This is a genomic window from Mycobacteriales bacterium (assembly GCA_035533475.1).
Lineage (GTDB): Bacteria > Actinomycetota > Actinomycetes > DATLTS01 > DATLTS01 > DATLTS01.
Genome location: DATLTS010000046.1, coordinates 1 through 56997, shown reverse-complemented (window position 1 = coordinate 56997; position 56997 = coordinate 1). Strand labels below are relative to the sequence as shown.

Below are 56997 nucleotides of genomic sequence, written 5' to 3'. Positions count from 1 at the left end.
CGAGCAGTGGTGGGGCCAAAACGGTCATCACCATGACCTCCCAAACAGCCTGCCCAGCAGGAAGCCAAATCGTCATTTACGACATCGCAACCCTCGTCCCCCAAGCGGACCTCAGGCAGGGTGGGCCGATCCGGCTACAGCCGGACGGTTCCTGGCAGGGCACGGCGCAGGTCGGCTCATTCCAATCCCAGCAGGGACAACCAACGCCCTCGATACCCGCCGGTGACCTCACCATCGAGGCGTCATGCCAGAGCAGTCCAAACGCTAACGCTCACGCGGCGAACTACATGCCGGTCACCTTCCATTTCACAGGTTCCTAGCGGCAACTGGCTTCATGGGCACCGGTAGGCGACGGCCACTGGGTTGGAGTAAACGTCCGCGGGTGTCAGCACGTGCAGAGTGGCCACGCCGGTTTGCTGTCCGTGACCGGACAGGGTGTAGCTCAGTGTGGCGGTGACCGGTCCGGGGCCTGCCGCGGTGAGGGTTTGCACGGCCGTGAAGGTGCCATCCGGAAGGCGCCACTGGTAGCGAACCGTGGTCGCGGCGGTGACCGTGATAGTTCCGACCACGTGCAGGAGCGCTGATGGGCAGTGCAGAGCTCCGGCCGGACCGGAAGCGACCACCCCCGACAGGGTCGGCGGTGCGACCGTGGCCCGGGCCGGGGGCGTTGGCTGCGGATGCAATGCGTATCCGAGGGCCACTCCGGCGCCCGCGAGAAGCAAACCACCGACGGCAGCGACCAGCCTGCGCCGGCTGCCGGGAGGCCGGTAGACGGGTGGCTCGATCCGACGATCGGGCAGTACGACCGGTGCCATCGGGGCGGAGGCCAGTGCTGGAGCGACCTTGACTTCCGCGGCCGGGAAGGACCCCGGCGCGCGACGCCGGAGCACGGTCCCTTGCGGGTCAGGCTGGGGCGCGCCGTCGGGTGGCGGCGAGGACTGTGGAGCGAGCCGACCGCGGGTTGCGGTCGGATCTGCGGCGGCCTGCCGCTCCGCCGGCGGCTCGGATACAGGCGGTGCCGGCGCCGGCTTGGACCGGCCGCGGGTTGCGGTCGGGTCGTTGCTGGGCTGCCCTTCCGCCGGCGGCTCTGATGCAGGTGGCTTGGACCGGCCGCGGGTTGCGGTCGGGTCGTCGCTCACGATTGCGCCCCCTGAGGTTCGATCACCGTATGCTCGCTGCCGTGACCCAACGGGCGACCGAATCGTCCCTCGCGGCCGGACCATCGGTATGGTTCCTGCCGCCCGGGATGACAGTTGTCGGACGCTACGACGAGCGGATGCCGGTGCCACCGGATGTCGATCTCACCGAGCTGGACCCAGACCGGTCCGTCTCCCGTCGTCACGCCGAACTCGAAGTGACCGCTTCCGCTGTCGTGTTGCGTGACCTCGGGTCCGCGAACGGCACGTGGCTGGGGGAGACCGCCGTTGGGCCGGACGGAACCGCCCTGATCGACGCGTGCTCGCTGCGCTTTGGCGACGTATGGGTGCATTTCCGGCCGGCGAGCGTAGCCGCCCGGCCGGAAATACAGCAGTCCGAACCCGTGGCGGATCCGACGCGAACCCGGATGCGGGCGGATCGGCCCGCTGGCGCAGCGCCAGCAGGCCAACCGGTAATGCATGGCCGATGGGGGCGCCTGCGGGGGGCTCTGCGGCGGCACTGATCAACCGCTCTCGGTCCGGGCAGGCGCCCGTCGGCGCTTGGCGGGAGCACGCGCGGGTGCCGGCGGTTCGATGGTTGGTACATGCACCGCGGTGACCGTCCCGTTGAGCACCAGGGCGCCTCGTTGCGGGATGCCGGCGGACAGCACCGACCGAGGCAGCCGGGTGCCGATCACATCCCCCTGGGTGGGGTTGGTTGGTGCAAGTACCAGCCCTTGCTTGCACTTGCGCAGTTCGGCGAGCGGGCCGCGGTAGATGTTTCCCGCCTCGTCTCCCGACGCGGCGGCGTACACGACGTGCCGGGTATCGCGTGCCTGGCGGAGGATGGCGGTGATCTGTTCTCCAAGGGCGGTCTCGGTGAGCATTTCCACGTCGTCGATGATGAGGACCGTGTCGGTTGAAGTGGCTACCGCGGCCGCAAGTTCCTCCTCGCCACCGTCGTGAACTGCGAGTACGCCGGGTCCGGCGGGGATCAGTACCGACAATCGGGACCGGCGTGGGGTGACCAGAACCACCGGGCGACCGTCGTCGACGACGGAACGGGCGATAACGGCCAGGGCGCTGCTGCGGCCGCTACCTGACGTCCCGAGGACGAGGAACCCGGGGCCGTCGGCGCGGACCTGTCCCAACTCGTCGCCGCCGACGCCGACAAGAGCGCCGCTGCCGGAGACGGGCAGATCACGTGCCTCGGCATAGCTGATTGCCGGAGGCAGCGAATCGACCCGGATCGGTCGGTGCCGTGGTGCCGCAGCAGTCGCGGCGATGTCCCGGATCGCGCGATTCTGCGCCGCACCCTCCGGGTCGGCGGAGAGGGTGGCGATTTGAATCTGGTCGCCGGCCGGCAGCCGGAACGCGCGTCCGGTTGGAACGATGTCGGGCAATGTCTTGGCCGATAGGCCAGCCACGGTGTAGTCCATCCGGTCGGCGAGCCGAAGCACCAGCTTGTCCTCGACGAGGCCACCGAGCTTCCCCGTCAGGAGGCTCCGGTCACCGGTCACGATGACCCGGACACCCGCGGCCAGCCCGTCCCGGACCAGTCGCTGGAGCTCGGTAACCAGGCGGCCACCGTCGATGTGCTCGAGCGCGGTGCTGAATGCGTCGTGACGATCGACGATCACCGCGAGGTACGGAAGGGGCTCACCACCCCCGGCAACGTACTCACCGATATCGCTGCAGCCCGCAGTGGCAAGCAGCTGCATCCGGCGCGACAGCTCAGCTGTGAGCCTGGTAAGCAGCCGGTCAACCCGCTCAGGCTCGGCCGGCGTGACGACGGCACCGCAGTGCGGCAACGCCGCCAGCGACGACAGGCCCCCCCCGCCGCAGTCCACGACATAGAGCTGGGCCACTTCGGCGGTGACGCTTGTGGCGATCGATCCGGCCAATGTGCGCAGCAGGGTCGATCTGCCGGATTTGGGGGCACCAGCTACCAGCAGGTGCCCGGCACGGCGTAGGTCGTGTACGGCGGGACGCTGCTGTTGCCGGGACGGCAGGTCCTCAAGGCCGTAGACGATGGCGAGATCCTGGTCGGACGGCGCCAGCGACGACAGCGGGAGGGCGGTCGGCAGCGGCGGCTGCCAGGGTGAGCGTGGCCGCGCTGTGCCAAGCCGACTCCCGGCTTCGGCGACCGCGGTCACCAAGGTGGACAGATCAGTGGGATCCGCCGGGTCGTAGCTGTCGGGCGGCGCGCCGGCCGGTGGCCGGCCGACGTCGAGCCAGTCCACAGGCACGACGCCGACACTGGCGCTAACCGCGTGGGCTCCGGGCCGCAGGCCCCCGACTCGCGCGGCCTGCAGGGGGACCGGTCGGCTGGTGCCGGTCCGCACGAGGCAACGTCCGGCGGTGCCTTCGGCCGGGATCCGGGCCGCCTCCGGACCGCCGATCACGTCCATGCTGTCGTCAATGGACGCCACCCGCAACGCGATGCGCAAGTTGATGTTCGCTCGCATCTCGGCGTTGACCACGCCCGCCGGGCGCTGCGTGGCCAGCACGAGATGCACGCCGAGCGAGCGACCCTGCGCGGCGATCTCGACGAGGGACTTGAGCAGTTCCGGCAACTGCTCGGCCATCACCGCGAACTCGTCGACAACTACGACGAGCCGTGGCATGGGGTCTGCGCCGGGCATCGAAGGCAGGGCTTCCCAGTATCGGGAGACGTTGGTCTTGTCTGCGGCGTCGAGGAGGGCCTTGCGACGCTGAAGTTCGGCACGCAGCGAGGTGAGCGCCCGCTCGACGAGGAAGGCGTCGAGGTCGGTGAGCATGCCGACGGTGTGCGGCAGCTGGGCGCATCCGCGGAACGCCGCCCCCCCCTTGTAGTCGACGAGCACGAAGTTCATCGCGTCCGGGCGGTTTGCGACCGCGAGCGAGGCCACCAGGGTTTGCAACAGTTCGCTCTTGCCCGACCCGGTGGTGCCGCCGATGAGGACGTGCGGTCCCTGAGCCAGGTCGAGAATTGCCGGACCGTCCGCGCCAACGCCGAGCAGCGCTCGGGTGGTCCGACCGCCGCCGGACCAGCCCGCGAGGATCGCCTCCGAGGTCGGCGGCTCGAGACCGGCCAGCTCGAGGAAGCGCACCGATCCGGGCAACGCCGCCTGGGTCTCGACGCCACCGGCATCGATCACGGGGGCGATGGAACGAGCCAGCTCCTCGCACACGTCGGGAGTAACCCGGTCCGGCACGATTTGCTCTACCGGTTGGTGCCCGCTCCGGCGGAGTTGGGCCAGCGGACCATCCGGCGCATCGCGGATCTCCACGACGGATGCGCATTCCTCGGGCAGCCGGGCGGCCGTGTCATCCAGGCAGAGGAAGTAGACACCGACACCCGGCCCGGCGTGCAGCAGTGGGCCCAGCGCGGTTTCGAGTCGCACCCGATAGGAGTTGTCTACGACCACCAGATCGGCGGTTGCCGGCAGCGTCGGCTTCTGACCAGGCGGGACAGCCGCACGGCGCGCATCGATCAGTGCGGCCAGTTCACTAACCCTGTTTGTCACTGTGACCTCGTCGTTGCCGATTCGGGAACCGGCGGCAGCGGAGTCAGGGAAGCGTGTGTGCGGGAGCCAGCGCAGCCACTCCCAGTCGGCACGAGCCTCGTCGAGGGTCAACAAGGTGATGGTGAGTTCACGTGGGCTATGCAGGACTGCGGCCGTCAGCAGCATCGCCCGAGCGAGCGCCCGGACCAGCGTCGCAGGGCCGGTCAGACCCACCGCGCCGCAACTCGTCACCGGCACGACCACGGGCGCTTCTGGCAACCGGGTGACCCGGGACACCGTTTCGGTGGGCGGCGCCGTTTGCCGGACCTCCACCGACGCGGGGATCTCGGCGGTGCCGATGCGCAGCGTGAGGAAGTCATCGTCGTGGCGTTGCCGCTCCCACAATCGGCTGCTCGGGCCGGTCGCAATGAGCAGCGCGGTGGCCGGATCGGGATGGTCGTAGCGCAAACGACCAAGCTCGGTTTCCTGGGCGGTGCGCGCGGTAGCCAGGGCGGCGGAGCGACGCGCCTCGAACTCGACCATTCTCTGGCGGTGACCGACCCGGCCGCGGCGCCGATCGGACACCACGTTGCCGATGGCCATCACCGGCGACAGGGCGGTGAAGGCTAGGTAGGTGATCTGGTGCAGCAGCAGGGCCATCATCACCCCGATAGCCACTGGGGCCAGGATGGCCAGAACCGGAATCGGCGCGCGGTCGGTTTCCCCGGGCGGTGCCGGCAGGTCCACTTTGGTCCCGGCCGCTCCCACCCGGATCCTCGGTGGACGGCTGTACCGGAGCCGGCCCCCGTCGCCTTCGGTCATGGCCGCGTCCGCCGTCGGTGCCATCGCCACTATGAGCGCGGACTGCCCCATCCGGATCAGGTCGCCGGGGCGTAGCAGGTGCGTGCCGGCCACCGGTTGCTCCTGCACGCGGGTGCCATTCAGCGAGCCGAGGTCGGTCAAGGCGAGGGAATGGTCGGGGGTGACCACCAGCTGGGCATGGCGACGGGACACGTCCGGATCGTCCAGCGGCAGGGGTTCGGTGCGTCCGAGAGGATGCGTTCCTTCGGCCAGTGGCAGGCTGTGCCCGGCCGCCGGCCCCCCTGCTACGAGTAGGGCCAGGGCGCCCGGGTCCGCACGGCGGGTGGCAGGGCGCCGGCGACCAACATCGAGCACAGTTCCGTCACGAACCGGAATATGGCTAAGCAAGGTCTTGGGCTGCGCCGCCCTGCCGTTCACCGCAACAGCGCCGCTGGCACCGGCGGCCTCGAGCAAGTCGGCGAGGGTGGTTCCGGGCTGGGTGTCTACTGCCAGATGACGAGATGCCTCCGCGGAGCGCAGGGTGATCGTGAGCCGCATCAGGAGGTCAGGCCGTCCGGGGCGGAACGCCCATGGGTCGGCGCCATCGCGGCCGTACCTTCGGGGTCCGGGTTGTCGGCCTCGAACTCGACGCTGCAGGCGATGCCGTGGAAGATCTCCCGTAGCACGGTGTCCATCAGCCCTAGCGCGGGTGTGAAAAACACCAGGCTGAGCAGCCGGTCGGTGCTCGGAACGGCAGCGTGGTACTGCACGAGTGAAACGGCCACTGCGCCGCCGTCGGCACCACGGGGGGTTTCGCCGACCCCCTCGAGACGGACCGTCGGGCCCATCGGCAAATCGAAGGTCCGGCTCAGCCAAGAAGCGTCTTCCCCGGGGATAGCCGCCACACCGCCCGCGGGCGCCTCCCCGATAGAGGCCATGAGAAAGGCCGGCAGCTGGCCACCGGGAGCGTCGACGAGCACTGCCCGCACGCATAGGGCACGGCTCGCTGCGGCCGTGGCCCCGAGGACGCCGAGCAGCCCGGTGAGCACCTCGCGCTGCCCTTCAAGCCCGGGCCGGGAGACGACCAGTGCGTCTACCTGACGTGCGATCTCGGAGGGGTCTTCGGAGGTCGGCACCTCGAACCAGTCCCCGGGTGTCGCCAGCCGGATCCCGCTCGGTGCGATGTGCGTCGTTGCGGTCATGATGCGGCCCCCACCTTGACTCCGAGAGCGCGGAGGCCCGCGAGCGGATCTCCAAGGACAGCAGAGAAGTTATCGTCGCCCCCGACCATGCCGCCGCTCGCAGCTCGGAGCTGATGCACGGCGAAGTTCAGGTTTTCGATCCGAACGACACCTGCGCTGTGCACAGCCCCGGAGAGGTCCACGCCGGTGAATTCACCGAGATACCTGCGGGCGAGCGTGTTCCACTGGAGGTGCCGCCACGCCTGATACGTTTCGCCGACCCCGCCGAAGTCGAATTTCAGCGAGCTGCGGAACCCGGTCCGCCAGGCGCCGGCACCCGTCTGTGCCGCCGTCCGGGCGTCGTCGAGCATCGACACCTTGTTGCGCATCGACTCGAGATGCACCAGTGACCCGTCGGCGCCGTCGCGCAGAGATGCGATCAGTCCGTCGGAACGTCCGCTCGCGATCGCCCGAGACAGGCTGCTCTGTGCCTTCACGTTGGCCCGGACGGCCTGGTTCAGATCCGACTGGCCGGCGCCGAGCGCATCGTTGGCCACAGTCTCACCTTCGGCCGCCCCGCTCGCGTGCAGTGCCGTGCCATCGAGGGCCAACGAGATTCCGTCGAGGGCGACGTTGCCCCAGCTGTGTGTTTCCCCGCTGACAACCGCCCCCGTGTCCAGGGCGAGCTTGCCGGCATCGAGGCCCATCGACACAACCATGAGCGCCTCGCCCAGCCCGGGAATGACCAGAGCGACTAGTCCAACGATGCCCGCGACGTCACCCACCACCCGAGCCAGGTTCTGCCATGACGGGTGATTCCACTCGGCGGCGATGGCCCCGGGTAGATCCTCGATCGGATGCACGACGAAGCCAGCAACCTCACCAACCGCGTTCTGAGTTCGACCGATCCAGTGCCGGCCGAACGAGCTGAAGCCGGTGATGCCGATGTTGATGGCGTCCTGGATCCGACCCTCGACGAGGTGCGCTGCCGAATCCAGGTCGTCCCGCAACTGCTGGAGCCGCGTCGCGTGCGAGGCAACTGCCTGCTGTGCCTGGGTGATCTTGTCCTGCCAGGCGCGTTGCTGGGTGGGGTCGGTATTAGCGGCGGCCGCGGCCTGGATGGACGAGAGCTCGGACTGGGCATCGTCGACATGCCCGGCGAGCGTCTGGATGGAGGTGATGACGTCGCGCAGCGTGTTGCCGTACTCCCACAGCGCCCAAGCGACCTTGCCGAAGGAGCCGGATGCCTGATTCAGGTCACCAGGCAGCGGCCCGAGCTTCTGCTCGAACGCGTCCGCGGCGGAGCCGGACCAATGACCCCAGTCGTGGGTGGGTCCGAGCTTGGTGAGGCGCGTGCCGGACTGCTCCAGGTTATCGGAGATCTGCCGGAACTGGCGCGAGATCTCCTCGACGACGTCGGGATCGGGCAGCGAGAAATTCTGACCGAGAATGGTCAGCCATCGGGGCATCGAACTATGAACCCTTCGGGGTTTCCGCTGTCACGATCGAGTTCTCAGTCTTCGCGTAGCCCTCGGCCGCGGTCGCGAGGGACTCCACGATCGCCGTCATGTCGTCGGTGACGATGGACAGCCCGTTGGACCACTGGTTGTAGAAGTTCTGCAGGCTGTTGAACACGTCATCATTCGTGCCGAGGTCCAGCGGATCGTGGTTCCCGGTGAACGAGCCGATGTTCTGCATGTCGGCCTGGATGCCCACCAGCTGGTCGTGCAAGGCGGCGAGCCCTTCCGGGTCGACGGTGAAGCGCACCTGGTCTCCCTTGCCTCTGGTGCCCGGCTCAGCCCTGGTTCATCGACTGCGCGATTTGGCTCTCCGTCTCGGCGTAGGCGCTGGCCGCGTTGCCCAGCAGTTGGGAGATCCCGCTTAGGGCCCGCTGCAGGTCGGCCGCCGAGACGTTCCACTGGTCGAACAGTTCGTTGAACTTGCCCGACGCGGCGCCCTGCCAGTCGCCGCCGACGAGATTCGTCACGAGGTTCTTCATGCTCGTCAGGCGGTCGCTGATCTCGTTCGAGCCCTGCATCAGCGTGCCGGATGCGCTCTGCAGATCCTCGGACGTGACTTTGATCATGGCCATCGCGGTCCCCTCAACTCCCGACCGGGCAAGCTCCGGCGGGCGCTCGGAGCGCCCGCCGATCGGGCGCCTCGATCGCAGACTAGACCAGGCCCCGCCGCCCGGAAAGCGGTTCGCCGAGACTCATGTGCCCGCTGGCCCGTCGTTCGGATGCGCCGCCCGGGCGCCCGCCGGACGAATCGGACCAACAGCTCGGCCGGGACGCCGCCTCGGTCCCTCCGCCGGCCGGATTGCCTGCACGAGTGTGCAATTTCCGACGGTCTTTCGACAGATCCCCGCATGGGCGCTGTCGGAAATTGCACACTCGAGCAGTTTGATCTTGCTGGGGGCGCTGGCGCTACGCGTCGAGCACCTCGGCAGCGATGAGCTCCTCGAGGTAGCGGCCGTCCCACCAGGCGACCTGGAGAGCCTTGGCGCGGCGAAAGAACAGCTGGACGTCGAATTCGAGGGCGAAGCCGACGCCGCCGAAGATCTGCTGCGCCATGGCGGTGACGTCGCGGAATGTCTGACAGGCGAACAACTTCGCCATCGGCGCCAGCCGGGCCGTCGAACGCCCGGCTGAAGCAGCCCAGGCCGCCTCCCAGACCAGCGTCTCGGCGCCGTCGACCGCGGTGGTTGCGTCCGCGAGGTAGTGCGCGATCGCCTGGAAGGCGCCGAGCGGCTTGTCGAACTGGCGTCGGGTCGCGGCGTAGTCGACCGCGAGCTCGAGGGAGCGGCGGGCTCCGCCGACGGCTTGCGCCGCCAACAGGATCATCGCCGCGGGTGCGACCTCTTCCCAGATCGCCCAGCCGGCGCCCGGTGCCCCGACGACGGCGTCGGCGGGGACGGTGGCTGCGGCGAACTCCACCCGGTACTGGGTGTCCGACGCCACCGACAGCTGTTGAGTGAGGCTGACCCCGGGGGAGCTCGGGTCGACGACGAACAGGGTGATCCCATCTGCGGTTTCGGCGAGGACGAGCAGCCGGTCGGCTGCCGTCGCGTAGGCAACGTGCCGCTTGACGCCATCCAGTCGCCATCCGTCCCCCTCGGCTTCGGCGCGGAGGCCGATCCCGCGCGGGCCGAACCCACCCGCGGGCTCGAGCCAGGCGACGGACCAGACGGCCGAACCGTCAGCGATCCCGGGCAGGAAACGCTCGCGTTGCTCATCCGTCCCGCCGCGCGCGAGCACACCTCCGCACAGCACGGAGCTCACGAAGTGCGGCGACGGGGCCAGAGATCGGCCGAACTCCCCGTAGACCAGAGCTGCCTCGAGCAGGGTCATGGCGGAGCCGCCCCAGCGATCGGGGAGAGTGAGACCGATCAGCCCGGAGTCGGCGAGCTGCGCCCACAGCTGTGGCGGGTACCCGATCGGGTCGTTCTCCATCTTGCGAACCACGTCGAGTCCGGCGTGCCGGGCGCAGATTCGCCGCACTGATTCTCGCAGCAGCTCCTGCTCGGAGGTGAGATCCAGGTCCATGCCAGCTCCTCAGCTCACGGCTGCCAGCGGGGGCCACGGCGGGCCCAGGGGTTGTCGTCGTCTGCGTCGGGGAGGGCGATCCGGGCGAGGCACTCGGTGCAGGTCCGCCCGCCTGCGGAGAGCGTCACGTCGAGCTCTGCCCAGCCGCACCCGACCTCATCCCGCTCGACGGCGCGGACGATCCCGGAGAGCACCATCGTGTCCCCGGGAAAGACCGACTCACGCATCCGGAAGCGCAGCCGACCGAGCCTGCCGAGGGGCCCACTCCAGTCGGTGAGGTAGCGCTCGAACCAGGCGGCTTGGTTGGGAGTGTTCATGAAGATGTCGCGGGTGCCATTGCGGTTGACCGCGAAGTCGTGGTCGTGGTGCATCGGGCGCCAGTCCCGGCTGGCAAGGGCGCCGAGCACGATTGTCGTCGCGCTGACGTCATGGGTCAGGTCGGGCAGGCGGTCGCCGGCGCGGACGTCCGGGAGCATCAACTGGCCGGCGCCCGGGCTCATGCCGACCTCCGGTAGCCGAATCCGGTGTAGGACTCGATACCGACGAGCTCGCCACGCTGATTGCGGTACTCCACGTCGATGACCCAGAAGCGACCGGTGCCCAGCGAGGTCCGTTTCTCCGGGCCGACCGAGCGCAGCCGCTGGCCGGTGACCAGAAGATCCCCCGGCCGTACGGGGTCATAGAAGACCATCGAGTTGTCGGTCATGACCGCCTCCGGCAACCCGAGCAGCTCCTTGAGGTCGAAGTGCACCTGGAGCGGCAGGGCTGCCTTGGTCTGGCCGGGAGTCCAATGGTGGGGGCGAAACCACGCGGAGAGCATCGACGGCGGGGCTATCGGGCCGCCGGTGACTTCAGCGGCCACCGCGTCGTCCCAGTAGAGCGGATTGCCGTTCTCGACCGACGCGCAGCACGTCCACACGTAGCCGCGTTCGACCGGAAAATCGGCGGCCTGTTCGTACTGCACGACGTCGATCAGCGTGGTGACGCCCGGTGGCAGGTCTGTGCCGGTCACCCGACGACCCCCTTCGCCCGCAGCTCCCGACAATCGCTCGCGGTGTACCCAGCGGCGCTGAGCAGTTCGTCTGTGTCAGTGGTCGCGGGGTCGGGCAACACGACCGGCTGTTCGGCGCGTGGCGCGCCGGCTAGCAGCGGTCCGAGTTGGCGGAGGGCGCCGTGGCTTGGATGCTGCGCTTCGATGACCGCGCCGCGCGCACTGAAGTGTTCGTCGACCACTACCTCCTCGACCGGGCGGACAGCCGCGATACAGGTGTCGGCGCCCGCCAAGTCGGTCTCCCAGTCCAGCCGACTCCGGCCTGCCAAGACCGCAGCCAGGTCGCGCCGCACATCGTCTTGCACCGCGTCGTCGGTCTGATGGTTGATCCACTTCTCCAGACCGAGCGTCCGGCACAAGTTGGCCCAGAACCGAGGCTCGATCGCGGCGACCGCCAACCATCCACCGTCACTCGTGCGGTAGGTGTCGTAACAGGCGTAACGGCCGGTAAGCAGTCCGGAACCGGGCTCGGGGGAACGGCCAACCGCGAGATATTCGTCGACCTGGAGCGCCATCAACGCGAGCACTCCGTCGGCGATCGAAACGTCGAGGTAGCAGCCTTCGCCGGTTTGGGCGCGAGCCACCAGGCTGGCGAGGATCGCGGTGACCGCGTGCAATCCGCCACCCGCGCTGTCAGCCACGGTGGCTCCAGGGAGTACAGGCCTGCCGTCCGGGCCACGCCCGGAGGTGTGGAGGAACCCAGCGACGGCTAGGTAGTTGAGATCGTGTCCGGCCCACTGCGACCGTGGTCCGTGCTGGCCGTAGCCCGAAGTTGAGCAGTACACGATCCGTGGGTTGCGGCCCTTGACGTCGTCGTAGCCGATGCCCAGCCGGTCCGCCACGCCTGGTCGGAAACTTTCGATGATCACGTCGGCCCGCGCGGTCAGCCGGAGAAAGACCGCCCGACCCTCGCTCGCCTTGAGATCGATCAGGGTCCGGCGGATACCCCGCTGGCCGCTGTAGGCGTGGAACGGAGGGACGATCTGGACACCTGGGCCCCGGACGGTCGGGACCGGACCGACCTTGACCACGGCGGCGCCGTAGTCGCTCAGCCAGCGGGACGCACGGGCGGCCGGACCCACACTGGACAGATCGAGCACGGTGATGCCACCGAGCGGTCCATGGCTCATCAGAAGTTCTTCGGCAGGCCAAGCTTGCGACGGGCGATGATGTTCTTCTGCACCTCGGAGGTGCCACCGCCGATCGTGTCCAGAACGGTGTAACGGTAGGTCGACTCCGCGCGCCCGGCCAAGGGGGCCTCGGCTGTCCCGACCCGCAGCTGGGAACCCGGCCCCAACAGATCCATCGACGCGTCCGCCAGGCGCTTCGAGAACTCGGTGGCGTAGAGCTTGTATTCGCTGGCCTCGCTGGTCGGGGCAGCGTCCCCCTTGGCAGACTCGGCGACGAAACGCAGCCCGAGGACGCGGGCCACCTCGGCCTGGGTGACCAGCTGGGCGACCCGGGATCGGACGACCGGGTCGTCTCGGACCGGCTGCCCGTCGCGGGTAGCCTGCCGCAGGTGCCCGATGAGCAGCTCGAGCCGCTGCCTGATCGGTGAGAACGTGAACATCGTGAAGCGCTCGAGGTCGAGCGCCTCCGAGATGTACTGGAAGCCCCGGTTGAGCTCTCCGACCACGTAGTCGTCGGACACCCATACGTCGTCGAAGAACACCTCGTTCGTCCGTTCGTCGCCCATGGTCCAGATGGCTTTGACGGTGAGCCCGGGGTGGTTCATCGGCACAAGGAACAAAGTGATGCCGTGATGCTTCGGAGCCTCGGGGTCGGTCCGGGCCCCAACCCAGTACCAGTCGGCGAAGTGTGCCGAAGTGGTCCAGATCTTCTGCCCGTTGAGCCGCCAGCCGGCTCCGTCCCTGGTGGCCTTGAGGCGCATCGATGCGGCATCGGACCCGGCATCGGGTTCGCTGTAGCCGACGGCGAACTCGATCTCGGCGTTGCGGATTTGCGGCAGAAACTCGTGTTGGAGCTTTTCGCTGCCGTGCCGGAGCAACGTCTTTCCGATGATGCCGACGCCCTTGCCGATCTGCGGACCGCCACGCCCGGCCAGGGCCTCATTGAGCAGGTATTCGTAGACGCCCTCGCCGTCCTGGCCGCCCCAGGCCTTCGGCCAGGTGATTCCCAGCCAACCCCGCTCGGCCAACTTCCGCATGAAGGCCCGGCGGGCCGGAGTGTCGACGATCTGCGCCATATTCTCGCGGGTCGGGTCGAAGACCTCGGGATCGGCGCACTCGTCGAGGAAGCGCTCCACCTCGGCGAGGAACGACTCCTGCTCCGGCGTGAAATCGAAGTCCACCGGCTGGCTCCCTAGAATCTGACGACGAGTCAGCTTAGCCGACCTGACGCACCGTCAGGTCCTAGGATCGACCCGATGGACTTCACCTTCACCGCCGAGCAGGACGTGCTCCGCGGCACGATCAGGTCGCTCGCCGAGGATCACACGGCCTTCGACCGGGTCCGCCGGACCGCCGGATTCGACCCGGAAATGTGGGCGGTCGTTGCCGGCCAGCTCGGCTTGCCGGGGGTGGCCCTCGCGGAGCGGCACGGTGGCGCGGGGGGGTCCTGGGTGGAGGCCGGCATCGTCTTCGAAGAGGCCGGCCGGGCCCTGTTGCCGGTGCCGCTGCTGGCGACGATGACGGCGGCGGCCGCAATCGAGCGCGCGGGTGGCGCGCTGGCCGACGAATTGCTGCCGGAACTGGCCACCGGCCGCCGGATCGCCGCGGTCTGTGTGGGTCGCGGGCTGACCGGGGACTCGGGACCGGGCGGGATGACGCTCGAGGGTCGGCTCGACCAGGTTGTCGACGCCGAATCCGCGGACCTGCTCGTCGCCGTCGCCGACCTTGCCGGGGAACCTTCGCTGGTCGCGATCGAGACCGACCAGCCCGCCGTGGAGCGCATCCCGCTCGCCACCTTGGACCCGACCCGGCGGCAGGCCTCGGTCGTTCTGCATGGCGCGGGTGGCAGCCGGCTCGGGGGTGCCGAAGCGGCCGACGTTGCGACCGGTCTGCTGCGGGTCGCGCTGGCGGTCGAGGCGATCGGGGGCGCCCGGCGGTGCCTGGAGATGACCCTCGACTACCTGCGCAGGCGGGTTCAGTTCGGTCAACCGATCGGGTCGTTCCAGGCGCTGCAGCATCGGGCGGCCGATCTGGCGGTGCAGCTCGAGGCGGCCGCTTCGACCGGGTACTACGCCTCTTGGGCCGCGGCGGCGGAGCCGGCCCAGCTCAACCTGGTCGGTCCGTTGGCAAAGGCCGTCTGCTGCGACGCGTTCTTTCACATCGCAGCCGAATCCATCCAGTTGCACGGTGGGATTGGCTTCACCTGGGAGCACGAGGCACATCTGTATTTCAAGCGGGCCACCACGTCGCGACTGCTACTCGGCGACAGTCGCGCGCAGCGGCGAGCGGTCGCGATCGCGGCCGGTCTGGGCGTCGCCAGCGGCCCTGGGTAAGGCGTCAGCGCCGTGGCAGGCGGGGCCCGGTCACTCCCCAGTAGAGCAGCCGCACCATCGCCTCGCGCACCTCCGCCATCGGGATGTTCCAGGCTTCGAAGCCGCTCTGGTGGGCGCTGAGATTGGCCAGGGTTCCGATCAGGGCACCGGCCATTGCCATCGGATCGACGTCATCGTTCCGGTCGGTCGTCCGCACGGCGGTGATCGCCGACGCCAGTTCCCGGGTAATCGCATTCAGCATGACCGTTCGCGTGCGCCGGAAGCGCTCATCACCCTCGGACGTGAGCAGGTCGAGCACCCGCAACTGCGGACGATGGGCCCGCCAGAATTCGAGAAAGCCGTCGACCAGGTCCCCCGCGCTGGTCAGTCCGGCCGCCCCCTGCCACTTGTGATCCGCGATCAGCCGGGCGAGCTCGAGCCCCTCCTCGGCGGTCTCCTCGGCGACCGCGAGCATGACAGCTTCCAGGTCGAGGAAGTACTGGTAGAACGTGGCCGACGAGGTACCGGCCGAGCGCGTGATGTCGGTGACCTTGAGATCGCGGTACCGGGTCGTCGCCAGCAGGTCACGGGTGCAGTCGACGAGCTTTTGCCGGGTGGCCAGACCGCGTCGGCCCGGCAGTCGGCCGTCGGCCGCACGCGGAACTGACGCGGCATCAGGTTTGACCACGGGGGAATGCTAATCGCTGGCTTCGGGCCGGGCCCGGGCGGCGGCAAGGAACGGCGGGGGTTCCCCGCCGCCATGGACGGCGATCGTCGTGCCGGTGAGGTAAGCCGCCGGGTCGGAGGCGAGAAACAGGCAAGCCGCCGCGACATCGGAGGCTTCGACCAGCCGCCCCATCGGAATGGTCCGTTCCACGGCCGCGACGCCCGCCGGATCGCCGTAGTGAAGCTCGACGCGCTCGGTTCTCAGGTAGCCGACGACGATGCAGTTCACGCGGACCCGGGGGGCCCACTCCATCGCCAGCGATCCGGTCAAGTTCGCCAATCCGGCCTTGGCAGCGCCGTAGGCGGCGGTGCCCGGAGACGGTCGGTTGCCGGAGATGCTGCCGATATTGATGATGACGCCGCCATCGTCCTGAGCCTGCATGACGGCGTTGGCCCGCTGCGCGACATAGAAGGGAGCGAGCAGGTTCAGTGCCACGATCCGTTCCACGAAGCGTGGGGAGACGGTGGCCGCGGCCGCGGGCGGGGAACCGCCCGCGCTATTCACGCAGATGTCGAGGCGGCCGAATTCACCGATCGTGGCCGTCACGACAGCCTCCGCTCCCGCCGGGTCGCGGAGGTCGGCGGCGACGAAGACCGCGCTGCGGCCGTCGACTTCGGGACAGGTGTCCGCCGCCGTTCGGGCACAGGTGACGACGTTGGCTCCGGCGCGGAGAAAAGCCTCGGTCAGCCCGCGGCCGAGGCCCTTGGTGCCACCGGTCACGAGGGCGACCCGTCCGGCGAGATCGTTCCCGGGCGCCTGCACCATGGCGATCTCCCTCGGTTGTCTATGGTGTCAGCAGATCTGACTCTCTATCAGAAAGTGTGTCGTCGATGGTGACCACGTGCTTGGTGCGAGACGGAATCGCCGAAGTCGTCGTGGACGCCCCGCCGGTGAATGCGCTGACCATTGCCGGGTGGTTCGAATTGGCTGAGACTCTCCGCCGCGCCGGCGAGGATCCGACAGTTCGAGTGGTGATCCTGGCTGCCGAGGGCCGTGGATTCAACGCTGGGGTCGACATCAAGGAGATCCAGGCCGCAGCGGGATTCACGGGGCTCGTTGGCGCCAATCGAGGATGCGCGGCGGCTTTTGCCGCGGTGTACGAATGCGCGGTGCCGGTCATCGCGGCGGTTCATGGCTTCTGCCTTGGCGGTGGGATCGGACTGGTGGGCAACGCCGACATCGTTGTCGCGGCGGAGGACGCGACCTTCGGCTTGCCCGAGGTCGACCGGGGCGCGCTGGGCGCCGCTACCCACCTCGCCAGGCTTGTCCCCCTGCAGCGGATGCGCCAGATGGTCTATACGTCGGAACGTGCCAGCGCCGCCGAACTGGCCGGCTACGGGTCGATCCTCAAGGTGGTCCCGGTGGCCCAGTTGCGGAGCGCCGCGCGAGAGCTCGCCGCGGTTATTGCCGGGAAGAGCCCGATGGTGATCCGGGCGGCGAAGGAATCGCTCAATGGGATCGATCCGGTGGACGTCCGGCGCAGCTACCGGTTCGAACAGGGTTTCACGTTCGAGCTGAATCTCACCGGCGTGTCCGACGAGGCGCGGGACGCCTTCGTCGAGAACCGCGAACCGACGTTCGGCTCGTGACCGACAAGCGCCTCGAACTCGACGACGTCGTCGCGGAGCTGCGCGACGGGATGACGATCGGGATCGGCGGTTGGGGCTCGCGGCGCAAGCCGATGGCCATGGTGCGGGCCATCCTGCGATCGGGGCTCGCCGATCTCACCGTGGTGTCGTACGGCGGCCCGGACGTCGGGTTGCTTTGCGCGGCCGGAAAGGTTCGACGGGTGGTGTTCGCGTTCGTGTCGTTGGACTCCATCCCGCTGGAGCCGCATTTTCGCCGGGCCCGGGAATCTGGGGCCGTCGGTAGCCTCGAACTCGACGAGGGGATGTTCCTGCTCGGGCTTCAGGCGGCTGCCTGGCGGGTCCCCTTTCTGCCCACCCGGGCGGGCCTGGGTTCCGACCTGATCGTCCGTCAGCCTGAGCTCCGGACTGTTCGTTCCCCGTACAGCGACGGGGAGGAGCTGGTCGCGATGCCTGCGTTGCGCCTCGATGTCGCCCTCGTCCATCAGAACCGGGCGGACATGGCTGGCAATGCCCAGTTCCTCGGCCCCGACCTCTACTTCGACGACCTGTTGTGCCAAGCCGCCGACCGTGCTTTCGTCAGCTGCGAAAGACTCGTGGCGACCGACCAGTTCGGTGCGGAGGGAAGCCACCACACGCTGCGGATCAGCCGGCTCTGGACGGACGGGGTGGTCGAGACCCCCAACGGCGCCCACTTCACCTCGTGCCTTCCCGACTATGACCGGGACGAGGCGTTCCAACGTGAGTATGCCCAGTCAGCCCGGTCCGCGGAGGACTGGGCGGCGTTCCGTGCGGCCTGGATCGACCTCACGGAGTCCGACTACCAGCGCAAGCTCGCCGACCGATGAGTAGCCCGCGGCGGGCCGATGTCTGTGCGGTGGCGATCGCCGAGTGCTTCCGGGGGGATGGGGAGATCGTGGCCAACCCGATCGGGACCATCCCCCGGATCGGTGGCTTGCTCGCCCGGCTCACCTTCGAACCCGACCTGGTGATGACCGACGGGGAGGCGATGTTCACCGACCGCTCCGGCGCGATCGAGTCCTGGAATCCGTACCGATCGATGTTCGACGTCGTGTGGTCTGGTCGGCGGCACGTGATCATGGGCGGGAGCCAGATCGACGTCTTCGGCAACCAGAACTTCGCCGCGATCGGCGACATGGTGCGACCCAGGGTTCAGTTGCTCGGGTTCCGTGGAGCCCCTGGTAACACGGTCAACAACGTGACGAGCTACTGGGTGCCCAACCATTCGCCGCGCGTCTTCGTGGAGCGGGTCGATGTCGTCAGCGGAGTCGGGTACGAACGGGCGCTTGCGGCCGGCCCTGCCGCGAGCCGCTACCACGAGCTGCGCTACGTGGTGAGCGACCTTGCGGTGCTCGACTTTCAGACCGCGGACCACCGGATGCGGCTCCGATCGGTGCACCCGGGAGTCAGCGCCGAGGACGTCAAGCGGGCGACCGGATTCGACCTCCAGCTGGCTAGCGACCTGGCTGAGACCCGGCTGCCCACCTCGGACGAACTCGAGTGGCTGAGGCGGATCGATCCGGACGGCGAGCGTTACCGGGAGGTGGACGGATGACCGTCGAGCCGCATCGGGCGCTCCGGACGCCGATCTGTGACCTTTTCGGGATCCGTTATCCGATCGTTCAGACCGGGATGGGCTGGGTGGCCGAACCACCGCTTGCCGCGGCAACGTCGGCCGCCGGCGGCCTCGGGATCCTGGCCGCGGCGACGATGTCCCTCGAGGGGTTGCGCCGGGCGATCGGCGAGATGCGGGAGCGTACTGACGCGCCGTTCGGGGTGAACATGCGCGCCGATCAGGGCGACATCGCGCAGCGCATCGACCTACTCATCGAGACCGGAGTGCGGGTGGCGTCGTTCGCGCTGGCTCCCAAGCCGGAGCTGATCCGGCGGCTGCAGGGGGGCGGAGTCCTCGTCATGCCCTCGATCGGCGCGAAGCGACATGCCGAGAAAGTCGCCGCCTGGGGCGTGGACGCTGTGCTCGTGCAGGGTGGCGAGGGTGGTGGCCACACCGGTCCGGTTCCGACCAGCCTGCTCTTACCCCAGGTGGTCGATACCGTCGACGTCCCGGTCATCGCCGCGGGGGGTTTCTTCGACGGGCGCGGTCTCGTCGCGGCGCTCGCCTATGGCGCCGCCGGGGTGGCTATGGGAACGCGGTTCCTGCTGACCCGCGACAGTCCGGTGCCGCAAGGCGTGAAGGAGCACTATCTGGCCCGGTCGGTGACCGACACCGTCGTGACCACGCAGGTCGACGGCATTCCGCACCGAGTTCTGCGCAGTGCCCTGGTCGACCGGCTGGAGTCCAGCGGCGGCCTGCGTCGGTTGACCCGGTCGGTACGCAGCGCGCGGGAGTTCCAGCGTCGGTCGGGAACGTCGTGGCCGGAAATCGCCCGGGAAGGGTTGGCCATGCGCAGGAGCCACCAGCTGAGCTGGAGCCAGGTGCTGATGGCGGCGAACACGCCGACGATGCTTCGCGCCGCCATGGTCGACGGGCGGGCCGATCTCGGAGTCATGGCCGCCGGCCAGGTCGTCGGCGTAATCGACGACCTGCCGAGTTGCGCGGAGCTCATCGAGCGGATCGTGGTTCAGGCGAACCGCGTGCTCGACGGCCTGGCGACCGGCATCTGAACCCGGTCATGCCCGAAGCAGGTCGGGCCGGATCGCCCCGACCATCCGGCGGAACCCATCGTGCCAGGGGACCGTCGGGTGGCCGACCAGTTCGTGCATTCGGGACAGGTCCAGCTGGACACTGCGCAGGGCCTGGTCGGTCGGGACGAGCCGGGGCCGGAGGCCGGTCAGCTCGCCTAGGTAGGCACACCAGTCCTCGACGCTCACCGGTTCGTCGCCGCCCCAGTTGACCACCGTCGCCGGCACCCCCGCGACATCGAGAAGCCGTGGCACCATCGCGACGATGTCGTCCTCGTGCAACGGGTGGTAGACGCTTGGGGCGTCATGGTGAATGGCGATGTCCGACCCTTGCGCCATCAGGGCCAGGTGGAACGCCGGCCAGCCGCCACCGTTGCCGTAGGGGACGCTGAGCCGGGCGATGGTCGTGGGTAGCTGCCAGCGCCGTGCGCCGTGCCGGGCTACGGCCTCCGCCGCGATCTTGGCGATGCTGTAGGTCGGCAGGAAATAATTGCGGTGGCTGTCACCGAGGGGGCATCCTCGTCGAAGGCACGATGCCCGTCGGGCTGGTAGACCGCCGTCGTGCTGCAGTGCAGAAAGCCCCGGGCCTGCTGGTAGCGCTCCATGAGAAGCGCCAATCCGCCGACGTTGCCGTCAAGGTCGACCGACCACTTGTTGCTCTTGACGACGGCGAAGTGCAGGACGTAGTCGACCTCTGCCGGAAGATCGTCGAGGTCACCTCCGACCAGGTCCAGCCTGGCGGTGGACACCCCCTCCGCAGCCAGGGACGACCGGAGCGTCTCGTCCCGGAACCGGGCGGCTCCGATGACCTGGTTGTCCCTGGCCAGGGCGACCGCCACCGGGCGGGCAACCGGGCTGGTCACGCCGGTGACGAGTACGCGAGCATTCCTCAGCACATTTCCTCCCCGACGTTCTGACGGATCGTCAGATTCTGTCTGGGGAATGGCCGCCGAAACAAGACGGCAATCGGAGGTCAGCGGGCGACAGCTGCCCAGTCCGCAAAACCGGAGGGATCGTGCCGGCCGATCGAAGCATGCTCGAACAGCCCCCAGCCCTCGGCTCCGTCGAGGCTCGCCCGCGCCACGTGGTCGACCACCCCGAAGGGGATGCGGCTCGCGACCTCCGGACTGGCCAGGTCGTAGACCGCACTATCCCGCCAGGCGGGCCCCCGCCACTGGCCGTGGGTCCAGTCTGGGTCCCCTCCGTAACCGGCGCCGACGTTCAACGCCACTGCCGTGAGTGTGTCGATCTCGAGCCGGAGCGGGCGTCCGGAGCTGTCGGTCAGCCCGATGAGTGCGTGCTCGGGGTGCCGAGTCCCGCTCCGGTAGCCGATCTGGACCCGGGGCCAGCCGAGTTGCTCGATCCGGCCGTCCGGGTGCACGCGGATCGCCTCGTTGAGACTGCGAAAACCGTCCGGATCCTCCTGGGCGATGAGGACGACCGCGTAGCTCTCGAAGCGGATCGGGATGTATAGCCACCAGAAGCCGGCGATTGGCTCGTGCGCTGCTCGCCCGGGAGGCTCGGGCTCGCCCACCGGCCGGATACCCCAGGACCGGTCCCGGCTGCCGACCCAGCGATCCGGGGTGACGGTCCACTCGGACCCGCCGGCCCGGAGCCGACCCTCCCAAGTCCCCACCTGCGCGAACCGGGAGGCGTCGACGATCCGACGGGTGCCGGCGTACAGCGTGTGCGGCGGTTCCTCGGTGGCCGGGAAGGACCCCTCCCAGGTGAGGTCGAAGGCGATTCCGAGTTCATCGCCGGTACAGGTGAGACGTAGTCTGCGCAGAGGCTCGAGTACCTCGACCGCGAACGCCCCGACGCGTTGTTGGAGCCGGTCCTCGGGTAGCTGGTCGGAGCACCGGAGTGCGTGCTGGCGGCCCCCATGCCGGACGACGGCGAAGGCATCGATGACGCCGAGGTTTGGATAAACGCCGAGGCCCGCCACCAGGAAAACGTCGCCGCTGCGATCGTGGGCGTTGACGTAGCAGCGGTCGTAGAAGTTGGGGTCGCTCGATTCCACAGTCCGCATCGATCGTGAGGTCTGATGGATCGGGTACTCATCGAGCGGCGACGGCATCTCCCGACGCTAGCCGGTGACATGAACCCCGACCACGTGTAGATAGTTTCGGCACGCATACGAAGGGTGGGCTGGTGGAGGACGATGCGGACATCCGGCGAATCGATGCCGCGCTGAGTGAGCTGATGCGGCTCACCATGTCCCCTCGGGTGCACGAGGCGCGGGCCAGGGCCAGCGGGGTGCAGCTGTCCCGGGCGAACTTCCGGTTGCTTTCGACGGTTGCCGACTCCGGACCGATCTCGGTGTCCCGGCTGGCCGCGCTGCTCGACGTGAGCCAGCCCACCGCTAGCCGCTCGCTTCTCCAGCTGGAGGAGGAAGGACTGCTGGCCCGAGCCGGGGACCCCGCCGACCGACGGGTGGTGGTCTACGCGGCGACGCCGGCCGGCCGGCGGACCCGGCAGCGGCTGCGCGACCACATGCGCCGCCAACTCGCGGCTTCGCTCGCCAGCATGACCGACGCCAGGCGACGGAGCCTCGCGAACCTGCTCGAGGATCTCGTCGGCCGGCTCTACAGCGCAGGAGCATCGGCCGGGTCGACGGGCACCGCCCGGCGTGCGGTGTCCAGGCGATAGCAGGGCAGGAACCGGCGCCTGGGCAGCGAACTGTTCGGTTCATGAACCGTCGTCTGCTCGCCGCCCTCGCCACGGTCGCCCTTCTGGCCGCCCCGCTCGCCACCGCGGCGTCCGCCGGGCGGCCCGGCCCGCCGCGATTCGCCGTGACGGTGTTCCGCGGTGCAGGCGGAGAGCCGAATGTCTCGGTCAGCCCGAACGGACGGATCGTGCTCGTCGACGGGCTGGGCGGGGGCGGGCCCAACCAGCCGGCCGACCTGTTCCGCTCGATCGACGGCGGCCGGCACTTCGTCAACATCAGGCCGTACTTCCAGCACGTGGGTGGCGGGGATTGGGACATGCGCTGGCTCGACGACCACACCGTGATCGCGGTCGATCTATCTCTCGGTACGGGGATCTACATTCACCGATCCACCGACGGTGGTCTGCACTGGACCGATGCGGTAATCAGTGAGGACGTCTACGACCGTCCTTGGCTGACCACCTTCGGGAGCAGGCTCGTATACGTCGTAACCAAGGGTTTCGACGGCATCCCGTACCTTTACACCAGTCACGACGGCGGGCAGAGCTTCGGCCCGGTGCCGGTGCCGATTTACGGCGACGGAGTGGTACCTGCCGAGGCGGGCGGCACGTCCCCCACCCCGGTCGAGGCGCTCGTGACCAATCAGAACGCCTACGTCGACCACGTCGCTACCGATCCGCGCACCGGTCAGCTCTACGTGCTCTACGGTATCGACGGTCCGGAAACCTATAGCGCGGCCAATCCGGTCGGGGTCCCTGATCGGTTGTACGTGGCGGTGCTCGCGCCGGGCCTGGCCGGCGGCCACTTCGTCAGCCACCCGGTCTACGTCGGGGGGTCCGGTGACGGATTCATCGACGGCTTCAACTGGCTGACCGTCGCCCCGAACGGCACTCTGTACGTGCTGGGCAATGGTCTGCACGCGGGCCACCAGTCCGCCTGGCTCTGGGTGTCCACGGATCACGCGCTGCACTGGTCCCGGCCGGCCGATCTCGGGCTCGCCGGCGGCAACAACGTGTACGCAGCCATCGCGGCCACCTCGGTGCGCGGCACCCTCGGTCTGGTTTATCTGCACGGGCCCGCGAGTGGTCCGAACACCGCCCAGCCGTGGAGCGCCGAAGCCGGTTACGTCGTCCACGCCGACTCGGCGCACCCGGTCGTCGCGGTGGTGCGGCCCCTCCCGTTGCCGGTGCACCTGCTCGACATTTGCATGTCAGGGATCCTCTGCGGCGTCCCAGGGTTCGGAAACAATCGCAACCTGCTCGATTACATCTGGACCGCCGTCGGGCCTGACGGGCGCGGGTTTTCGGCGGTGTCCAGTGACGGCCCGGCGACCGGCAGCAACGGTAACCGGGTCGACGTGGTGCTGTTTCGTCAAACGAGCGGGCCGCTGCTTGGCGCGGGGGTGCCCGACTGACCCCTAGCGGGGGTAGCGGCCCTCCTGCGGCCTGCCCCCGGGAGCGGCATGGCCCCGGCGGGCGGCCTGGCCCCGGCGGGCGGCTTGGCCCCGGGAGCGGCTCCGGCGCCGAGGCTTGCGCTGAGTTCGGCTCCCGCAGCGACGACTGCGCCGGCATGTCGCCGGCCAGGGGTCCGGGTCAGCCGGTCGATCGGGCCGGACACCGAGACGGCCGCGACAACTCGCCCGTCCGCGGCCCGCACCGGCGCCGACACCGACGCGACCCCTGCCTCACGCTCGGCCACGCTGGCTGCCCAGCCCCGGCGCCGCACGGCGGAGAGGGCGGCGGCACTGAACCGGGCGCCCTCGATCAGCCGGGTTACCTCAGCCGGCGGTTCCCAGGCCAACAGGACCTGTGCGGCCGAGCCCGCGCTCATCGGGAGTGCAGCGCCCACCGGGACGGTGTCTCGTAGGCCAGCGGCCCGTTCCGCCGCCGCGAGGCAGACCCGGACGTCGTCGCGCCGACCGTAGAGCTGGGCGCTCTCGCCGGTGGCGTCCCGCAGCCGGGGCAGCACAAAGGCGGCGGCTGCGAGCAGCGGGTCCACGGTCGCGGCCCCAGACAGCTCCGCGAGGCGCCGGCCCAGGGCAAAACGCCCCCCGGCGTCTCTCGCGACCATCCGATGGCTCTCCAGGGCGACGGCAATCCGGTAGGCGGTGGGTCTGGCCAGGCCGGTGCGTTCGACCAACGCGGCAAGACTGGCCGGGCCCACGGCAAGGCTGTCCAGGATTCGAACCGCCTTGTCTATTACGCCGACTCCGCTAGAGTTGTCCATGTTCCGATACTCTCGTCTCGGCCCGCGAGACACAAGAGGCAGCCAGAGGGTAGGTGGAGAGACCGATGGGGCAGACGCTCGCAGCGAAGCTCTGGGACGCGCATGTGGTTCACCGGGCGGAAGGTCAGCCGGACCTGCTCTACATCGACTTGCACCTCGTCCACGAGGTGACCTCGCCACAGGCATTCGATGGGCTTCGGCTCGCCGGCCGGGTGGTGCGCCGGCCCGACCTCACGATCGCGACCGAGGACCACAACGTTCCGACCACCGACCTCGACGCGCCGATCGCCGATCCGGTATCGCGCATCCAGTTGGAGACGCTGCGCCGCAACTGCGCCGAGTTCGGCGTTCCGTTGCATTCCATGGGCGATCCCGAACAGGGCATCGTGCACGTGATCGGACCGCAGCTGGGGTTGACCCAACCGGGGCTCACCGTCGTCTGCGGGGACAGCCACACGTCGACGCACGGCGCCTTCGGTGCCCTTGCTTTCGGGATCGGCACCAGCGAAGTCGAGCACGTGCTCGCCACCCAGACCCTGGCGGCCGTGCGGCCCAAAACGATGGCGGTGAACCTCGACGGCGACCTTCCGGACGGGGTCACCGCGAAGGACCTCATCCTCGGGATCATCGCCCGGATCGGAACCGGGGGTGGGCAGGGCCACGCCATCGAGTACCGGGGGGCGGCGATCCGGGGCCTGACCATGGAAGGTCGGATGACAGTCTGCAACATGTCGATCGAGGCTGGCGCTCGTGCCGGCATCATCGCTCCGGACGCCACCACGTTCGGCTACCTGCGCGGCCGCCGGCATGCGCCGGCGGCCGACGACTGGGACACCGCCGTCGAGCATTGGCAATCCCTGGCGACCGATCCGGATGCCGTCTTCGACCGTGAGGTGAGCTTCGACGCAGCCGGATTCGCGCCTTTCGTCACCTGGGGGACGAATCCGGGCCAGGGCGTCCCGCTCGACGCCACGGTGCCGGATCCGGCGAGCTTCGCCGATCCGGCCGAGCGGGCCGCGGCCGAACGCGCGCTGGCATACATGGCGCTAGCGCCCGGCACCCGGCTGCGCGACGTCGTCGTCGACACGGTGTTCATCGGATCCTGCACCAACGGCCGGCTGGAGGATCTGCGGGCCGCCGCCGAGGTCCTCGCCGGTCGGCGGGTCGCCGATGGCTTGCGCGTGCTGGTCGTGCCGGGATCCACCGCGGTGCGGATCGCGGCAGAGGCCGAGGGCCTGAACGAAGTGTTTCTCGCTGCCGGTGCCGAATGGCGTGGTGCCGGCTGCTCGTTGTGCCTCGGGATGAACCCGGACACCCTCGCGCCGGGTGAGCGTTCCGCGTCGACGTCCAACCGCAACTTCGAAGGCCGGCAGGGCCGCGGCGCGCGAACGCATCTCGTGTCGCCGCAGGTAGCCGCGGCCACTGCCATCACCGGCCGCCTCACGGCGCCGGCAGACCTCTGACCGGAGCCTCCCCATGCAGCCATTCACCGCGCACGCCGGCCGAGCCGTCGCGCTGCGTCGCAGCAACGTCGATACCGACCAGATCATCCCGAGCGATTACCTGAAGCGGGTCACTCGGTCCGGCTTCGCCGACGGCCTGTTCGCCACGTGGCGCAGCGAGCCGGGCTTCGTGCTCGACGACCCCCGACACGCGGGCGCGTCGATCCTGCTAGCTGGTGCCGACTTCGGCACCGGCTCCTCGCGGGAGCATGCGATCTGGGCCCTGCAGGACTACGGATTCCGAGCGGTCATCGCCGAGCGCTTCGCCGACATCTTTCGCGGGAATGCATTGAAGAACGGCTTGCTACCCGTCGTCCTTCCCGGGACGGTCGTCGACGTGCTGATGGATCGGGTCGACCGCGAGCCCACGACCGAAATCGTCATCGACCTCGCCACCCGACAGGTCCGCCTCGGTGATCTCGTGGCCGGCTTCGAAATTGACGACGACACCCGCTGGAGACTGATGGAAGGCCTCGACGACATCGAACTGACCCTTCGACACGTCGAGGACATCGCACTTTTCGAGGTCCGGCGGCCCCCTTGGTTTCCAACGACTTTCGCCCGTCCGGGCCGCAAATCCGGGTCACCGTCGGCCGGCTGAAAAGAAAAACATCCTCGACACAAAGAAAAACGCCGCCCGGTCGTTGTCAGTGCACCCCATTCGCCGCTACGTTCCGTCGAAAGTCGAGCGCGGGTCTCGGCACTAATCGGAGGGTCTACGTGAACAAGGCGGAGCTGATCGATGCCATCGCCGATCGAATCGGTGTGGACAAGAGAACGGCGAACAATGCCGTGGAAGCAGTGATCGATACGGTGACCCGAGCGGTTGCCAAGGGCGAGAAAGTGGCCATCACGGGTTTCGGGGTGTTCGAGAAGATCGAGCGACCGGCCCGGATGGGACGCAACCCGCAGACCGGCCAGGCAGTCCGGGTGAAGAAGAGCTCGGTGCCGAAGTTCCGGCCCGGCAGCCAGTTCAAGGGCGTCGTCAACGGGGCGGTGAAGCTCGCCGCGGCCACCACCTTGGCGGCGAAGTCCACGGCGACGAAGGCGGCGGCCCCCGCCAAGCGCACTGCGGCTAAGGCGAGTAGCGCGGCCAGGGGAGCCGCCGGCCGGCCGGCGGCGAAGAAGGCCCCCGCAAAGGCGGCCGCGAAGAAGGCGGTCGTGAAGAAGGCCCCCGCGAAGGCGGCCGCGAAGAAGGCGCCCGCGAAGAAGGCCCCCGCGAAGAAGGCGCCCGCGCGGCGGCGTTAGGCGGCGCCAGGCGCGATCGTGAAGGAGGGGAAGGCCCGGGTTTAACGGGGCTTCCCCTCCTTCACATCGTGGAGATCGTGACCAGGGTTATTCGCCCGTCGCTGGTCTCGAGCCGGACGCGTTGGCCTGGTCTGAGCAGGCGCAGGCCGGAGCGAGCGAACGCATCCGCTCCAAATGCCAGCTCGCGGCCGTCGTCGGTGACAACGGTGCCGCTGCCGCCCGGTTCGAAAGAGTGCACGGTTGCCTGCATGCTTCTCACCGGCCGGCCGCGGACCGGGCAAGCACCGCTGACGTGTGCGCACCCAACCCGAGGGCATCGGCCGCTGCGAGGTCGACCAACGTGTCGACGTCGCGGCGCAGGCCGTCGATGCCGTCGAGGATGATCGGCATGGCTCCGCCGCGCAGGTGGCGAGCGAGCGAGTCGGTCCCGAACTCCGGGCGGAAATGACGCTGATCCCGGACCGCGTACATCGTGGTGCCGAGCCCGCCGACGTCCGGGACGACAGCCTGCTCGTGGCCGGCGGCGGCGTCTAGCGCGAGGTCAAGTTCGGCCGGGCGCAGTGCCGGCAGGTCGGCGGAGACGGCGGCTACCCCCGACCCGAGATCGGCCAGGGCCGCGGCCACCCCGTGGCGCAGCGCCGGGTTGAGCCCGGCATCCGGGAGGTCTGGCACGACCTGGACCCCGAGCGACCGGAGCTCGGCGGCGGCGGTCGGGTCGTCGCACACGGCCACCACGCACGCGACCCGGCGACCGGCGAGGGCCGCGGCCGCCGTGTCGAGCGCCATCGCCAGGGCGAGCGCAGCCCGTTCCGGTGTCGCCAGCCGGGTCTTCGCGATCTCGAGTCGCTTGACCGGCAGAACGACCGACCAGAGGAGTGCCGCTGACGTCACGTTGGAATAATCGCAGGGTGGCCCACGCCGGGGTCGCGTTGATCGCTCGACAGTCGGCGGCCGTCGAGACAGACTCGCGGCAGGCGAGGCGGCCGGTGGCGCGAACTCTGACGGTCGTGGACGGATGAGGAGGTCGGTTCGGTGCGCCGAGGCAAGATCGGTTTCTGGTACCGCCTCGCCATCTGCGTGGTCAAGCCTCTGCTCCTCGTATTCGTCAAGCGCGACTGGCGCGGCCGGGAGAACATCCCGCCGACCGGCAAGGTGATCATCGCGACGAACCACGTCGGGCATGTCGACCCGCTGACCCTGGCGCACTTCCTCTACGAGAGCGGCCGATTGCCGCGGTACCTGGCGAAGTCCGAGCTGTTCCGGGTGCCGCTCATCGGCCGTCTGGTCCGGGGCGCCGAGCAGATCCCGGTCTACCGCTACACCGCGGACGCCACGCTCGCGCTCCGGGATGCGCTGGGCGCCCTGGGTCGCGGGGAATGCCTGGCCATCTACCCGGAGGGCACGGTCACGCGCGACCCGCAGGGCTGGCCGATGCTCGCGAAGACCGGGGTGGCCCGGCTCGCCCTCGCGACCGGGGCGCCGGTCATCCCGGTGGCCCAGTGGGGTCCGCAGGAGATCCTGCGCCCGTACACCAGGTTGCTCCGTCTGCTGCCCCGCAAGACCTCGCAGGTCCTCGCCGGCCCGCCGGTCGACCTCTCCGGCTATCTCGGCGCCGAGCCGACCGTCGAGGTGTTGCGCGACGTGACCGAAACCATCATGGGCGCGGTCACCGCGCTGGTAGCGGAACTGCGGGGGGCGCAACCGCCGGCGTCGGTGTTCGACCCGCGAACTCGAACCCGAGTCGAAGCCACCACAGCGCGGCGGCGGTCGGCGTGACGCGGGCGGCGGTCCTCGGCGCCGGTTCCTGGGGGACCGCGTTCGCGGCCGTGCTAACCGACGCGGGCACCGAGACCGTGCTCTGGGCGCGCCGCCCGGAGCTCGCCGACGCGCTCAACACCCGGCACGAGAACATCGACTACTTGCCCGGGGTCGTGCTTCCGGCAGCGCTTCGGGCGACCACCGAGGCCGCCGAAGCCCTCGCGGGTGCCGACTTCGTCGTCCTCGCGATGCCGTCCCAGACCCTGCGCGGGAACCTGACCGGCTGGCTGACGATGTTGCCGCCGGACAGCGTGTTGGTCAGCCTGATGAAGGGCATCGAGCTCGGCACCGCCAAGCGGATGAGCGAGGTTATCTGCGAGGTCGCGGACCTCACGGCGGAGCGGGTGGCTGTGGTCAGCGGGCCGAACCTGGCGAAGGAGATCGCCCGCCGGCAACCCGCAGCCAGTGTCGTCGCCTGCACCGACGAGGCCGTGGCAGTCCGCCTGCAGTCCGCCATGGCCACTGGCTACTTCCGGCCGTACACGAACACCGATGTCGTCGGCTGCGAGCTCGGGGGAGCGGTGAAGAACGTCATGGCCGTGGCGGTGGGCATCGCGGTCGGTCTGGGTTTCGGAGACAACGCCCGGGCATCGCTGATCACCCGCGGGCTCGCCGAGACGGCTCGGCTGGGGGAGGCACTTGGCGGCGACCCGCTCACCTTCGCCGGGCTGGCCGGCCTCGGGGATCTCGTTGCGACCTGCTCTTCACCGCTCTCGCGGAACCGAACCTTCGGTGAGAACCTCGGCAAGGGCATGACCGTCGCCGAGGTGCTGGCCATCACGAAGGAGACCGCCGAGGGGGTCAAGTCCTGCGATGCCGTGCTCGAGTTGGCTCACAAGCACGACATCGACGTTCCGATCGCCGAACATGTGGCGGCCGTCGTTCATGAGCGGATGGGTGTCGGAGACATGGTGCGGAGCCTGATGTCGCGGGACCCCAAGTCGGAGCGCCCTCGCGGTGGCTGAGCCCAGCGAGCCGGGGACGCACACCCGCGCCGTCCACCTGCCGGTCCCGCCGCCACCGTCCCAGCCCCCGATCGGCCTGCCGGTCTACCGGACCGCGGTCTTCGGCTTCGACACCGCCGAGGCTTACGCGGACGTGCTCGCCGACCCGACGCTCGGCTACGTCTACAGCCGGATCGACAACCCGACCGCCGACGCGTTCGTCGCGGGACTAACGGCCCTGGAGGCTGGCGGTCTGCCGGTGGCCGACGGCCAGGCGGCGGCCGGTCAGCCGTTCGCTTCCGGGATGGCGGCGATCTCTAGCACGCTGATCGCCCTGTGCTCCGCCGGTAGTCATGTTGTCGTGCAACGCCAGGTCTACGGCGGCACCTATGGCCTGCTCGCCCACGTCCTCGCCCGGTTTGGCGTGGCGGCCACCTTCGTCGACGACGTCGAGGGTGCCCGGGCCGCGTTGCGTCCGGAGACGGCGTTGGTGTGGGCGGAGACGATCGCCAATCCCATGCTGACCGTCGCCGACCTGCCCGGGCTCGCCGCGGTCGCCCATGAAGCCGCCGTGCCGCTCGTCGTGGACTCGACGTTCGCCACTCCGGTGGTCTGCCGGCCACTCGCCCACGGCGCTGATCTCGTCGTGCATTCGGCCACCAAATACATCGGCGGGCATAGCGACGTGACCGGCGGTGCGGTCATCGGCCACCCGGATCTCGTCCGGGCGATCCGGGCTACCCGGATCGATCTCGGCGGCGCGCTGGCCCCGGACGAGGCATTCCTGCTGCACCGCGGGCTCGCGACGCTGCCGCTGCGGGTCGAGCGGCATTGCGCCAACGCCGGGTCGGTGGCCCGCGCTCTGGTCGGGCACCCGGCGGTCGCCGCCGTTCACTATCCCGGGCTGCCGAGCCACGTCGATCATCAGCTTGCCGTGGAGCTGTTCGAGAAAAACCTGTTCGGCGGCGTGGTGACCGTCGTGCCGGTGGGGGGACGGGAGGCTGGACAGGCGTTCTGCAATCGGCTCCGCCTGGCTACCAACGCCACCAGTCTCGGCGGAACGCACACCGTCGTGAGCCACGTAGCCTCCACCACGCACCGTCAGCTCGACGACGCCGCTCTCGCCGGGGCGGGCATCGACCCGGCCGCGGTCCGGATCTCGGTCGGTCTCGAAGACGCCGAGGACATCGTGGCGGACCTGGTCGCGGCCCTGGAGCCGCCCTGACGGGACAACTGTTCACTTTCGTCACATCTGTCACTACAGTAGGACCGACGCTGCCGACCGTCGAGGGGGCGGAGTGCGAGGAGAACGGCTCGGGTCGCTTGTCGCCGTGCTCGCCTTGGCCACCGGGTTGGCCGCTGGCCCGGCCGAGGCTGGCCCGGCCGGGGCTGGACTGCCCGGGGCCGATTCTGCGCCGGCCCCGACCCCCGGCCAGATCGCGGCCGCGAACTCGGCGGTCGGACACCGGGCGGCCGAGGTCACTGCGGTGGAGAGGCAGATCGCGATCACCCAGCGCCGGCTCGGTGTGCTGAACACCACCGCCGAGCTCACCATCGAATCGTTCGACCTGGCCCAGGTCCGGCTCGCGCAGGCGAGCACCCAAGCCGTGGCCGCCGAGACCGTCGCCGCGGCCGCGGGCGTCCAACTCGCGGATGCGCAGACCGCAGTCGACCGCTACGCCGCGAGCGCCTATATGTCGATCGGGACCGGCTCGGCTCTTGGCGCGGTCATCGACTCCAACGGCCCCGCCACCTTCCTCGCCCAGCTGCGAACCCTTGACGCGATCGCGTCCGGCGAGAATCGGGCGGTGCTCGAGCTGGTCGCCGCCCGGACCTACGCGGGGGCGGTGGCGGAGGAGACCACCCGGGTTCTCGCGGCCCGCCGGTCGGCTGCCGCGGCCGCCGACCAGGCCCGGGGCCGCGCGCTCGCCCAGGTAGGTGCTCAGGTGAGCGCGTTGCGCGCCCTTCAGGTCGAGCAGGGACAGCTGTCCATGCTGCTGCACCAGGCGATCGCCTCGGCGCACGCGCTGGCCGCCCGTCGTGCCGCGGCGCTCGCGGCCGCCCGGGCCGCCGCGGCAGCCGCGGCCGCCGCCCAGGCGGCGCGGCTGGCGCTGGAGTCCGCCCGGGCAAGCCAGGGCGCGACGCCGATCCCCATCGTTGCGGGTCCGCCGGGCAGCGCCGCTGCCGTCGCGGTGCGCTGGGCATACGCCGAGATCGGCAAGCCCTACGTGTGGGGGGCGGCCGGACCGGACACCTTCGACTGTTCCGGGCTCACCCAGTACGTCTACGCGCAGGCCGGGATCGCACTGCTGCACTACACCGGCGACCAGTGGACCGAAGGGACGCGGGTCGCCCAATCCGCGCTTCTCCCCGGCGACCTCGTCTTCTTCGCAACCAACACCTCCGACCCTTCGACGATCCACCATGTCGGCATCTACGTGGGGAGCGGGCAGATGATCGACGCGCCGTTCACCGGGGCCGACGTGCGGTTCGACAACGTCTTCCGTTCGGACTACATCGGCGCGGTCCGACCGGCCTGACCTGCGGATAGGGTCGGCCGGTGCCGGGGCCGAGTCGACCGAGTCGACGGATCAGGATCGCGGTCCTGTTCGGCGGTCGCAGTAGCGAGCATGCGGTCTCCTGCATGTCCGCCGGGAGCGTGCTCGCCGCACTGGACCGAGACCGATACGACGTCGTCCCGATCGGCATCAGCCCGGAGGGTCGCTGGCTGCTCGCCGCCGACGACCCGAAGCGGCTCGTCGGTGCATCCGGCGAACTTCCACAGGTGGATCCGGACGGGCCGGCACTCGCGTTGCCGGGTGACCCGACCGCCACTGCGCTGCTCCTTCTCGACCCTTCAACGAAGGCCTCCCCCCTCGAAGCGGTCGACGTGGTGTTCCCGCTTCTGCACGGTCCCTACGGCGAGGACGGAACGGTGCAGGGCTTGCTCGAGCTGGCCGGGGTTCCCTACGTCGGCTCCGGGGTCCTCGCGAGCGCGGCGAGCATGGACAAGGAGTACATGAAGCTGGTGCTCGACGCGCGCGGGCTTCCGGTCGGTCGGTTCGCGCTCGTCCGCGAGCGCGAGTGGATTGCGGATCCGCACGGCGCGCTCGACCGGCTCGACGACCTCGGGGGCTCGGTGTTCGTCAAGCCGGCACGGGGCGGTTCGAGCCTCGGGATCAGCTCCGCCGCAACTCGCGACGAGCTGGCCGCGGCCCTCGAACTCGCCTTCCGGCACGACACGAAGGCGCTCGTCGAGGTCCGGATGGTCGGCCGGGAAATCGAGTGCGGCGTGCTCGAGGGATTGGACGGCGCGCTGCCGGACACCAGCCTTCCGGCCGAGATCCATGTCGGGGCCGGGCGGGAGTTCTACGACTTCGACGCGAAGTATCTGGGCGACACGACCTTCGACGTTCCGGCCCGGCTACCGGCGGAGGTACTCGCCGAGGTGCGGGGGTTGTCCGCCGCGGCGTTCACCGCGCTCGGTTGCGAGGGCCTGGCCCGGGTGGACTTCTTCCTCGACGACGCGGGGGCGCTCACCGTCAACGAGCTCAACACGATGCCCGGTTTCACCCCCGCGTCGATGTTTCCCCGGATGTGGGCAGCCACCGGCCTGGACTACCCCGCGCTCGTGGACCGGCTGATCCGGACCGCGCTGGGTCGCCGGCCGGGGCTGCGTTGAGTCGACCGCCGGCTCAGCCGGTCGCCGGGAGGGCGGCGGTGATCGGGCCGGCCAGGCCGACCAGGAACCCGGCCTGCGCCGGATAGCGCGTCGGAACCCGTAGGTCCAGGTATGCGCCGCGCCCGACGAGGGTCCAGGTCACCGACGCGGATCCCACCTGCTGGAACCACGCCACGCCGTCGACGACGGCGGTCTCGGCTGCGGCGTTGTACCCGGCCGGTCGCGCCACCCCGCAGCGGAGGACGACGGCGGGATCCCCCCAGGCCGTGGTGAGCGGCGAGGCAGGGACGGTGCGTCGGCGCGACTCGCCGTCGAGCCGGGCAGGCAGGGTCGCGCCGAGCCGGAGGCACGCCGCCCGGACGGCTGGGTTGGGCGGGACCGGCGGGACCACCGGGGTGGGTCCGCCCCCCCCACCGCAGCCGCCGGCGAAGGCGGCAGCCAACAGGGGGCCCGCGAGGCGGCCCCGGTTCAGAGGTGAACGATCGGGCAGGTGAGCGTCCGGGTGATGCCGTCCACGCCCTGGACCCGCGCGACGACCATCTTGCCGAGCTCGTCGACGTTGCGGGCCTCGGCCCGGACGATGACGTCGTAGGGGCCGGTGACGTCTTCGGCCATCGTGACGCCCTTGATGGCCGCGATGTCGCGCGCGACCTTCGCTGCCTTGCCGACCTCGGTCTGGATGAGGATGTAGGCCTGAACCGTCACGGCTGTGCCACCTCCCGGGCGCTCGGCACTGGAAGTGGCACGCTATCCGATCTATCGGGGAGGCTGTCATCTCGGTATCGGAGCCCTTGACGCTCGCCGACATCGGCGAGTTCGCCCTGATCGAGCGGATCATCGCCCGGTTGCCGTCCGGGCCGGGGATCGTGCTCGGGCCAGGTGACGACGCGGCGGTCGTTCGGGCGCCGGACGGCCGGGTGGTCGCGACCACCGACCTGCTGGTCGAGGACGTGCACTTCGATCGTGACCTGTCCAGCGGTTACGACGTCGGCCGCAAGGCGGCGGCACAGAACCTCGCCGACGTCGCCGCGATGGGAGCCGCTCCGACCGCGCTACTCGTCGGCCTGGCCGCGCCGGCCGCCCTCCCCGTCGCCTGGGCCGAGGCGCTGGCCGACGGGCTGCGGGACGAGGCGATGGCCGGTGGCGCGGCGGTGGCCGGCGGCGACGTGGTTCGCTGCGACCGGCTGGTCGTCTCGGTCACCGCGCTCGGCGACCTGGCCGGGCGGGCTCCGGTGACCCGCGCCGGAGCCCGGCCCGGGGACGTGGTCCTCGTCGTCGGCCGACTGGGCTGGGCGGCGGCCGGACTCGCCGTGCTGCGGGCCGGGCTCGGCCACGAGCCGGACCTGGCCCGGCTCGCCCAGGCGCACCGGCAGCCGGTTGTGGCCTACCCGGCGGCGCTCCAGCTGGCCGAGGCCGGCGCCAGTTCGATGATCGATGTGAGCGACGGGCTGGCCCGCGACCTCGGGCACGTGGCCACGCGGTCCGCCGTCCGGATCGAACTGTCCGCCGCGGATCTGCCGATGGGCCCCGAGCTCGCCACCGCCGCCGCACGGCTGGGCATCGATCCGCTCAGCTGGCTGGCCGGCGGTGGGGACGACCACGCGTTCGCTGCGACGCTGTCGGATCAGGATGCGCGGCGCGTTGCGGTGCGGATCGCCGGGCTGGCCCGACCGTGGCCGGTGACGCAGGTCGGCAGGGTCCTCGCCGGCAGCGGACTCGCCTGGATCGATCGCGAGCCACCCGGGGCGCCCGGGCACGAGCACTTCGCGGACCCCGGGTGACCCCGCCGCGGGTGCTCGCGATCGCCGGCTCGGATTCCGGGGGTGGCGCTGGGATCCAGGCGGACCTCAAGACGATGCTCGCCTTCGGGGTGCACGCGATGTCGGTGATCACCGCGGTGACCGCGCAGAACTCGGTCGGTGTCCAGGGGGTATGGGAGCTACCGGTCGAGGCGGTCCGCGCCCAGCTGGCGAGCGTCCTCGGGGACATCGGGGTCGACGCGGTCAAAACGGGGATGCTCGCCTCCCCGGAACTGGTGTCGGCGGTGGCCGAGGGCTTGTCCGGGATCACGGCACCGCTCGTCGTGGACCCGGTCGGCGTCTCCAAGCACGGCGACCCGCTACTCGCCCCGGAAGCCGTGGCCACCGTCCGGACCGAGCTTCTCCCGCTGGCGACGGTGGTGACGCCGAACCTGTACGAGGTCGAGATGCTCACCGGCCTGCGCGTCGACGCGGAATCCGATCTGTCCCGCGCGGCCGACGCGGTGCTCGCCCTGGGCCCGCGCTGGGTCCTTGTCACCGGCGGCCACTTGTCGGGCGACGCGGTGGACCTGCTCACCGATGGCAGTTCGCACCTCGAGTTGCGGGCCGGTCGGCTCGATCGCCGGCACACGCACGGCACCGGCTGCACGTTGGCCTCTGCACTGGCGGCGGGTCTCGCCCGCGGGCTGGACGTCCCGGCCGCGGCGCGAGCCGCGAAGGATTACGTGACGGGCGCGATCGCCGCCGGGTTCCCGCTGGGACAGGGCATCGGCCCGGTCGACCACGGCTGGCGGTGGCGGACTACCCCCGGCTGACCTTGCCGGCCTTGAGGCAGGACGTGCAGGTGTTGAGCCGGCGCCGCGTGCCGCCGACGACCGCGTGCACGGTTTGGATGTTCGGGTTCCAGCGGCGCCTGGTGCGACGGTGGGAGTGGGACACGGACATGCCGAAACCGGGCCCCTTGCCACAGACGTCGCAGACGGCAGCCAACGGGATCTCTCCTGAACGTGGTCAGCCGGCGCGGGATTCGTCGACCGGCGGTGCGATCAAGCGGATCCAGACTAGCCGACCGGGGTCGCCGGGACCAACCGAACCGTCGCTACCCGCGGCTACGCTGGCCGCTGTGCTCGACCGCCTCGACGCCGACGACATCCGACGGTGGTGCATCGCCGGACTCGAAGCCCTCCAGCGGGCTCGTGCGGAGATCGACGGGCTGAACGTATACCCGGTCCCCGACGGCGACACCGGAACGAATCTCGCGCTCACGATGGCCGCGGTGGTCGAGGCACTACCACCCGTCGGCTCGGATCTGCCGGGGACGGTCGCCGCGATGGCCCGCGGCGCTCTGCTCGGTGCGCGCGGCAATTCCGGAGTCATCCTCAGCGAGCTGCTCCGCGGTCTCGCTGAGGTGTTCGGCGCCGGTCCGGCCGGTGGCCGCGAGCTGGAGGTGGCGCTGGGTCGCGCCGCGGATCTCGCCTACGCCGCCGTCGCCACTCCGGTCGAAGGTACCGTCCTGTCGGTGGCCCGGGCCGCCGCCGAGGCAGCCGCCGCGGTCGCCGGTGACGACCTCGCCGGAGTGGCGGACGCCGCCGCGCGGGGGGCCGCGGAGGAGCTGGTCCGCAGCCCGCAGAAGCTCGCCGCCCTGGCCGGTGTCGTCGACGCCGGCGGCCGGGGCCTCGTCGTGCTGCTGGACGCGCTGGCCGCGGTCTGCGGCGGCCAACCGGGTGGCACCCCGGTCAACGCCGGCCCCGCGCCGTCCGTCCGGGCCCGGGAGTCGGGCAGTCTCGCGTTCGGGTACGAGGTCCAGTACCTGCTCGACGCGCCGGAGACGTCGGTGGCCGGCCTGCGCGAGCGGCTCGGCCGTCTCGGCGACTCCCTAGTCGTGGTCGGCGGGGACGGCCTGTGGACGGTCCATGTGCACGTCAACGACGTCGGTGCGGCGGTCGAGGCCGGGATCGAGGCCGGCCGGCCGCACCGGATCGTCGTGACCCGGTTCGCTGACGCGCCGGCGCAGCCCGCGGTCGGCGCGGCGGTTGTCGCCGTGGCGCCGGGCGAAGGGCTGGCCGGGCTCTTCCGCGCCGAGGGCGCCGCCGTGATCGACGGCGTACGCCCGCCGTCGGCGGCCGACCTGCTCGCGGTCGTCCGGGCTACCGGAGCCGACCAGGTCGCCTTGCTCCCCAACGACCCCGCGGTCCGGCCGTTCGCCGACACCGCTGCGGCCCGGGCGCGCGAAGAGGGGCGCGCGGTCGAGGTGATCCCGACCCAGTCCCCGGTGCAGGGGCTCGCCGCGCTGGCGGTCCACGACCCGCGCCGACGCTTCGCCGACGACGTCATCGCGATGACGGCCGCCGCCGGTGCAACCCGCTGGGCGGAGGTCACCAGCGCGGTCCGGGAGTCCTCGACCCCGGCCGGACCGTGCTCCAGGGGCGACGTGCTCGGGCTGGTCGAGGGCGAGATCGTCGTCGTCGGCAGCTCGGTTCGAGACGTGGCCACCGGGGTGCTCGACCGGATGCTCATCGGCGGCGGAGAGCTGGTGACGCTGATCACCGGCGGTGCGGCGGATCCGGAGGTAGGCGGCGAGATCGCCGCCTACCTCGAGGCGGTCCGGCCGGGCGTCGAAACCGTGATCTACGCCGGCGGCCAGCCGGACCGACCGCTGTTGCTCGGCGTCGAGTGAGACTCGACGAGCCGCTCAAGCGAGTCGTTGGCGACAAGACGGCCAACGCGCTGGCCGGGCTCGACATCCGGACCGTCAACGATCTGCTGCACCACTACCCGCGCCGCTACGCGGAGCGCGGGCAGCTCACCGACCTCGGCTCGCTCCAGGTCGGCGAATACGCGACCGTGGTCGCCGACATCGACAAGAGCGCACTGATCCCCTACTCGAGCCGCCCCGGAAGCCTGCTGAAGGTCGAGCTCACCGACGGCACCGGCAAGCTGGTCCTGACCTTCTTCAACGCCAAGAGGTGGCTGCTCGATCGGTTGGCGCCCGGCCGCCGCGGCCTGTTCGCCGGGAAGGTCGAGGTCTTCAACAGGGTTCGCCAGCTCTCCCACCCGGCTTACCTGCTGATCGACGGCAAGGACGAGGAGGACATCGCCGAGTTCGCCCGCCCGCTGATCCCGATCTACCCGGCCGGGGCGGCGGCGAACACCTGGGCGATCAGTCGAGCGGTCCGGATCGTGCTGGACGGCCTCCAGGACCTGGCGGATCCAGTGCCGGCCGACGTGCGTGACCGGCACGGGCTGATCGGACTGGCCGAAGCCCTGCAGCTGGTGCACCGCCCGGAGTCGCGGGCCGAGATCGAACGAGCCAGGCAACGCCTGATCTGGGACGAGGCCTTCTTTCTCCAGGTCGCGCTCGCCGGCCGCCGGGCAGCGGCCCGAGCCCAGCCGGCGACGCCACGCCGGCCCCGTCCCGACGGCTTGCTCGCCGGATTCGACGCCCAGCTGCCGTTCGCCCTCACGGCCGGTCAGCATGCGGTCTCCGAGACGATTCTGGCCGAACTGGCCGGCGAGCACCCGATGCACCGACTGCTTCAGGGCGAAGTCGGCAGCGGCAAGACGGTGGTGGCGCTTCGGGCGATGCTGACCGTCGTCGATGCAGGCGGGCAGGCGGCGCTCCTCGCCCCGACCGAGGTGCTGGCACATCAACACGCGCGCTCGATCGCTGAACTGCTCGGGCCGCTCGCCCTGGCTGGTCAGCTCGGCGGCGACGACCGGGCCACCGGCATCGCGCTGCTCACCGGCTCGCTCGGCGCCGCCGCCCGCCGGGATGCCCTCGCGGCGGCGGCGAACGGGAGCGCCGGACTGGTCATCGGCACCCACGCATTGCTCGAGGAGAGCGTGGAGTTCGCCGATCTCGGCCTGGTCGTGGTCGACGAGCAGCACCGGTTCGGGGTCGAACAGCGCGACGCGTTGCGGGCCAAGGCGGCGCGCCCGCCGCACCTGCTGGTCATGACGGCCACGCCGATCCCGCGAACGGTGGCGATGACCGTGTTCGGCGATCTCGACACCAGCGTGCTCACCGAACTGCCGGCCGGCCGGTCGCCGATCGCCACGTCGGTCGTACCGGCCCGCGAGAAGCCCGCCTGGCTGGAGCGAAGCTGGCAGCGGGTCACCGAAGAGGTGGCCGCCGGCCATCAGGTCTACGTCGTCTGCCCGCGGATCGACGCCGCGACGGCGGCCGGCGAGGAGGAGCAGGCCGAGGGGAGCGCCGCGGTGCTCGACGTCCTGGCCGGGTTGCGTGAGCGAGAGTTGGCCGGGCTGCGCGTCGAGGCCCTGCACGGTCGCCTCCCGGCCGAGGCGAAGGACGACGTCATGACCTCGTTCGCGGCGGGACGGATCGACGTCCTGGTCGCGACCACCGTGATCGAGGTCGGGGTCGACGTCGCAAACGCCACGGTCATGGTCGTGCTCGACGCGGACCGTTTCGGGGTCTCTCAGCTGCACCAGCTGCGCGGGCGGGTCGGCCGGGGCAGCGCTGCCGGGCTGTGCCTGCTCGTCACCTCCGCCGCCGCCGGAACGCCGGCCCGGGATCGGATCGACGCGGTCGCCGAGACCCTCGACGGATTCGTGCTGGCCGAGCTCGACCTCCAGCAGCGGCGGGAGGGCGACGTGCTCGGCGAGGCCCAGTCCGGCCGGAAGAAGAGGCTGCGGCTGCTCGAGGTGTTGCGCCACCGCGACGTGATCGAGGCGGCCCGGGCCGAGGCCCTCGCGTTGGTGGCGGCCGACCCCGGGCTGGCCGGTCACCCGGAGCTGGCCCGGGCGGTCGAGGCCAGCCTCGACGAGGATCGCGCCGAGTTTCTGGAGAAGGCGTGACCCGGCTCATCGCCGGGGCGGCCGGGGGCCGGCGGCTGGCCGTGCCGTCGGGGGAGCGGACTCGACCCACCTCGGCCCGGGCCCGGGAGGGGCTGTTCTCCACTCTGGAGGCGCTTCGAGGCCCGCTCGCCGGTGCCCGTTTCCTCGACCTCTACGCCGGGTCCGGCGCCGTGGGGCTCGAAGCGCTGTCCCGCGGCGCCGCGCGGGTGGTGCTCGTCGAGTCCGACCGGACGGCGGTGGCGACCGCGACGGACAATGCCCGCGGGCTCGGGTTGCCCGGTGCCGTCGTGCGTCCGCTCGCCGTGCGGCGCTACCTCGCCGGCGCGCCCGAGCGCTTCGACGTCGCCTTCGCCGACCCGCCCTACGCGGTAGGGGACGAGGAGCTGGCGGCGACGGTGAGCCGACTCCGGGTCGGTGGCTGGTTGGCGGCCGGGGCGGTCGTCGTCGTGGAGCGGGCCGTCCGGGACGGCGCTTGGCGGTGGCCCACCGGGGTGGTCCCCGACCGGGACCGCCGTTACGGTGAAGCTCGGCTTTGGTACGGTCGCGCCGCCGCCCCGCCGGAGGCGTGCTGAGGAGGACGCGCGTGCGACGGGCGGTCTGCCCCGGGTCGTTCGACCCGGTCACCAATGGTCATCTCGACATCATCGGCCGGGCCAGCCGGCTGTTCGACGAGGTCGTCGTGGCCGTTCTCGTCAACAAGTCGAAGAGCAGCCTGTTCGACGTGGACGAGCGGATGGAGATGCTGCGTGAGGTGGTCGCCGAGTACCCCAACGTCACCGTCGCCAGCTTCTACGGACTGCTCGTCGACTTCTGCCGGGATCGGTCGATCCAGGTCGCCGTCAAGGGCCTGCGGGCCGTCAGCGACTTCGACTACGAGCTTCAGATGGGCCAGATGAACCACAGCCTCGCCGGGGTGGAGACGCTGTTCATGCCGACCAACCCGCTCTACAGTTTCCTCTCGTCGAGCCTCGTCCGGGAGGTCGCGACCTATGGTGGGGACGTGTCCGGACTGGTGCCGCTCAGCGTGCTCACCCGGCTCACCGACCGAGTTGCCTCGCGCTACGCCGCCGACCGGCCGCCCACCCCCCGGAAGTGACCGGTCCCGTGGATGTACCGGCCAAGCTGGACGAGATCGTCGGCCTGATCGAAGGGGCGCGGGCGATGCCGATGTCCGCCTCGTGCATGGTCAACCGCGTCGAGCTGCTCAACCAGCTCGAAGAGCTGCGAGCCATGCTGCCGGCGGAGATGAGCCAAGCCCGGCGCCTGCTCCGCGACCGGGACCAGCTGGTCGAGGAGGGCAGGCAGGATGCCGACCGGATCATCGCGGCGGCCCGGGATGAGCGGGCCCGCCTGATCGCGAAGACCGAGGTGGTGGCGGAGGCCGCACTCGAGGCCGAGCGGCTGGTCGGCGACGCGGAAGACGCCGCGGTCCAGATGCGGGCCGAGGTCGAGGACTACGTCGACAAGAAGCTCGCGAACTTCGAGATCGTGCTCAACAAGACCCTCGCCGCCGTCGAGCGCGGCCGCTCCAAGCTGGCCGGCCAGCACGAGCTGAGCCGGCTCCAGGAGAACCCGGACGAGCCGGAGCTCCCGCACTGACCGCCGTTCGGTAGGATGCCCCTACGGTCTGCCTGAGACCGAACCTCACCATGCCTCGCGATCACACTGCGCCCCGGCTCGATCCCCGCGCCCCGCTCGTTCTCGACACCCGGGAACTCGGGCGGCGCCCCGGGTCGATGCGCCGGGTCCGCCGGACGGTCCCGGCGCCGGGCGGGTTCGGCCTCGAGCTCATCGGCGTCCCCGAAGGCACCGATCTCGAACTCGATCTGAGGCTCGAGGCGGTCGTCGAGGGGGTGCTCGTGTCGGGAACCGCCCGTGCTCCGCTTTCCGGCGAGTGCGGACGTTGCCTGGAGCCGGTCGCCGCCGAGGTGGAGGCCGAGCTCCAGGAGTTGTTCGCGTACGACGACGCCGGCGAGGAGACCGGCCGGTTGGCGGGCGACCTCATCGACCTCGAGCCGGCGGTCCGGGACGCGGTCGTGCTCGCACTTCCGCTCACACCGCTGTGCCGGGCGGAGTGCCCGGGCCTGTGCCCAGGGTGCGGCGCCCGGCTAGACAACGTCGAACCGGGCCACATGCACGTCGAGGCCGACCCCCGCTGGGCCGCCCTCCGCTTGGTGACCGACGAGAACGAGGAGAGTTGACCGTGGCCGTCCCGAAACGCCGAATGTCGCGCAGCAACACCCGCGCGCGCCGCTCCCAGTGGAAGACGACCGCACCCACGACGGTCGACTGCCCGAGATGCAAGCAGGCCAAGCTGCCGCACGCCGCCTGCGCCGTCTGCGGTTTCTACAACGGCCGACGCGTCCTCACCGTCTGACCGTGAGCGGATCGGACCGGCTGCTCACCGTCGCCCTGGATCTGCTCGGCGGTGAGGGTGCCCCGGCCGCCGTCGTCGACGGCGCCCTGCTCGCCTGCGCCGAGCTGCCGGACCTGGCGGTCACCCTGGTCGGGCCGCCGGACCTGGCGGCGAAACTGCTCGCCGGCCGGCCGCTCGCGGACCGGCTCGACGTCGTCGCGGCCACCGAATCGATCGGAATGGCCGAGGATCCGGCCCGCGCGGTCCGGGCCAAACGCGACGCCACCGTGCGCGTCGCGGCCCGGCTGGTTCGCGACGGCGCCGCCGACGCCACCGTGTCGATGGGATCCACCGGAGCCGCGGTGGCCGCGGCCCTGCTCGTACTCGGTCGGCTGCCGGGGATGTCCCGGCCGGCCCTGGCCGTCGTAGTGCCGGCCGCGCACGGCCCGGTCGTCCTGCTCGACGCCGGTGCCGGGGTGCACGCCGATCCGGACCGGCTCGCCCAGTTCGCGATGGCCGGTGTGGCCTACGCCCAGATCGGTCTGGGGATCGAGAACCCGCGGGTCGGGCTGCTGTCCATGGGCGAGGAGCCGGGCAAGGGTGACCAGCTCCGCAAGGACGCCCACCAGGTGCTCGCCGAACTGCCGATCCGGTTCGTCGGCAACGTCGAAGGTCATGACGTGCCCCTCGGGGAGCGGGCCGACGTCGTCGTCACCGACGGATTCACCGGCAACGTCCTGCTCAAGGGTCTGGAAGGGATGTACCGGCTGGTCCTGGGGGCGATCGACGGCCCGGCGCGGATCGACGAGCGGCTCGAGCCGGACCGGCTCGGCGGGGCGATCCTGCTCGGCGTCAACGGGGTCGCGGTGATCGGTCACGGCGCCGCGAACCCGCGGGCGATCGCCTCCGGCATCCGGATCGCGGCCCGGGCGGCCACCGAGGGGCTCGTCGTGCGGACCGGGGCGGTGCTCGCCGACCTGCTGTCCCGCCGCACGGTGGGTGCGGCCCGGTGAGTACGCCGGACGGGCCACCGGATGTGTTCGGGGTGATCCGCGACGCGATCGCCACCGTCCTCGAGATAGATCCAGCGACGGTTCGGCGGGACAGCACGTTCCGCGAGGACCTGCGCGCGGACTCGCTGGCGCTCGTCGAGATGGCCGAGATCGTCGAGGAGCGGCTCGCCCCGCGGGCGGCTTCCGGGTTCCACATCGACGACGGCGATCTCGAGGATCTGCGCACCGTGGGGGACGCCGTGGACTACGCGGTCGCCCGGCTGTGAGCCGAACCCCGGAGCCAGCCGATCCGACCGCGCTGGCTGCCACCCTCGGGTTGACCCTCGACCCGGATCTGCTCTGCCAGGCGTTGACCCACCGGTCTTTCGCCTACGAGCATGGCGGCCTGCCCACCAATGAGCGGCTGGAGTTCCTCGGCGATGCCGTGCTCGGCCTGGTCGTCACCGACAGCCTCTACCACCGTCACCCCGACCTCGCCGAAGGGCAGCTCGCCAAGCTGCGAGCCGCCGTGGTCAATTCCCGTGCCCTGGCCGACGTCGCCCGCAGCCTCGACCTCGGCGATTCGGTTCGGCTCGGCCGCGGCGAGGAAACCAGCGGGGGGCGGGACAAGTCCTCGATCCTCGCCGACACCCTCGAGGCGCTGATCGGGGCGGTCTACGTCGACCAGGGGATCGCCGCCGCCACCGGACTCGTCCACCGGCTGTTCGATCCGCTCATCATCGACGCCGTGGAGCGTGGGGCCGGCCTCGACTGGAAGACCTCGCTTCAGGAGCTGGCTTCGACCGGGGAGTACGGGGCCCCCGACTACAAGGTCGACGAGAGCGGCCCCGACCATCAGAAGAACTTCGAGGCCACCGTCGGGATCGACGGCGACGTCCTCGGGTCCGGACATGGCCGGAGCAAGAAGGAAGCCGAACAGCGCGCCGCCGAGGCCGCGTGGCTGACCCTGGCCGAGCGGCTGCGGGCCGCGGGGGACTAACCGGTGCCGGAGCTTCCCGAGGTCGAGGTCGTCCGGTCCGGGCTCGACCGCCATGTCGTCGGGCGCACCATCGCCGCGGTCGAGGTCTCCGGACCGCGCACGCTGCGCCGCCACCTCGCCGGCGGGGAGGATTTCGCGGCCCGGCTGATCGGTCGGCGGATCGAGTCGGCTCGCCGCCGGGGCAAGTACCTGTGGCTCCCGCTGGACTCGGGTGAGGCACTGGCCGCCCACCTGGGCATGAGCGGGCAGTTCGTCGTCGCTCCCCCCGGGTTCGTCGACCCGGGGCACCTGCGGGCTCGTCTGAGCTTCGCCGACCTCGGCCCGCAGTTGCGGTTCCGGGACCAGCGGACGTTCGGTGGGCTGGCTGTCGTAAAAGATGGGTATCCCGTTCCGCCGAGCATCGCCCATGTCGCCCGTGACCCCCTCGACCCCGAGTTCGACGAGCCCGGATGCGTCGCCGCGATCCGGCGTCGCAACACCGGGCTCAAGCGGGCATTGCTCGATCAAACCCTCGTCTCCGGGATCGGCAACATCTATGCCGACGAGGCGCTGTGGCGGGCCCGGCTGCACTACGCCCGGCCGACCTCGACGCTGCGGCGGGGGGAGGTGGTGCGGGTCCTCGCCGGGGTCCGCGAGGTGTTCACCGAGGCGCTCGCGGCCGGGGGGACGAGCTTCGACGCGCTCTATGTCAACGTCGAGGGGGAGCGCGGCCACTTCGAGCGGGAACTCGCGGTCTACGGTCGCGCGGGCCAGCCATGTCCGCGCTGCGGCCGCCCGGTCCGGCGTGACCCGTTCATGAACCGCTCCTCGTATTTCTGCCCCGGTTGCCAACCACCTCCCCGCCGGGCCCCTCGATGACCCACCCGAAGGGCGCGCCGTGCACTCCGGTGGCCTCCTCGACCCGGCGTAAGATTGAGCCATCGGGACTCAAGTCGTGATGAACCCGTAACCTGGGGCTTGACCGGCGCGGCGGAGCGTGTCACCCTCAAATGACCCCCTGCGAGCCTCCATCGCCCACCAGCTCGCGCATCACGTGCCTCACTGCGGAGGACTCCGAAGATGGCGAAGGCCCTGTTCGGCCACGTCGGGCTCGGCCCCGACCCCCGTCTCACGGCCGAGGTTCATCGGCTGCGGCGGCAGGTGCACGATCTCGAGGCGGAGCTGAGCCAGCTGCGCCAGATCAACGACCGGCTCGTCGAGTCGGTCCGCGTCTCCGACGACATGCTGGCGATCTCCGTGCCCGACTCGGCGGCCGAAGTGGCCGGCGAGCCCGCGCTGGCCTGACCGCTCGGTTCCGCCGAGGGCGCCGCTGCCCTCTTCCCAGCCCATTTCCGGACGGTTGTGCCGGTGCGTTACGCGCCGGCGCCGGGGACCGACGAGTAGGGTCGAACGGACTTCCCCTCCGTCACGATCCGGCCAGATGGCCCCGGAGCGAGCCGCGTGCACCTGAAGAGCCTCACGTTGCGCGGGTTCAAGTCCTTCGCGTCGTCGACGACGTTGCGTTTCGAGCCGGGAATCACCTGTGTCGTCGGGCCCAACGGGTCGGGAAAGTCGAACGTGGTCGACGCGATCGCCTGGGTGCTCGGCGAGCAGGGTGCCAAGTCGCTGCGCGGCGGCAAGATGGAGGACGTCATCTTCGCCGGAACGGCCGGCCGGCCGCCGCTCGGCCGGGCCGAGGTCGTGCTGACCATCGACAACGCCGACGGGGCGCTTCCGATCGACTACGCCGAGGTGACGATCAGCCGGTTGATGTACCGGTCCGGGGACAGCGAATACTCGATCAACGGTTCGCCGTGCCGGCTGCTCGACGTTCAGGAGCTGCTCTCCGATTCCGGCATCGGCCGAGAGATGCACGTCATCGTCGGCCAGGGACAGCTCGACGCGGTGCTCTCCGCCCGACCGGAGGACCGGCGGGCGTTCATCGAGGAAGCCGCCGGAGTCCTCAAGCACCGCAAGCGCAAGGAGAAGGCGCTCCGCAAGCTGGAGGCCATGCAGGCCAACCTGACCCGGATCACCGACCTCACCGCCGAGCTGCGCCGTCAGCTCAAACCGCTCGGGCGGCAGGCCGAAGTCGCCCGCCGGGCGGCGGTGATCCAGGCAGACCTCCGCGACGCCCGGCTCCGGCTGCTCGCCGAGGACCTCGTCACGCTCACCGCGGCACTGGACAGCGAGGTGGCCGACGAGACGGCGATCCGGTCGCGACGGGTCGAGGTCGAGGGCATGCTCACCGAGGCGACCGCCCGGGAAGCCCGCCTCGAGGCCGAACTGCTCGAGGCCGTCCCGCTGCTGTCCCGAGCCCAGGAGACCTGGTATCGACTCAGCTCCCTCGCCGAGCGCCTTCGCGGCGTCGCGGCGTTGGCGGCCGAGCGGGGTCGGCACCTGGCCGCCGCCGACGACGCGGACCGGACCGGTCCCGACCCGGACGCGCTGGACGCCGAGGCGGCGGCGGTCCGCGGCGAGCAGGCGAAGCTGGCGGAGGAGCTGGCCCGGGATCAGCTGAGCCTTCGGGCCGCGGCCGACGCGCGGGCCGGGCTCGAGGCCGAGTTGGCCGCGGAGGAGAGCCGACTGGTCGCCGCGGTGCGGGCCGTGGCCGACCGGCGGGAAGGGCTGGCTCGGCTCACCGGGCAGGTGGCCGCACTGCGATCGCGGGCCGCAGCGGCGGACGCCGAGATCGGACGGCTGCGGGCGGCGGTCGACGAGGCCAGCACCCGGGCCGGTGTGGCGCAGGGCGAGTTTCAGGCGATCGAAGCCGACATCGCCGGCCTCGACGCCGGCGAGGCCGGGCTCGACGAGCGTTACGAGACGGCCGCGGCCGCCGTCGAGGCCGCGGCCGAGCAGGTTCGCCGGCTCGAGGCGGAGGAGCGGGAGGCCGAGCGCGACCGCAGCCTGCTGCTGGGCCGCCGCGAGGCCCTCGCGCTGTCCCTCGAGCGTGGCGACGCGGGAGCGGCCCTGCTCGATGCCCGCGAGCGCCTTCCCGACCTGGTCGGCGCGGTCGCCAGCATCCTCGCCGTCGCGCCGGGTTTCGAGACCGCGCTCGCCGCGGCCCTGGGGGTCGCCGCCGACGCGATCGCCGTCGGGTCGGTCGACGGCGCGGTGACGGCACTCGAGCTGGTCAAGGCCGATGACGCCGGCCGGGTCGGGCTGCTCGTGGGCGGAGCCGCAGCGGTGCCGGACCGCCGGGGCCAGGCACCGGAGGGGCGTTGGGCGCTCGAGTGCGTGAGTGCGCCCCCCGAGTTCTCTGCGGCGTTGGGTCGGCTGCTCGGCCACGTAGTAGTCGTCGACGACCTCGCGGCCGCCCGGCGGGTGGTTCGGGCCGACCCGTCGCTGTGCGCGGTCACCGCCGCGGGGGACCAGCTCGGAGCCGGGTGGGCCGCGGGGGGATCGGCTCGGGTGCCGAGCCGGCTCGAGGTTCAGGTCGCCCTCGACGATGCCGACGCCCGTCTCGTCGAGACGGGGCATCGTTGCGAGCGGCTGCGCTTCGCTCTCGGTGCGGCCATCGCGGAGCGCGACCGGTGGCAGGTCGAGCTCGATGCGACGCTCGGCGAACTTCACGAATCCGACGCTCGGCAGGCCGCGGTTGCCGAGCGGCTGGGGCAGCTCGGCGCGGCCGCCCGGGCCGCCCAGGCCGAGACGGAACGGCTGGCCCGAGCCCGCGACCAGGCCACGGCGGACCGGGAACGCTGGGCGGGTGAGCTCCTCGAGCTCGAGGAACGGCTGGCGAATGCGCAGGCCGCCCCGGCAGCCGAGGAGCCCGGCAGCGCGGAACGGGACCGGCTGGCCCTCGCGTGCGCCGAATCCCGGGTCGCCGAGGTCGATGCGCGGCTCGCGGTCCGGACCGGCGAGGAGCGGCTCCGCGCGGTCACCGAGCGGGCCCAGGCGCTGGCCGCGGCGGCCGCCGCCGAGCGGGCCGCCCGGGCGGCAGCGGTCGCGGCTCGAGCCCGCCGTGCCCGCGAGTCCGCTGTCGCCGCGGCGGTGGCCCGGGCCGGTGCGATCGCCGCCCGCAGCGTCGAAACCTCGCTCGCCGCCGCCGCCCGGGAGCGGGCGGCGGCCGAAGAGGGCCGCACGGTTCGCGAAGGTGAGCTGCTCGGAGTTCGCGGCCGGGTTCGCGAGCTGGCCACCGAACTGGCCACGCTGACCGACGCCGTGCACCGCGACGAGCTGCTCCGGGCCGAGCAGCGGGCCCGGGTCGAGGCCCTCGCCACGAAGGCGGTCGAGGAGTACGGGGTCGACGAGGCCACCCTGGTCGGCGAGTACGGTCCCCAGGCCCCCGTCCCCGTGCTCACCGAGGCGGACGCCGAACCCGCTCGCGAAGCCGCCGGATCGGTCGCCTACGTCCGGGAGGAGCAGGAGAAGCGGGCCCGGGCGGCCGAACGTGCCCTCGCCGTGCTCGGCCGGGTCAACCCGCTCGCGCTCGAGGAGTACGCCGCGCTGGAGGAGCGGCAGAAATTCCTCGCCGAGCAGCTCGAGGACCTGCGGGCCACCCGCCGGGACCTGCTGACCGTGGTCAAGGAGGTAGACGACCGGGTCGAGGCGGTCTTCGCTGCCGCCTATCACGACACGGCCCGCGAATTCGGGCAGGTGTTCGCGACCCTCTTCCCCGGCGGAGAGGGTCGGCTCGTGCTCACCGACCCCGCCGACCTGCTGACCAGCGGGGTGGACGTGGAGGCCCGCCCGCCGGGCAAGAAGGTGAAGCGACTGTCTCTGCTGTCCGGGGGGGAGCGCTCGCTCACCGCCATCGCGCTGTTGGTCGCGATCTTCCGGGCCCGGCCCTCGCCGTTCTACGTGCTCGACGAGGTCGAGGCGGCGCTCGACGACCGGAACCTGGCGCGCCTGGTCGACTTGCTCGCCGAGCTGAAGGACACCTCACAGCTGCTGGTGGTGACCCACCAGAAACGAACCATGGAGGCCGCCGACTCCCTCTACGGGGTGAGCATGCGCGGGGACGGGATCACGCAGGTGATCTCCCAGCGGATCCGTGAGGTCGAGCCGGCCTGAGCACTTCGGGGGGCCTCGGGTGCAGCCGGCTCACGGTCGCCACCGACGAGAGATGCTCGGAACGGACCGCGTGCGGATGGTCGCCTTGCCACTCGGCCAGCCAGTCGACGAATTCGGGCTCGGCCGTCGGGCGTGCCCAGCGGTAGCCCTGGCCGTTCGCGCAGCCCAGGTCCCGCAGGGCCTGAGCCTGGGCGGGGGTCTCGATGCCTTCGGCGACGGCGGTGAGTCCCAGTTCGTCGGCCAGCCGGACGATGTTGCTGACGATGGTCACGTCATGCGGATTGTGTGGCAGGTCGGCGACGAACGAGCGGTCGATCTTCAGCGTCGTCACCGGGAGATGGCGCAGGTAGCCGAACGACGCGAACCCGGCCCCGAAGTCGTCCACCGCCAGCCCTACCCCGATTCGACGCAGCCGCTCCAGGGTCGCGTGGGTCCCGGGATCCTCGGCGATCAGGGTGTGCTCGGTGAGCTCGAGGCAGAGCGCGTCCGGCGGGACTGCGGTCGCGGCGAGCACGCTCTGGACGAACTCCGGGAAGGGGGCCTGGGCCAGCTGGGCCGGGGTGACGTTGACGTACACGTGGTCCGGCGCGGCCAGATTGCCCTGCCCGCACCAGCGGGCGTAGGCCCGGCAGGCCTCGAGCAAGACCCAGCTGTCGATCTGCGGGAGTAGTCCGAGCTCCTCGGCGATCGGCAGGAAGTGGTCGGGGAGGATTAGGCCGTGCTCCGGGGTGCGCCACCGGATCAGGGCCTCCGCGCCGGTCACCCTTTGGTCGGCGAGGCTCACGATCGGCTGGAAATACAGGACGAGCTGGCCCGTGGACACGGCGTCGGGGAGCCGGCGCTCGAGCTCCCGGCGCTGCCAGGCCCGGTCCCGGGCCTGCGAGTCCAGCCCGACGACCCGGTTGCGCCCGGCTTGCTTTGCCACCCCCAGCGCGTTCTCCACCTCGCGCAGCAGATCGGCCGCGTCCATCGGGCCGGCGTGCCGGGCCAGGCCGACACTCACGGTGATCGTGAGCTGCCGCCCATCGATGATCATCGGGCGGGACACCTCGCGCAGGATGTCCTCGGCGACCTGCTCGGCGCTCCCCCCGTCCTCGCAGATGACGAGGAAGGCGTCCCCGTCCATCCGGCCGAGCGTGCGGGCCGGGCCGACCAGATCGGCGAGCCGCTCGGCCAGCGCGCGCAGGACCCGGTCAGCGGCATCCGGGCCGAGCTGATCGTTGACCAGCCGAAATCGATCGATGTCGATGAGCAGGGCGGCGACCCGGGGCCGGCGCTCCACCGACTGTTGGAGCCGGTCGAGGAGCAGGGCGCGGTTGGGCAGGCCGGTGAGCGGGTCGTGGACGAGCTGGCGGGCCAGGGCATCCGCCGCGCGCCGCTCGTCGCTTACGTCGCGAGCGACCACGACGTAGGCCTCGGCCCGGAATCCGGTTGCCGGGCAGCTCCGCACCTCGACATCGATCCGCGTGCCACCCTTCGTGCGGTGCTCCCAGATGGCGGACTGGTGGGCGGCGGGGTCGGCGGTCGCCTCGCGCAGGGCGGCATGTGCCTCGACCGGCCGGATGTCCAGCAGGGTCATAGAGAGGAACTCCTCCCGGGTCCAGCCGTACTGCTGGATGGCGGCGGCGTTGACGTCGAGGAAAGCGAGCCCCGGTCGCTCGAAGATCCACATCGGCAGCGGCGACTCGACGAACAGACCGCGCCACAGCTCCTGGCCGGAGCGCAGCTCCTGTTCGGTGTCGCCGAGCCGCCCGGTCACCCAGGCGACGGTCTCCCCGATCAGCACGCAGACCGGGACTATGTAGACGGCCGACCAGGCCGCCGCCGGGACATGGGGAACGACGGTCAGCGGGGCGAGGTAGGCCACCAGCGCCAGCGGCCAGACCGCCGAGCTCGTTCCCCGTCGGTGGGTCAGCCCCATCCAGGCGAAGGTGACCGCGAAGAAGATCGAGTACTTGAAGCCGTCGGCCCGCGTGAACGTGTTGTGCAGCGCGATCAGCAGCCACGCCGGGAGCACCAGGGTCAGCGTGGCGATCCGCGGCCAGCGGTCCCATGGCAGAACCCAGACGAGGACCCCACAGCCCGCAGCCACCAGCCCGATCGCGGTGAGGACGGGCCGGTTGGTCCCCGGCGCGTTCGGCAGCACCGCCGCGACAATGGCCACGAGCGAGCCACACAGCACGAACAGGGCGCCGGAAAGTCGGGCCGCCGTGCGCGCCGAGAGCGGGTGCGGGGAAGCGATCGCTGTCACCGGACTCCAGTTGTCTGCCGCCGGGTCCGGGCGGCGCCACCTACTATCGGAGGCGGCGATTCCGATATCACCGGTTCGTTACGAAGATCCTCCAAAATGACTACACCTCGTAATGACTCGGACCCGATCCGTTACTGATCGGTAGGACCGCATCGTCGGGCCCCGGGGCGGTTTGCGAGGATGCCGTCCGTGCTCTACCTGTATCTCGCGATCGCAGTCGTCGTCCTGGCGGCGGCTGCCGCCTCGATCACCGCGCTGCGAAGCCGCCGTGGACGGGGCCCGGAGCCGCTCGTGGGGCCTCCGGGCCGGGCGGTCGAGTCGCCGCCACCCGCTCCGGGACTCGAGGCGCCGCTCGCCGCCCCGGAGATGGAGGCGCCGCTCCCCGCTCCGGGGCTCGAGGCGCCGCTCCCCAGCGACGGCCGCCTGGTCCGCCTCCGTGGCCGGCTGGCCCGCTCGGAGTCGACCTTGGGTCGCGGTTTGCTCTCCCTCCTGGCCCGCGATGTCCTCGACGACGACGCCTGGGAGCACGTCGAGGACACGCTGCTCGCCGCCGACGTCGGGGTCGCCGCCACCCGGGAACTCGTCGATGCGCTGCGGACCCAGGTCCGGGTTCGCGGCGCCCGCGGCCCGGTCGAGCTCCGGGCGCTGCTCCGGGAGCAGCTGATCCTCGCCGTGGGCGAGGCCGACCGATCGCTGTCGACCACGGCGGCGGACGGCATCCCCGCCGTGCTGCTGGTCGTCGGCGTCAACGGCACCGGCAAGACGACCACCTGCGGGAAGCTCGCCCGGGTGCTCGTGGCGGACGGTCGTAGCGTCGTCCTCGGCGCCGCAGACACCTTCCGGGCCGCCGCCGCCGAACAGCTGGCGACCTGGGCCGGCCGGGTGGGCGCCGAGGTTGTCCGTGGCGCCGAGGGATCGGATCCGGCGAGCGTCGCCTTCGAGGCCGTGAAGCTCGGTATCGACCGTCGTTCGGACACGGTCGTCATCGACACAGCCGGCCGGTTGCACACGAAAACCGGTCTCATGGACGAGCTCAGCAAACTCAAGCGGGTAGTCGAGAAGCAGGCGGCGGTGGGGGAGGTGCTGCTGGTTCTCGACGCCACCACCGGGCAGAACGGTGTCGTGCAGGCCCGGGTTTTTCTCGAGGCCGTTCACGTCACAGGCATTGCGCTGACCAAACTCGACGGCACGGCCAAGGGCGGCATCGTCATCGCCGTGCAGCGCGAACTCGGCGTCCCGGTGAAGCTGGTGGGGCTCGGCGAAGGACCCGATGATCTGGCGCCGTTCGAACCCGAGGCGTTCGTCGACGCGCTGCTCGGCGACACCCCGGACACCCCCGCCGAGGAGTTCACACGCCGGTAACGCCCGGTCACCGGAGTGAAACGCCGCCGAAGCCGGCGGGAAACGATGCTCGGCGAGGCTCAGGCGCGTCCCCCGCGACTGACCGGAGGCCGCCGGATGGATCTTGACAGTGCCCTGTGGCTCGCAGGCGGGCGGTCGGCCATGCCCGCGAGCCGGGCCGTCCGGGCCGTCCGGGCCGTCCGGGCCGGCTCCCTCGGGGCGGACGGCGCGTGAAGCTCGTCACGGCCATCGTCAAGCCCCATCGGCTCGAAGACGTCAGGGCCGCCCTCGTTGCCTGCGGGGTGACGGGTCTCACGGTGAGTGAGGTTCAGGGTTACAGCCGTCAACGCGGGCACAGCGAGGTGTACCGGGGAGCTGAGTACACGATCGATTTCGTGCCGAAGGTGCGGGTGGAGATCCTCGTTGAAGCGGCCGAGGCGGTGCGTGTCGTCGACGTGATCGTGGCCGCGGCCCAGACCGGAAAGGTCGGTGATGGCAAGGTGTGGACGGTCCCGGTCGAAGAACTCGTCCGGGTGCGCACTGGTGAGCGGGGCCCTGACGCGCTCTGAGCTCGGACACGGGAGGATCGGCACATGCGACTGGTCACGGCGATCGTCAAGCCGTTCAAGCTGGACGACCTCAAGGCGGCGGTACAGGCGCTCGGGGTGCAGGGGATCACCGTGAGCGAGGTGCAGGGCTTCGGGCGCCAAGGTGGGCACACCGAGGTCTACCGGGGGGCGGAGTACACCGTCGATTTCGTACCGAAGGTGCGCGTCGACATCGTCGTCGACGACGCAGACGCCGAGCGGGTCGTTGAGGCGATCGTGGCCGCGACGCACACCGGAAAGATCGGGGACGGCAAGGTGTGGACCGTCCCGGTAGACGACCTGGTCCGCGTGCGCACCGGGGAACGGGGTGCCGACGCGCTGTGAATCTGCGCGCAGCCCGGGCCGAATTGCTTGCCCGGCCCGCGCTGCCGCCGGCGGAGCTGCGCGAGCAGCTCACCCAACTCGCCGACCGTTGGCTGATCGGCCTGCTCGGCGACGAGCCGGACGTGGCGCTCGTCGCGGTCGGGGGCTACGGGCGGCGAGAGCTCGCGCCCGGCAGTGACCTCGATCTCGTCCTCCTGCACGCGGGGCGGCGCGATGTCGGCGCTATCGCCGACCGGATCTGGTATCCGATCTGGGACTCCGGAGTCGGCCTCGACCACGCGGTGCGGACCGTCGCCGAGGCCGTTGGCGTCGCCCGCACCGACCTCAAGGCCGCACTCGGGTTGCTGGACGTGCGGCACATCGCCGGAGACTCGACGCTGACGAGCTCGCTGGGACATGCCGTTCGGGCAGCCTGGCGGGGCGACGCCGGGCGGCGATTGCCCGATCTGCTCGACAGCGCCCGCGAGCGGGCGGCCCGTTTCGGCGAGCTCGCCTTCCTGCTGGAGCCCGACCTGAAAGAAGCCCGCGGCGGTTTGCGCGACGTCCACGCCATCCACGCGGCGGCCGCCGCCTGGATGGTCGACGCGCCGGACCCGGCGATTCGCGCCGGATACGAACTCCTGCTCGACGTACGCGTCGAGCTGCACCGGCGGACCGGACGTGGGTCGGACCGGCTGGTCCTTCAGGAGCAAGACGGGGTGGCCGCCGGGCTCCGCTATTCCGACGCCGACGCCCTCATGACGGCTGTGTACGGCGCCGCCCGGACGATCGCCTTCGGCCTGGACAGCACCTCTCGCCGGGTGCTCGCCGCGCTTGCGCCCCCGACTTCCCGGCTGCCGTGGCGTCGGGGTCGCGTGCCCGCCACCCGAACGCCGCTCGCCGACGGCGTCGTCGCACAGGCCGGCGAAGTCGTCCTGGCGCGGGACGCCGTTCCCGCCGAGGACCCGGCGCTGCTGCTGCGGGCGGCCGCCGCGTCGGCGCAGTCCGGCCTCGCCCTGGCCCGGCACACACTCGAGCGGCTGGTCGCTGAATCGGCCCCGCTGCCGGACCCGTGGCCGGCGGCTGCTCGGGACGCCCTGCTCGGGTTGCTCGGCACCGGTCCGCCGGCCGTCCTCGTCCTCGAGGCGCTCGATCAGGCGGGCCTGCTTACCAGGATCCTGCCCGAGTGGGACCGCGTGCGGTGCCGGCCGCAGCGCAACGCCTATCACCGGTTCACCGTGGATCGCCATCTGACCGAGGCCGCGGCGGAGGCGGCCGCCCTCACCCGGCAGGTCGCTCGCCCCGACCTGCTTCTGCTGGGGGCGCTGCTCCACGACATCGGGAAGGGATTCCCGGGCGATCACGCGGTGACCGGCGTGCCCGTGGCCGCCGGTGTCGCTCGGCGGGTCGGCTTGCCTTCGGCGGACGTCGATACGGTCGGCACGCTGGTGCGCCACCATCTGCTCCTGGCCGACACGGCAACCCGACGCGACCTTGACGATCCGGCGACGGTCGCCTTCGTCGTCGACGCGGTGCGCGACCGGGACACCCTGGCGGTCCTGCACGCACTCACCGAGGCGGACGGCAAGGCCACCGGGCCGGCCGCCTGGGGCGACTGGAAGGCCGGCCTGGTTGGTGAACTGGTCCGGCGGGTCGACTCCGCCCTCGCGGTCGCGGGTGGAGCCGCGGTGTGGGCCCGCGACGCCCCTGATCGGCTCAACCCCAGCCAGCGCGAGCTGGCCCAGCGCGGCGAGTTCGCCGTTCATGTCGAGGATCGGCCAGCCGGTCACGAGGTCACCGTCGTGGCCCCGGACCGCCCCGGCCTGCTTTGGCGCTCGGCCGGCGTTCTCGCCTTGCACCGCCTCGACGTGCGGGCGGCGACCGCCGCCACGGTGGGGCGCACCGCGGTCACCGTTTTCGACGTCACCCCCCGGTTCGGATCGCCCCCGGATTGGGATCTCGTCCGCGCCGACATCCGGTACGCCTTCGACGACGCGCTCGCCCTCGGTGACCGGCTCGCGGACCGCGACCGCGCCTACCGACGCCCCGGATCGACGGTCCCCCCGCGGGTGGTGTTCGTCGACGACGCGTCGAGTCAGGCCACCGTCGTCGAGGTTCGTGCCCACGACTCACCGGGCCTGCTCTACCGGATCACCCGGGCACTCAGCGACTGCGGCCTGGACGTGCGGGCGGCGCGGGTCAGCACGTTGGGCACCGACGCGGTCGATGCGTTCTACGTCGTGGGACGCGACGAGCGCCCGCTGGTGGATCCGGTACGCCGCTCCGAGGTGGTCGGGTCCGTGCTCACCTCGGTCTCGGTGCCTTGAATTTCCCCGGTCCCGCAGCGCCCGGGATCGGGTCCGAGCTGTGGTAGCGCTCAGTTCACCTGGCGGTTCCGATCCCGCCAGTACGGTTCCCGGAGCTTGTATTTCTGCACCTTGCCGGTCGCGGTTCGTGGGATGGCGTCCACGAAGTCAACCGAGGTGGGAGCCTTGTAGCCGGCCAACCGCTGCTTGCAGTGCGCGATGACGGCTGCGGCGTCAAGCCGGGACCCGGCGGAGGTCACCACGACCGCCTTGATCGTCTCTCCCCATTTCGCATCCGGGATGCCGATGACTGCGCACTCGGCGATGCCGTCGAGCTGGTAGAGACAGTCCTCGACTTCGATCGACGACACGTTCTCGCCGCCGGTGATGATGACGTCCTTCTTGCGGTCGGAAATGGTCAGGTAGTTCTCGTCGTCGAGCAGTCCCCCGTCGCCGGTGTGGAACCAGCCTCCTTCGAGGGCCTCCGCGGTGGCCTCCGGCTGCCGCCAGTAGCCCTCGAGGACGACGTTGCCCCGGGCCAGCACCTCACCCGAATCC

Annotated in this window: 59 protein-coding genes and 1 pseudogene (1 of these 60 only partly in view); 36 read left to right on the top strand and 24 right to left on the bottom strand. The window is 70.9% G+C overall.

Annotated elements, in window-relative coordinates; genetic code table 11:
* A protein-coding gene (locus tag VNG13_11330; protein ID HVA61110.1) for a serine/threonine-protein kinase crosses the window boundary here: on the top strand, positions 1–320 show its 3' end. 2293 nt of this gene lie to the left of the window's left edge; 320 of the gene's 2613 nt are visible here — the last part of the coding sequence; the start codon falls outside the window, past its left edge; it ends in the stop codon at positions 318–320.
* 12 nt (positions 321–332) lie between these two features.
* Here VNG13_11330 and VNG13_11325 read toward each other — a convergent pair whose 3' ends face one another.
* Positions 333–815 (bottom strand): hypothetical protein, encoded by a 483-nt coding sequence (locus tag VNG13_11325; GenBank protein HVA61109.1) that lies wholly within the window; start codon positions 813–815, stop codon positions 333–335.
* 365 nt (positions 816–1180) lie between these two features.
* Between VNG13_11325 and VNG13_11320 the strand changes: the two genes are divergently transcribed.
* Positions 1181–1660, top strand: a complete 480-nt coding sequence (locus VNG13_11320; protein ID HVA61108.1) for an FHA domain-containing protein — start codon at positions 1181–1183, stop codon at positions 1658–1660.
* Here VNG13_11320 and VNG13_11315 read toward each other — a convergent pair whose 3' ends face one another.
* From VNG13_11315 to VNG13_11270, 10 genes are all read right to left on the bottom strand, one after another.
* Positions 1661–5983 (bottom strand): FtsK/SpoIIIE domain-containing protein, encoded by a 4323-nt coding sequence (locus VNG13_11315; protein HVA61107.1) that lies wholly within the window; start codon positions 5981–5983, stop codon positions 1661–1663. It lies immediately after the preceding gene.
* Positions 5983–6627 (bottom strand): hypothetical protein, encoded by a 645-nt coding sequence (locus VNG13_11310; protein HVA61106.1) that lies wholly within the window; start codon positions 6625–6627, stop codon positions 5983–5985. Before VNG13_11310 ends, VNG13_11315 begins: the two co-directional genes overlap by 1 nt.
* Positions 6624–8075 carry a hypothetical protein gene (locus VNG13_11305; GenBank protein HVA61105.1) on the bottom strand — a complete coding sequence of 484 codons (1452 nt, stop codon included), beginning with the start codon at positions 8073–8075 and terminating at the stop codon, positions 6624–6626. The genes VNG13_11310 and VNG13_11305 overlap by 4 nt, the downstream gene beginning before the upstream one ends.
* A gap of 4 nt (positions 8076–8079) precedes the next feature.
* Entirely contained in the window at positions 8080–8373 is a 294-nt protein-coding gene (locus tag VNG13_11300; GenBank protein HVA61104.1) for a hypothetical protein, read from the bottom strand.
* Between the two features lie 28 nt (positions 8374–8401).
* A complete protein-coding gene (locus VNG13_11295) occupies positions 8402–8698 on the bottom strand; it encodes a WXG100 family type VII secretion target (protein ID HVA61103.1) in 297 nt (98 codons plus the stop codon).
* 334 nt (positions 8699–9032) lie between these two features.
* Entirely contained in the window at positions 9033–10151 is a 1119-nt protein-coding gene (locus VNG13_11290; GenBank protein ID HVA61102.1) for an acyl-CoA dehydrogenase family protein, read from the bottom strand.
* 14 nt (positions 10152–10165) lie between these two features.
* A complete protein-coding gene (locus tag VNG13_11285) occupies positions 10166–10651 on the bottom strand; it encodes a hypothetical protein (GenBank protein HVA61101.1) in 486 nt (161 codons plus the stop codon).
* A complete protein-coding gene (locus VNG13_11280; GenBank protein ID HVA61100.1) occupies positions 10648–11163 on the bottom strand; it encodes a MaoC family dehydratase N-terminal domain-containing protein in 516 nt (171 codons plus the stop codon). Before VNG13_11280 ends, VNG13_11285 begins: the two co-directional genes overlap by 4 nt.
* Complete coding sequence (locus VNG13_11275) at positions 11160–12332, bottom strand: CaiB/BaiF CoA-transferase family protein (protein ID HVA61099.1); 1173 nt, start codon at positions 12330–12332, stop codon at positions 11160–11162. The genes VNG13_11280 and VNG13_11275 overlap by 4 nt, the downstream gene beginning before the upstream one ends.
* Positions 12332–13513, bottom strand: a complete 1182-nt coding sequence (locus tag VNG13_11270) for an acyl-CoA dehydrogenase family protein (GenBank protein ID HVA61098.1) — start codon at positions 13511–13513, stop codon at positions 12332–12334. Before VNG13_11270 ends, VNG13_11275 begins: the two co-directional genes overlap by 1 nt.
* Before the next feature lie 75 nt (positions 13514–13588).
* On the opposite strand from VNG13_11270, the gene VNG13_11265 reads away from it, so the two are divergent.
* Positions 13589–14665 carry an acyl-CoA dehydrogenase family protein gene (locus VNG13_11265; protein HVA61097.1) on the top strand — a complete coding sequence of 359 codons (1077 nt, stop codon included), beginning with the start codon at positions 13589–13591 and terminating at the stop codon, positions 14663–14665.
* Between the two features lie 4 nt (positions 14666–14669).
* Here the strand turns inward: VNG13_11265 and VNG13_11260 are convergent, their stop codons facing one another.
* Positions 14670–15332, bottom strand: a complete 663-nt coding sequence (locus tag VNG13_11260) for a hypothetical protein (protein HVA61096.1) — start codon at positions 15330–15332, stop codon at positions 14670–14672.
* Between the two features lie 9 nt (positions 15333–15341).
* The gene (locus tag VNG13_11255; GenBank protein HVA61095.1) at positions 15342–16136 is read right to left on the bottom strand and encodes an SDR family oxidoreductase; all 795 of its coding nucleotides are present in this window, start codon (positions 16134–16136) and stop codon (positions 15342–15344) included.
* A 65-nt stretch (positions 16137–16201) separates the two neighbouring features.
* Here VNG13_11255 and VNG13_11250 point away from each other — a divergent pair, with 65 nt between their 5' ends.
* The 4 genes from VNG13_11250 to VNG13_11235 are packed head-to-tail and all read left to right on the top strand — an operon-like array spanning position 16202 to position 19603.
* Positions 16202–16960, top strand: coding sequence for an enoyl-CoA hydratase family protein (locus VNG13_11250; protein HVA61094.1), 759 nt, complete (start codon positions 16202–16204; stop codon positions 16958–16960).
* Positions 16957–17805, top strand: coding sequence for a CoA-transferase (locus VNG13_11245; protein ID HVA61093.1), 849 nt, complete (start codon positions 16957–16959; stop codon positions 17803–17805). The genes VNG13_11250 and VNG13_11245 overlap by 4 nt, the downstream gene beginning before the upstream one ends.
* Positions 17802–18533 carry a CoA-transferase gene (locus VNG13_11240; protein HVA61092.1) on the top strand — a complete coding sequence of 244 codons (732 nt, stop codon included), beginning with the start codon at positions 17802–17804 and terminating at the stop codon, positions 18531–18533. The genes VNG13_11245 and VNG13_11240 overlap by 4 nt, the downstream gene beginning before the upstream one ends.
* On the top strand, positions 18530–19603 hold the full coding sequence (locus VNG13_11235; protein HVA61091.1) for a nitronate monooxygenase: 1074 nt from the start codon (positions 18530–18532) through the stop codon (positions 19601–19603). Before VNG13_11240 ends, VNG13_11235 begins: the two co-directional genes overlap by 4 nt.
* A gap of 6 nt (positions 19604–19609) precedes the next feature.
* Here the strand turns inward: VNG13_11235 and VNG13_11230 are convergent, their stop codons facing one another.
* The 3 genes from VNG13_11230 to VNG13_11220 all read right to left on the bottom strand — a co-directional run bounded on the left by VNG13_11230 (position 19610) and on the right by VNG13_11220 (position 21698).
* Positions 19610–19960, bottom strand: coding sequence for a hypothetical protein (locus VNG13_11230; protein HVA61090.1), 351 nt, complete (start codon positions 19958–19960; stop codon positions 19610–19612).
* A gap of 101 nt (positions 19961–20061) precedes the next feature.
* Positions 20062–20517, bottom strand: coding sequence for an NAD-dependent epimerase/dehydratase family protein (locus VNG13_11225; GenBank protein ID HVA61089.1), 456 nt, complete (start codon positions 20515–20517; stop codon positions 20062–20064).
* Positions 20518–20594: 77 nt separating this feature from the next.
* On the bottom strand, positions 20595–21698 hold the full coding sequence (locus VNG13_11220) for a hypothetical protein (protein HVA61088.1): 1104 nt from the start codon (positions 21696–21698) through the stop codon (positions 20595–20597).
* Positions 21699–21772: 74 nt separating this feature from the next.
* On the opposite strand from VNG13_11220, the gene VNG13_11215 reads away from it, so the two are divergent.
* Positions 21773–22270, top strand: coding sequence for a MarR family transcriptional regulator (locus tag VNG13_11215; GenBank protein HVA61087.1), 498 nt, complete (start codon positions 21773–21775; stop codon positions 22268–22270).
* A gap of 41 nt (positions 22271–22311) precedes the next feature.
* Positions 22312–23703 (top strand): hypothetical protein, encoded by a 1392-nt coding sequence (locus VNG13_11210; GenBank protein ID HVA61086.1) that lies wholly within the window; start codon positions 22312–22314, stop codon positions 23701–23703.
* 110 nt (positions 23704–23813) lie between these two features.
* Here VNG13_11210 and VNG13_11205 read toward each other — a convergent pair.
* Positions 23814–24515 (bottom strand): annotated as a pseudogene (locus VNG13_11205) (IclR family transcriptional regulator).
* A gap of 65 nt (positions 24516–24580) precedes the next feature.
* Between VNG13_11205 and leuC the strand changes: the two are divergent.
* From leuC to VNG13_11190, 3 genes are all read left to right on the top strand, one after another.
* The gene (gene leuC, locus VNG13_11200) at positions 24581–25978 is read left to right on the top strand and encodes a 3-isopropylmalate dehydratase large subunit (GenBank protein HVA61085.1); all 1398 of its coding nucleotides are present in this window, start codon (positions 24581–24583) and stop codon (positions 25976–25978) included.
* A gap of 13 nt (positions 25979–25991) precedes the next feature.
* The gene (leuD, locus tag VNG13_11195; GenBank protein HVA61084.1) at positions 25992–26618 is read left to right on the top strand and encodes a 3-isopropylmalate dehydratase small subunit; all 627 of its coding nucleotides are present in this window, start codon (positions 25992–25994) and stop codon (positions 26616–26618) included.
* Between the two features lie 119 nt (positions 26619–26737).
* Positions 26738–27265 carry an HU family DNA-binding protein gene (locus tag VNG13_11190; protein ID HVA61083.1) on the top strand — a complete coding sequence of 176 codons (528 nt, stop codon included), beginning with the start codon at positions 26738–26740 and terminating at the stop codon, positions 27263–27265.
* Positions 27266–27326: 61 nt separating this feature from the next.
* Here the strand turns inward: VNG13_11190 and VNG13_11185 are convergent, their stop codons facing one another.
* Entirely contained in the window at positions 27327–27515 is a 189-nt protein-coding gene (locus VNG13_11185; GenBank protein HVA61082.1) for a hypothetical protein, read from the bottom strand.
* 5 nt (positions 27516–27520) lie between these two features.
* Complete coding sequence (gene cofC, locus VNG13_11180) at positions 27521–28156, bottom strand: 2-phospho-L-lactate guanylyltransferase (GenBank protein ID HVA61081.1); 636 nt, start codon at positions 28154–28156, stop codon at positions 27521–27523.
* Between the two features lie 141 nt (positions 28157–28297).
* On the opposite strand from cofC, the gene VNG13_11175 reads away from it, so the two are divergent.
* The 5 genes from VNG13_11175 (at position 28298) to VNG13_11155 (ending at position 33709) form a co-directional block, all read left to right on the top strand.
* Positions 28298–29041, top strand: coding sequence for a lysophospholipid acyltransferase family protein (locus VNG13_11175; protein HVA61080.1), 744 nt, complete (start codon positions 28298–28300; stop codon positions 29039–29041).
* Entirely contained in the window at positions 29038–30048 is a 1011-nt protein-coding gene (locus tag VNG13_11170) for an NAD(P)H-dependent glycerol-3-phosphate dehydrogenase (GenBank protein HVA61079.1), read from the top strand. The genes VNG13_11175 and VNG13_11170 overlap by 4 nt, the downstream gene beginning before the upstream one ends.
* Entirely contained in the window at positions 30041–31252 is a 1212-nt protein-coding gene (locus VNG13_11165) for an aminotransferase class I/II-fold pyridoxal phosphate-dependent enzyme (GenBank protein ID HVA61078.1), read from the top strand. Before VNG13_11170 ends, VNG13_11165 begins: the two co-directional genes overlap by 8 nt.
* A 73-nt stretch (positions 31253–31325) precedes the next feature.
* On the top strand, positions 31326–32567 hold the full coding sequence (locus tag VNG13_11160) for a C40 family peptidase (GenBank protein ID HVA61077.1): 1242 nt from the start codon (positions 31326–31328) through the stop codon (positions 32565–32567).
* 20 nt (positions 32568–32587) lie between these two features.
* The gene (locus VNG13_11155) at positions 32588–33709 is read left to right on the top strand and encodes a D-alanine--D-alanine ligase family protein (GenBank protein ID HVA61076.1); all 1122 of its coding nucleotides are present in this window, start codon (positions 32588–32590) and stop codon (positions 33707–33709) included.
* Between the two features lie 13 nt (positions 33710–33722).
* Here the strand turns inward: VNG13_11155 and VNG13_11150 are convergent, their stop codons facing one another.
* Positions 33723–34100: a DUF3515 domain-containing protein gene (locus VNG13_11150; GenBank protein ID HVA61075.1), complete on the bottom strand. Its 378-nt coding sequence runs from the start codon at positions 34098–34100 to the stop codon at positions 33723–33725.
* 77 nt (positions 34101–34177) lie between these two features.
* Complete coding sequence (locus VNG13_11145; protein HVA61074.1) at positions 34178–34414, bottom strand: Lrp/AsnC ligand binding domain-containing protein; 237 nt, start codon at positions 34412–34414, stop codon at positions 34178–34180.
* A gap of 86 nt (positions 34415–34500) precedes the next feature.
* Here VNG13_11145 and VNG13_11140 point away from each other — a divergent pair, with 86 nt between their 5' ends.
* The gene (locus tag VNG13_11140) at positions 34501–35490 is read left to right on the top strand and encodes a thiamine-phosphate kinase (GenBank protein ID HVA61073.1); all 990 of its coding nucleotides are present in this window, start codon (positions 34501–34503) and stop codon (positions 35488–35490) included.
* Positions 35487–36284 carry a bifunctional hydroxymethylpyrimidine kinase/phosphomethylpyrimidine kinase gene (thiD, locus tag VNG13_11135; protein HVA61072.1) on the top strand — a complete coding sequence of 266 codons (798 nt, stop codon included), beginning with the start codon at positions 35487–35489 and terminating at the stop codon, positions 36282–36284. The genes VNG13_11140 and thiD overlap by 4 nt, the downstream gene beginning before the upstream one ends.
* Here thiD and rpmB read toward each other — a convergent pair.
* Positions 36271–36459 (bottom strand): 50S ribosomal protein L28, encoded by a 189-nt coding sequence (gene rpmB / locus VNG13_11130; GenBank protein HVA61071.1) that lies wholly within the window; start codon positions 36457–36459, stop codon positions 36271–36273. The two genes, thiD and rpmB, sit on opposite strands and share 14 nt — an antisense overlap.
* Before the next feature lie 133 nt (positions 36460–36592).
* Here rpmB and VNG13_11125 point away from each other — a divergent pair, with 133 nt between their 5' ends.
* From VNG13_11125 to smc, 13 genes are all read left to right on the top strand, one after another.
* On the top strand, positions 36593–38146 hold the full coding sequence (locus VNG13_11125; protein ID HVA61070.1) for a DAK2 domain-containing protein: 1554 nt from the start codon (positions 36593–36595) through the stop codon (positions 38144–38146).
* Positions 38143–40287 (top strand): ATP-dependent DNA helicase RecG, encoded by a 2145-nt coding sequence (recG, locus tag VNG13_11120; protein HVA61069.1) that lies wholly within the window; start codon positions 38143–38145, stop codon positions 40285–40287. Before VNG13_11125 ends, recG begins: the two co-directional genes overlap by 4 nt.
* Positions 40284–40859, top strand: a complete 576-nt coding sequence (gene rsmD / locus VNG13_11115; protein HVA61068.1) for a 16S rRNA (guanine(966)-N(2))-methyltransferase RsmD — start codon at positions 40284–40286, stop codon at positions 40857–40859. The genes recG and rsmD overlap by 4 nt, the downstream gene beginning before the upstream one ends.
* 11 nt (positions 40860–40870) lie before the next feature.
* Positions 40871–41383: a pantetheine-phosphate adenylyltransferase gene (gene coaD / locus VNG13_11110; GenBank protein ID HVA61067.1), complete on the top strand. Its 513-nt coding sequence runs from the start codon at positions 40871–40873 to the stop codon at positions 41381–41383.
* Entirely contained in the window at positions 41380–41886 is a 507-nt protein-coding gene (locus VNG13_11105; protein HVA61066.1) for a hypothetical protein, read from the top strand. Before coaD ends, VNG13_11105 begins: the two co-directional genes overlap by 4 nt.
* Before the next feature lie 50 nt (positions 41887–41936).
* Complete coding sequence (locus tag VNG13_11100; GenBank protein ID HVA61065.1) at positions 41937–42488, top strand: YceD family protein; 552 nt, start codon at positions 41937–41939, stop codon at positions 42486–42488.
* A 2-nt stretch (positions 42489–42490) separates the two neighbouring features.
* Complete coding sequence (rpmF, locus tag VNG13_11095; GenBank protein ID HVA61064.1) at positions 42491–42664, top strand: 50S ribosomal protein L32; 174 nt, start codon at positions 42491–42493, stop codon at positions 42662–42664.
* Positions 42665–42666: 2 nt separating this feature from the next.
* A complete protein-coding gene (locus VNG13_11090; protein HVA61063.1) occupies positions 42667–43656 on the top strand; it encodes a hypothetical protein in 990 nt (329 codons plus the stop codon).
* Positions 43653–43922 carry an acyl carrier protein gene (locus tag VNG13_11085; protein ID HVA61062.1) on the top strand — a complete coding sequence of 90 codons (270 nt, stop codon included), beginning with the start codon at positions 43653–43655 and terminating at the stop codon, positions 43920–43922. Before VNG13_11090 ends, VNG13_11085 begins: the two co-directional genes overlap by 4 nt.
* Complete coding sequence (gene rnc, locus VNG13_11080; GenBank protein ID HVA61061.1) at positions 43919–44635, top strand: ribonuclease III; 717 nt, start codon at positions 43919–43921, stop codon at positions 44633–44635. The genes VNG13_11085 and rnc overlap by 4 nt, the downstream gene beginning before the upstream one ends.
* 3 nt (positions 44636–44638) lie before the next feature.
* Positions 44639–45493, top strand: coding sequence for a bifunctional DNA-formamidopyrimidine glycosylase/DNA-(apurinic or apyrimidinic site) lyase (gene mutM, locus VNG13_11075; GenBank protein ID HVA61060.1), 855 nt, complete (start codon positions 44639–44641; stop codon positions 45491–45493).
* A gap of 201 nt (positions 45494–45694) precedes the next feature.
* Complete coding sequence (locus tag VNG13_11070; GenBank protein ID HVA61059.1) at positions 45695–45919, top strand: hypothetical protein; 225 nt, start codon at positions 45695–45697, stop codon at positions 45917–45919.
* Positions 45920–46075: 156 nt separating this feature from the next.
* On the top strand, positions 46076–49630 hold the full coding sequence (smc, locus tag VNG13_11065; protein ID HVA61058.1) for a chromosome segregation protein SMC: 3555 nt from the start codon (positions 46076–46078) through the stop codon (positions 49628–49630).
* Here the strand turns inward: smc and VNG13_11060 are convergent.
* The gene (locus VNG13_11060; GenBank protein HVA61057.1) at positions 49584–51881 is read right to left on the bottom strand and encodes an EAL domain-containing protein; all 2298 of its coding nucleotides are present in this window, start codon (positions 51879–51881) and stop codon (positions 49584–49586) included. The two genes, smc and VNG13_11060, sit on opposite strands and share 47 nt — an antisense overlap.
* 189 nt (positions 51882–52070) lie before the next feature.
* Between VNG13_11060 and ftsY the strand changes: the two genes are divergently transcribed.
* From ftsY to VNG13_11040, 4 genes are all read left to right on the top strand, one after another.
* Positions 52071–53243, top strand: a complete 1173-nt coding sequence (gene ftsY / locus VNG13_11055; GenBank protein HVA61056.1) for a signal recognition particle-docking protein FtsY — start codon at positions 52071–52073, stop codon at positions 53241–53243.
* Between the two features lie 209 nt (positions 53244–53452).
* Entirely contained in the window at positions 53453–53791 is a 339-nt protein-coding gene (locus VNG13_11050; protein HVA61055.1) for a P-II family nitrogen regulator, read from the top strand.
* A 24-nt stretch (positions 53792–53815) separates the two neighbouring features.
* Positions 53816–54154 (top strand): P-II family nitrogen regulator, encoded by a 339-nt coding sequence (locus VNG13_11045; GenBank protein ID HVA61054.1) that lies wholly within the window; start codon positions 53816–53818, stop codon positions 54152–54154.
* Entirely contained in the window at positions 54151–56460 is a 2310-nt protein-coding gene (locus tag VNG13_11040) for a [protein-PII] uridylyltransferase (protein ID HVA61053.1), read from the top strand. The genes VNG13_11045 and VNG13_11040 overlap by 4 nt, the downstream gene beginning before the upstream one ends.
* Before the next feature lie 50 nt (positions 56461–56510).
* On the opposite strand, the gene VNG13_11035 is transcribed toward VNG13_11040, so the two are convergent.
* Positions 56511–56997, bottom strand: a 487-nt coding sequence (locus VNG13_11035) for an AMP-dependent synthetase (protein HVA61052.1), incomplete at its 5' end; no start/stop codon positions are given.

What these genes read in the sequence shown, in the direction of transcription:
- VNG13_11240 (HVA61092.1), top strand. Translation starts at nt 17,802, where the DNA reads ATGAGTAGCCCGCGGCGGGCCGATGTCTGTGCGGTGGCGATCGCCGAG.
- VNG13_11045 (HVA61054.1), top strand. Translation starts at nt 53,816, where the DNA reads ATGCGACTGGTCACGGCGATCGTCAAGCCGTTCAAGCTGGACGACCTC.
- VNG13_11235 (HVA61091.1), top strand. Translation starts at nt 18,530, where the DNA reads ATGACCGTCGAGCCGCATCGGGCGCTCCGGACGCCGATCTGTGACCTT.
- VNG13_11310 (HVA61106.1), bottom strand. Translation starts at nt 6,627, where the DNA reads ATGACCGCAACGACGCACATCGCACCGAGCGGGATCCGGCTGGCGACA.
- VNG13_11315 (HVA61107.1), bottom strand. Translation starts at nt 5,983, where the DNA reads ATGCGGCTCACGATCACCCTGCGCTCCGCGGAGGCATCTCGTCATCTG.
- VNG13_11210 (HVA61086.1), top strand. Translation starts at nt 22,312, where the DNA reads ATGAACCGTCGTCTGCTCGCCGCCCTCGCCACGGTCGCCCTTCTGGCC.
- VNG13_11185 (HVA61082.1), bottom strand. Translation starts at nt 27,515, where the DNA reads ATGCAGGCAACCGTGCACTCTTTCGAACCGGGCGGCAGCGGCACCGTT.
- VNG13_11275 (HVA61099.1), bottom strand. Translation starts at nt 12,332, where the DNA reads ATGAGCCATGGACCGCTCGGTGGCATCACCGTGCTCGATCTGTCCAGT.
- VNG13_11325 (HVA61109.1), bottom strand. Translation starts at nt 815, where the DNA reads ATGGCACCGGTCGTACTGCCCGATCGTCGGATCGAGCCACCCGTCTAC.
- VNG13_11100 (HVA61065.1), top strand. Translation starts at nt 41,937, where the DNA reads ATGCCTCGCGATCACACTGCGCCCCGGCTCGATCCCCGCGCCCCGCTC.
- VNG13_11070 (HVA61059.1), top strand. Translation starts at nt 45,695, where the DNA reads ATGGCGAAGGCCCTGTTCGGCCACGTCGGGCTCGGCCCCGACCCCCGT.
- VNG13_11295 (HVA61103.1), bottom strand. Translation starts at nt 8,698, where the DNA reads ATGGCCATGATCAAAGTCACGTCCGAGGATCTGCAGAGCGCATCCGGC.
- VNG13_11230 (HVA61090.1), bottom strand. Translation starts at nt 19,960, where the DNA reads ATGGCGCAAGGGTCGGACATCGCCATTCACCATGACGCCCCAAGCGTC.
- VNG13_11305 (HVA61105.1), bottom strand. Translation starts at nt 8,075, where the DNA reads ATGCCCCGATGGCTGACCATTCTCGGTCAGAATTTCTCGCTGCCCGAT.
- VNG13_11290 (HVA61102.1), bottom strand. Translation starts at nt 10,151, where the DNA reads ATGGACCTGGATCTCACCTCCGAGCAGGAGCTGCTGCGAGAATCAGTG.
- VNG13_11250 (HVA61094.1), top strand. Translation starts at nt 16,202, where the DNA reads ATGGTGACCACGTGCTTGGTGCGAGACGGAATCGCCGAAGTCGTCGTG.
- VNG13_11285 (HVA61101.1), bottom strand. Translation starts at nt 10,651, where the DNA reads ATGAGCCCGGGCGCCGGCCAGTTGATGCTCCCGGACGTCCGCGCCGGC.
- VNG13_11255 (HVA61095.1), bottom strand. Translation starts at nt 16,136, where the DNA reads ATGGTGCAGGCGCCCGGGAACGATCTCGCCGGACGGGTCGCCCTCGTG.
- VNG13_11265 (HVA61097.1), top strand. Translation starts at nt 13,589, where the DNA reads ATGGACTTCACCTTCACCGCCGAGCAGGACGTGCTCCGCGGCACGATC.
- leuC (HVA61085.1), top strand. Translation starts at nt 24,581, where the DNA reads ATGGGGCAGACGCTCGCAGCGAAGCTCTGGGACGCGCATGTGGTTCAC.
- VNG13_11220 (HVA61088.1), bottom strand. Translation starts at nt 21,698, where the DNA reads ATGCCGTCGCCGCTCGATGAGTACCCGATCCATCAGACCTCACGATCG.
- leuD (HVA61084.1), top strand. Translation starts at nt 25,992, where the DNA reads ATGCAGCCATTCACCGCGCACGCCGGCCGAGCCGTCGCGCTGCGTCGC.